Raw genomic sequence first — 54,674 nt, 5'->3', positions numbered from 1 at the left:
GCCTTGCAGCACTCGGCGGCCATGATCAGGTCGCCTTCGTTCTCGCGGTCTTCGTCATCCATCAGGATGACCATCTTGCCTTGGCGGATGTCTTCAACCAGTTCTTCGATGCTGTTGAGCGCCACGCGGCACCCCCTTAATTCAGGATTTGAGGTAGCCGTTGGCGGCCAGAAAACTTTCGCTGATGCCGCCCGAAGTTGGCTCGGCGGCTTTATCGCCCAGCAGCAGACGCTCAAGGTAGCGCGCCAGCAGGTCCACTTCGAGGTTCACCCGGCGACCTGGACGGTAGTCGTCCATGATGGTTTCGCTCAGGGTATGGGGAATGATGGTCAGCGAGAATTCGGCGCCATTGACCGAGTTCACGGTCAGGCTGGTGCCGTCGACAGTGATCGAGCCTTTGTGGGCGATGTACTTGGCCAGTTCTTTGGGAGCGCGGATGCGGAACTCGATAGCGCGGGCGTTCTCTTCCCGCGAGATCACTTCACCGACACCATCAACGTGACCGCTCACCAGATGGCCACCCAGACGCGTAGTCGGGGTCAGGGCCTTTTCCAGGTTGACCCGGCTACCGCTTTTCAAGTCATTGAACGCGGTGCAGTCGAGGGTCTCTCGGCTGACGTCAGCCATAAAACCGTTGCCCGGCAGTTCCACAGCGGTCAGGCACACGCCATTGATCGCAATGCTGTCGCCGAGTTTGACGTCGCTCAGGTCGAGCTTGCCGGTGTCTACATAAACCCGCACATCGCCGCCTTTGGGGGTCAGTGCGCGGATGCTGCCGATGGATTCAATGATGCCGGTAAACATGGCGTTCCCCTTGAGAACAGAACCTGCGTAAAACGGAGGCTGAGAATTATACGCTCGCTGATGGCACAGGTATGGCTGTGACTCGCCAGTCTTCGCCCACCGCGCGCATTTCAATGATTTTGAGCAAAGGCGCTTCGCTCATGTGGGTCAATGGCAGTTCAAGCAAGGGCCGCGCGGTAGACCCGAGGAACTTGGCAGCGATAAAAATCTGGTACTCATCGACCAGACCTTGCTCGGCAAACGCCCCGGCCAGACGCGGCCCGGCCTCAACCAGTACTTCGTTGACCCCGCGGGCGGCCAGCGCCACCAGCAGCTTGCGTAAATCGACCTGGCCGTTGGCACCGTGAATCACCAGGCACTCGGGCCCCGTGCGGTATTGCTCGGCGGGAGGTACACAGGTGGCAACCAGCGCCGGGCCTGCCTTGAAAAACGGCGCATCCAGCGGCACCCGCAAACGCCCGTCAATCAGCACCCGCAACGGTGGGCGGCTCAATGCCAGCGCGGTCAGCTCGGGGCTCAAACCCAGCTCGGGACCACGCACGGTGAGACGGGCGCCGTCGGCCAGGACCGTGTCGGCCCCGGTCAACACAACGCTGGCCTGGGCCCGCAGCCGCTGCACCGCTGAGCGCGCCGCAGGGCCGGTGATCCATTGGCTTTCGCCATTGGCCATTGCCGTGCGGCCATCAAGACTCATCGCCAGCTTGACCCGCACAAACGGCAGACCGTGCTCCATTCGCTTGAGGAAGCCGGGGTTCAGCGCCCGGGCTTCGTTCTCCAGCACGCCGCTGCACACCTCGACCCCGGCATCCGCCAGACGCTTGAGACCGCGCCCGGCAACTTCGGGATTGGGGTCCTGCATGCCAGCAACGACGCGCGCCACGCCCGCATGGAGCAAGCCGTCGGCACAGGGCGGGGTGTGACCATGGTGGCTGCACGGTTCCAGCGTGACGTATGCAGTAGCGCCACGGGCCAGCTCGCCCGCCGCACGCAAGGCGTGAACTTCGGCATGGGGTTCGCCCGTACGCACATGCCAGCCTTCGCCGACAATCTGTCCGTCACGCACGATCACGCAACCGACACGCGGGTTGGGATGGGTCGTGTACAGGCCGTTACGCGCCAGCTCGATGGCACGCGCCATGTAATGGGCATCTAAAATGGATTGCTCTGTAGTTACAGTCATTCTTTGGAAGGCTCACGGGCGAGTCGGTCGATCTCTTCGCGGAACTCGTTGAGGTCCTGGAAGCGTCGATAGACAGAGGCAAAACGGATATAGGCCACTTCATCGAGCTTTTGCAGCTCGCCCATGACCAGCTCACCGACAACCAGCGATTTGACTTCGCGTTCGCCGGTGGCGCGCAGCTTACTCTTGATATGCGCCAGCGCAGCTTCCAGTCGCTCGACACTGACCGGGCGCTTTTCCAGCGCCCGCTGCATGCCGGCGCGCAGTTTTTCTTCGTCGAAAGGCTGACGGCTGCCGTCTTGCTTGATAAGGCGCGGTAACACCAACTCGGCTGTTTCAAAGGTGGTGAAACGCTCACCACAGGCCAGGCATTCACGCCGGCGGCGCACCTGATCGCCCTCGGCGACCAGACGCGAGTCGATGACTTTAGTGTCGTTGGCACCGCAGAAGGGACAGTGCATGGTGGCGGCAACAAAAAATGGGGAGTGCCATGGTAGCGCATCCCACTGGCAAGACAAGCCATAGGCTTTACGGTATACAGTCCGCCTACTATGTTTCACACCATCTGATACATCGACAGACCTGCCGCTGGAGCCTTCCATGTCGCTACGAACGCTTGTTTTACTGTGCCTGGCCGGTTGCCTGGTCGCCTGTAGCAGTGAACCGCCAAAACCGGTGCAGACTCAGGTACTGGCGCAGCCTAAAACTGATGCTCCGAAAGACCTCGGGCCACTGCCGGCCTACCAGCGTGAGCTCAGCGGTGTATTGACCGGCGTACCTGCAGGGGCCGAGGTTGAGCTGGCGATGCTGATCATTGACGAGCGCGGTCGCCCGCAAGGCCTGATGGCCAGCAGCAAGATCATCGGCAATAGCCAGCCGCTGCCGTTCAAGCTGCGTTTTAACCCCGAAGCATTCCCCGCCGGCGCGCGGGTTGAACTGCGCGGGCGCGCCAGCCAGTCCGGGCAGCTGATCCTGCATCTGCCCTCAAAAATAATCAGCCAGCCCGCGACTCAGGCCATGGGTACGCTGGCCTTTGTCCAGGCGCCATGAACACGCCGCTGGATCTTCAACAGTCATTGAGTGAATTGTTGGGCGACGCTCGCCTGGTCGTTACGGACTTGCCTGACACAGCACTCAAGCTCTGGCTGATTGATCCGCAAAACATGGACCGTTCGTTCACGGCCGACGAGACCCGGCGCATCCTTTACGAGCCACCGTACTGGGCGTTTTGCTGGGCCAGCGGCCTGGCTCTGGCACGTTATCTGGCCGAGCAGCCGCACTGGGTGCAAGGCAAGCGCGTGCTGGATTTTGGCGCGGGTTCCGGGGTGGCGGCGATCGCGGCGGCCAGGGCCGGTGCCCTCGAAGTGCTGGCGTGCGATCTTGACCCGCTGGCGCTGGCTGCCTGCAGGGCGAATGCCTAACTCAACGATGTGCAGTTGCATTACTCCAGCGACTTTTTCGCCGAGGCTGACCGCTTCGACCTGGTCCTGGTGGCGGACGTGCTTTACGACCGTGAAAACCTGCCACTGCTGGATCAGTTTTTAACCCGTGGCCAACAGACACTGGTCGCCGATTCCCGGGTGCGCGACTTCAAGCATCCGCTGTACCGCCAGCTGGACAGTCTCAAGGCATTGACCCTGCCGGATCTGGCCGAGCCCCACGAGTTTCGTCATGTAAGCCTGTATCACGCACAACGTGGGCCTGCGCCTTTCAGCCTGCCCGTACAGCCTTTATAGTTGCCCTCATTTACCTGTTTCGAGACACATAATGAATCAGCCTACGCCTTCTTACAGTTTCGACGTGACCTCTGCCGACTTCGACAGACTGGTTGTCCAGGCCTCGTTCGAGCAGCCCGTTCTGGTGGATTTCTGGGCCGAATGGTGTGCCCCGTGCAAGGTGATGCTGCCGATCCTGGAGCAAATTGCCGAGGACTATCAGGGCGAGTTGCTGCTGGCCAAGGTCAATTGCGAAGTCGAACAGGACATCGTGGGCCGTATCGGCATTCAGACCCTGCCCACAGTGGTGCTGTTTAAAGACGGCAAAGTGGTGGATGGCTTCCAGGAAGCGCAACCCGAATCAGCCATCCGCGCGATGCTCGCGCCTCATGTGGTGATGCCCGAGCCTGCGGCCGAAGACCCGATGGTGCAAGCCCGGGCGCTGTTTGCCGAAAGTCGTTTTGCTGATGCCGAAGCCCTGCTCAAAAGCATCCTGACCGAAGACAACACAAATGCCGGCGCACTGATTCTGTATGGCCGCTGCCTCGCCGAACGCGGTGAACTCACCGAAGCACAAGCTGTGCTGGACGCCGTTAAAAGTGACGAGCACAAAGCCGAACTGGCCGGGGCCAAGGCGCAATTGACGTTCCTGCGTCAGGCTGCGGATTTGCCGGATGTGGCGGATTTGAAAACCCGCGTGGCGCAAAACCCGCAAGACGACGAAGCGGCTTACCAGTTGGCGATTCAACAATTGGCGCGCCAGCAATATGAAGGGGCTCTGGACGGACTGCTGAAGCTGTTCACCCGTAACCGCAGCTACAACGAAGGCATCACCCACAAGACCTTGCTGCAGGTCTTCGACCTGCTGGGCAACGATCATCCGCTGGTGACAACCTACCGCCGCAAATTGTTTGCTGCGCTGTACTAGAGATGGAACTGTAGGAGCGAGCTTGCTCGCGAGGGGTTAAAGGCTCGCGAGCAAGCACGCTCCTACGGGTTTTGCGTCATCTTCGCTATTCGATCCAGCTGTAAATCGGTGAGTCCGTACCGCTCACCACCTTCACTTCATTGCAATGGCGCAGGCGGACCAGCAAGCGTTTGCCCGCGCCGGTACTGCCGGTCAGCGCTTGCAACTGGTCGAGCAACTCAGGCCCGCTGATCTGCCCTGCCTTGCGCAGCAAGTCTTTAGTGGTTTCCCACACGGCATCATCCTGATTCACCGGCCTGGCAGGCGGTGGGCTGACCCGCGTGTCACTGACCTGCAACTGCGCCCCCAGCGCGGCCCAGTCGCTGTCATCCAGCTCCACCGTCAAGTCCACCGGCCAGTCGCCGATTGTTCCGCGAATGCGCACCATCGTTCTACTCCTCAAATTTCATGAAACCATGCTCCCATGCGTCTTGCGTAACGCCAAGCACACGGGCAAACTCTCGCAACCATTGTTATAAGATCACATAACAAAATATATCTACCCTTGCCGGAGTCACGCTATGCGCCGTTTGCTTCTTGCTTTGCCGTTTGCCTTGTTGCCGCTGGCCGTGGCGCATGCCGATGATGATCACGACCATGAACACGCCAGCCTTGGAGCCCACGAGCATGGTGTGGGCAGCCTGGATGTGGCGCTCGACGGCCAGACGCTGGAGCTGGACCTCGATGGCCCGGCAATGAACCTGGTCGGGTTTGAACACATCGCCACTACCGATGCTGACAAGGCCAAAGTCGCGGCCGCTCAAGCCCAACTGGGCAACCCGCTGGTATTGTTCAGCCTGCCCAAAGCTGCCGATTGCAGTGTTGAAGCCCAGGACCTGCAGAGCCCGCTGTTTGAAGCCGCCCCTGAAGAGGCTGGCGGTGTGGCAAAAGGCGAGCACCATCACAGCGATATCGAAGCCCACTATGCCTTCACCTGCAGCAAACCCGAGGCGCTGAAGACGCTGGATCTGAGCAAGTTCTTCAAGACTTTCCCGGGCACCCATAAAATCAAGGTACAACTGATCGGCTCCAGTGGTCAGCAAGGTGTCGAAGCCACACCTCAAGCCCCCACCGTCAAGTTCTGACCGGACCCAAAATGTAGGAGCGAGCTTGCTCGCGAGTTCTTCCATGTCGCGATGAAGAGCTCGCTCCTACAGACAGCAGTCCGTTATCCGCACCTTATACAGGCGATTTCTCTTCCCCATGACCCAAGCACTTATCGAACTCAATGACCTGAGTTTCAGTTGGCCGGGGCAGCCCGTGTTGCTGGATATCCCGGCGTTCCGCCTGGAGCCGGGTGAAACCCTGTTCCTCAAGGGGCCCAGCGGCAGCGGCAAAACCACCTTGCTGGGCTTGCTCGGCGGCGTGCAAAAAGCCGATAGCGGCACGATCCGCCTGCTCGGACAGGAACTGAGCGATCTCGGCTCGGGTGCTCGCGATCGCTTTCGGGTCGATCACACCGGTTATATCTTTCAGCAATTCAATTTGCTGCCGTTTTTATCGGTACGCGAGAACGTTGAACTGCCTTGTCACTTCTCCAGGCTTCGCGCCAGCCGCGCCGTGCAACGCCACGGCAGTGTGGATAACGCCGCGCAAACCTTGCTCGCGCACCTGGGTCTCAAAGACCCGGCATTGCTGGAGCGACGTGCCGACTCCCTGTCGATTGGCCAGCAGCAACGGGTCGCCGCTGCCCGCGCCCTGATCGGCCAGCCCGAGCTGGTGATCGCCGATGAGCCTACCTCGGCCCTCGATGCCGACGCGCGCGAAGCATTTATCCAGTTGCTGTTTGCTGAATGCCGCGAGGCGGGCGCCAGCCTGCTGTTTGTGAGCCACGATCAAAGTCTGGCCCCCCTGTTCGACCGTAATCTGTCGTTGTCCGAACTCAATCGTGCCGCCACGTCGGCAGAGGTCTGAGATGTATCTGTTTCGACTAGCCCTGGCCAGCCTGGCTAACCGTCGCTTCACCGCGATCCTGACCGCCTTCGCCATCGCCCTGTCGGTGTGCCTGTTGCTGGCGGTCGAGCGGGTGCGCACCGAAGCCCGCGCCAGCTTTGCCAGCACCATCAGTGGCACTGACCTGATCGTGGGCGCACGCTCCGGCTCGGTCAATTTGCTGTTGTACTCGGTGTTTCGCATCGGGAATGCCACCAACAATATTCGCTGGGACAGCTTTGAGCACTTTGCCAACAATCCGAAAGTGAAATGGGCGATTCCCATGTCACTGGGCGACTCACATCGCGGTTATCGGGTGATGGGCACCAGCGAGGCGTATTTCGAGCACTATCAGTACGGTCATCGGCAAAACCTCCAACTGGCCAGCGGCCGTGCCTTCGCCACCGACCCTTTTGAGGTGGTACTGGGTGCCGAAGTCGCCGATGCACTGCATTACAAGCTGGGCGACAAGCTGGTACTGGCCCATGGCGTGGCGGCCGTCAGCCTGGTGAAACATGATGACAAACCGTTCACCGTGGTCGGCATTCTCAAACGCACCGGCACCCCGGTCGACCGTACGCTGCATATCAGCCTGGGCGGCATGGAAGCGATTCACATCGACTGGCATAACGGCGTGCCTGCCCGTGGTGCCGGGCGGATCAGTGCCGATCAGGCCCGCAATATGGACCTCACCCCGCAGGCCATCACCGCCTTTATGCTGGGTCTGAACAGCAAAATCTCGACCTTTGCCTTGCAGCGTGAAATCAATGATTTCCGCGGTGAACCGATGATGGCAATTTTGCCCGGGGTGGCTCTGCAAGAACTCTGGAGCTTGATGAGCACCGCTGAAAAAGCATTGTTCGTGGTGTCGCTGTTTGTAGTGCTGACCGGCTTGATCGGCATGCTCACTGCGATTTTGACCAGTCTCAATGAACGTCGGCGCGAGATGGCGATTCTGCGCTCGGTGGGTGCCCGGCCATGGCATATCGCAACCTTGCTGATATTCGAGGCGCTGGCATTGGCATTGGCCGGCGTGGTGGCGGGCGTCGGGTTGCTGTACCTGTGCATCGCCGTGGCCCAGGGGTATGTGCAATCCAATTACGGGCTGTATTTGCCACTGGCCTGGCCCAGTGAATATGAATGGACGTTGCTTGGCGGTATCCTTGCCGCTGCCCTGCTGATGGGCTGCGTGCCGGCATGGCGCGCCTACCGACAATCGCTGGCCGATGGTCTGTCCATTCGTTTATGAAACCGGGGTTATGAAAATGTCCGTGTTGCCACGCGTGCTGCTGGCATTGCTTGTGCTGCTCACCACTCCTTTGTGGGCAGCAGAGCCGAAAGAGTTGACGTGGTCGGAGATGATTCCGCCCGACGCGCCGCCTGAAGTGCCGGACATGGCACCGCTGCACGACCTGTCACAGATGGGCGACATGGAGGCCGCTCCGGCAGCCAGACAGGACTTGCCCAACGCGCCGGTGGTGACGACGCTGGACGGCCAGTTGATTCGCTTGCCGGGTTATATCGTGCCGCTAGAGGTCAATGAGCAAGGCCGCACTACCGAGTTTCTACTGGTGCCCTACTTCGGCGCGTGTATCCACGTGCCACCACCACCGTCGAACCAGATCGTGCATGTAACCAGCAAGGCCGGGGTGCAGGTCGACGAGCTGTATCAGCCGTACTGGATCGAAGGGGCGATGCAGGTCAAATCCAGCACCAGTGAACTGGCTGATGCGGGTTACCAGATGGATGCGCAAAAGATCGTAGTATACGAACTGCCCGAGTGACCCCACCCATCTGTAGGAGCGAGCTTGCCTCGCGATCTTTTGTCTTTAAAAGATCGCGAGGCAAGCTCGCTCCTACAGGGAGATCGGGGGTTAATTCACGAATTTTTCACAAACTCACCGTTCATTGAGCTGGGTCAACTGAGTGAGGCCAGGCGCTCTTTACCATTGGTTATATAAATTTTAAATATCCCAATGGAGCTCCCATGCACAAGTCTTTGCTCAGCGCTGCCGCCCTTGCGCTCGCCGTCGTCGCCCCGCTTGCCCACGCACACACTGAAGGCGACATTATCCTGCGTGCCGGTGCTATTACGGTAAACCCGAAAGCCGACAGTTCCAGCGTCAAGGTTGATCAAGGCCCGCTGGCTGGCGCGAATCTGGGTGGCAAGGCGACCATGAGCAGCGACACGCAATTGGGTCTGAACTTTGCGTACATGATCACTGACCATGTCGGTATTGAACTGCTGGCAGCCACGCCGTTTGAGCATGACGTGAAACTTAAAGGCACCGCCTTGTCTGCGGCCAACGGCAAGTTGGGCAGCCTCAAACACTTGCCACCGACCCTTAGCGTTGTTTACTACCCGCTGGACTCCAAGTCGGTGTTCCAGCCTTACGTCGGTGCCGGTATCAACTACACCTGGATCTATGACGAGCACGTCGGCAGCAGCGCCAGCGCAGCAGGCTTTGACAACTTCAAGGCAAAAAACTCGTGGGGCATGGCATTTCAGATCGGTGCTGACTACATGCTGACCGATAACATCCTGATCAACGCCCAGGCCCGCTATATCGATATCGATACCCGCGCCACAGTGGAAAACAACGCAGTTGCACCTGGCACCCGCGCCAAGGTCAACGTAGACGTGGACCCGTTCGTTTACATGGTTGGTGTGGGTTACAAGTTCTAAGCCGCATCCAGCATAAAAAAGGCGCCTTTGAAGGCGCCTTTTTTGTGGCCGACGGTTTTTAGCGCCCGAGCAAACGCGCCAGACCGACACTCATTGGCGTGGTTTCACCCAGCGTGAAACGTTGCAACAGCCGAGTGTTGTCGGCACGCGAATGGCGGATATCACCAGAGCGGGCCGGGGCGTAGCTGATCGGTGGCAGCTGGCCAACCACTTCGCTCAACGCCTCGAGCATTTGCTTGAGAGTCGTGGATTTGTTCAGGCCAACATTGACCGCCCCCTCTTCAACCTGTCGGGCTTCGACAGCCTGAACCAGGATCTGTACCAGGTCGCCAACGTAGATGAAGTCCCGGGTTTGCTCGCCATCGCCAAAAATGGTGATTGGCAGGCCCTTTACCGCACGCTCGCTAAAGATGCTGATAACGCCGGAGTACGGCGATGACGGATCCTGACGCGGGCCAAAGACATTGAAAAATCGGAAAATAGCCGGTTCAAACCCGTGCTGGCGGCGGTAGAAATCCAGATAGTACTCACTGGACAACTTGTCGGACGCATAAGGGGTTAACGGTGCCTTGGGGGTGTCTTCAACGATCGACTCGCCTTCACCGTTATTGCCATAGACCGCGGCACTGGAAGCAAAAACAACTCGTTTGATACCGGCTTCGCGCATGCCTTCACACACGTTGAGGGTGCCGACAAAGTTGCTTTGGTGGGTACGTGCCGGGTCGTCTACCGAGGCTTGTACCGAGGCCACTGCAGCCAGGTGAACCACAGCGCTGCAACCGGCCATGACCCTGGTAACCAGCGCAGCATCCGCCACGTCACCTTCGATCAGCTCGACCTTGGGATTGTCCATGGGCAGGTTGCTGCGCTTGCCGGTGGACATGTCGTCGAGAATGCGTACGGCGTAGCCTTTAGCCAACAAGGCGTCTACCAGGTTGGAACCGATAAATCCGGCGCCGCCGGTCACTAATACGAGTGAATCAGCCATGACGATAAAGTCCGTCCAGTAATGTCGGGAGTGCCGCACGCCAGGCGCGAGGCTTGATCCCGAAGGTGTGAAGAATTTTTTTGCAGGCCAGCACTGCATGCTGGGGCTCTTCAGCCGCGTCCGGGCATGCCGCATGTGCCTGCGGTGTAGGAGCTTCGATCGCCAGCGGGCGCAGGCTGCGCGCTTCGCTCAGGATCGCCTGCCCCAGCGCCAGCGGCGTGGTCGCTTCATGCCCGCCGTAGTGATAGGTACCCCAAAGCGGCGCGGCGCAATCCAGTTGCTTGAGCACAGAGATAATCACCCGTGCGGCGTCATCTACCGGTGTCGGGTTGCCCCGTCGATCATCGGCCATCAGCAACTCCCCCGGCTTTTCGGCCTGGGCCAGGAACCGCCCGAGGGTGCCCTCGGCACTGTCATCAAGTAACCAGCCGAAACGCAGCAGCACGTGCTGCGGGCAAATAGCCCGCACACTCTGTTCGATCCGCCACAGAGCCTGACCGCGCAACCCGAGCGGGACAGGTTCGTCCTTCTCGCTGTAGGCCGTCGCCCGCGAGCCGTCGAAAACCCGATAGCTGGAAGGTTGCAGCAAAATGATGTTGTGGTGCTGGCACAGTTCGGCCAGACGCTCGACAGAGCGCTCCTGGCCAGCAAGACGGGACTCGCTTACTGCCTGCGCCTGAAACCAGTCGAAGTAGTACGCAAGGTTGATGACCGCATCGGGGCGGGTGTCATCCAGCAGTTGCGTCAGGCTCGCAGCGTCCCAACCGTCTTGCGGCGGACGCGGGGCAAGGAAATTAATGTCTTCCTCGGCACCCTGACGAATCAGCGCCTGCCCAAGAGCATTTCCGCCGCCCAATAACATAAGGCGCATTCGCATAGAGTGTGCAGGCTCAGTCTATTCAGAACGGTGATGTATACCAGAAAACCAACGGTGAAAGCGGTTGGCCATGATCAAGACCCCCGTATTTTGCGGGTTTATGGACCCGCCGTCACTGACAAACTGCAGCCCGGCGAGTCCATCGCTTCACTGCGACTGCGCTGGTAGGTCGGTGAGGAGTAACCTGGAGGGCTGCTGCTCTGCAGCCGGCGCCGGTTCACTGATATCACGCACGGGCATCAGGAACCCCTGTGGATAATGTTGCGCAAAGTGGACATCGTCACACTTATCCACAAGCTTTTTGAGCCGGTCATTAAAGGCACGACTGATAGAGCTCTGTGCCCCGGACATAGTTCTGAACTGCGCGGTAATCGTCACCCCATCCAGATTCATGCTGTCGACCCCGAAAACGGTCAGTGAGCCTTGCAGACTGAGACTGAGCAAAGAATCGTCGCTGATCTGGCGACCGGCTTCACGGATCAAATCAGTGGCTTTATCGGTATCCGTGTCGTAGGTGAACTGGACCGAGAAAAATGCGTACGCAAACTGCCGGGAATGGTTGATTACCGCCTTGATCTGGCCAAAGGGAACCGAGTGCACAAAGCCGCGCGAGTCTCGCAGGCGCAAGGTGCGAATGGTCAAGCCTTCAACGGTACCTGCATGGCTGGAGTCGATAACCACCCAATCGCCGACCGAGATCGTGTCCTCAATAATGATGAACAGGCCCGTAATGACGTCTTGTACCAGCTGTTGAGAACCAAAGCCGATTGCCAGACCGATGACGCCGGCGCCGGCAAGGAATGGGGCGACGTTGACACCCAGGTTGGCCATGGTAGTGATGGTGCAGACCACCACCAGAACGACTTTTATTGCATTGCGCATCAGCGGCAGGATGGTTTTGATTCGAGTGCTCGGCTCGCGGGTGCCATGCCTGGTAACAGAAGGTTCCAGCGCTTGCTGGATGGCCGTATCGAGCACCACCCACGCGAGCCATGTCACCAGCAGGATCAACAGGATGCGCCCCAGCGAATCGCTGATGACTTTGCCGGTATTGCTGTCTGAAGCAAACGCCAGCAGGGAAAAACCCCAGATTTGTGACAGCAGCTCGATCACAGTGACAGCCAGAGCAATACGCAGCAATGCGTAAACCACATTCAAAAAACGCTCTCGATAAATACTGGTGCGCCGGGTACGGGTACGAAATGAATGATGCAAAATCGTACTTAAAAAGACGGAGCCGATGATCAACGCTGACGTCAGCAGCGCACCGCGCAAAGCGCGCTCACTGCCCTCGCCGATCCCCAGCAAGTTGAGCGCTGTGACTACCAGCATCAGCAGAATCGGCCAGTACCAGAGCGCCGAGAAGATACGCAACGACTCCTGCAATGCAGGCTGTCCAATACGCTGCGCCAGCGCACGATCCCGAATCAGGTGCGCCACAGGCCGGCGTAACCGAATGGAGAGAAAGGCGAAAATGGTGCACGCCACGAGCCCGGTAAAAACCGACAGACAGCTCGCAATATTTTCGCCAATTTGCAGAGCAATTTGCGAGCTGTCCATTCCGTCGCTGAGCGCGGCAAAAAAGCCGATCAGGAACAGTGGCCGCCGGGAATACTTACGAATGATCTGAACGGCAATCCGCTTGTGCCCTACTTCAAACATCGAGCTGAGTGCCAGCACCAGCGCTACACAGAACACCCCGGCACTGCCCGCATACGTCAGGCTCATCCCCAGTGAGCGGCCAACGGTGTCTTGCAGAAAACGACTGGCATACAAGGTCAGCAACAGCGTCAGCACTGCGGGTAACAGGTACTGCACCATATAACCGACAAGTGCTTGTATACGCGGCCGGGTTCTGACCAGACGGGTCTCGTTAAGGTATCGCGCCAGCAAACCTCCCGACAGCATCAACCCGAAAAAAGCCCCTAACCAGATGGCTGACAACAGGAAGAAGTCGCCCACGCCGTTCCACGAGGGATGTGCTGATGACTGCTCTATCAATTCACCGACTTCATCAACAGCTTCTTCGGAGCGCAAACGCCAGGTATCGAGCAGTTGCATGCTCAGACCGAGCCGACTCTGAACCTCATCCATACCCGCACCCAAGGCACCGAGCAGGCCACCATTGACCAGCACCGGTGGTTTTCCATCCGACTCCTCTGCCTTGATGACCGAGGCCAGTGTGGGTGCCGCCTGGAGCAAGCCATTGCCTGAAAGCAACAGGATGAGAAGTACAATCGCTGTTTTGAAATTGAACAAACCCGGGGGTCCTCCTGGACATCTTTGACAGTACCGATGATGTTCGCTAATTGACTCATCGGTACTTGGGAACAGTACAGCTTAGTCAATGAAGCGCCGGGCGCTTCAGTAATACACGGACAACAGGATCGGACTACCAGGAGCTGAGCGGGTGCCATTTTTTGACCGGGCGGGTATCACCAAGGTTACCGTCACGGGATGTGCTATCTGGCGCATGGGCCAAAAAAAGGCCCGTTGCTGAATCAGCGACGGGCCTTTCGGGGTTCTGAGCGTGTAGCCCGAAGGCTGTACTCTAGAACGGGATATCGTCATCAAAGCTGTCGAAATCCGGTGCTGGCTGGGGTGCCTGCTGCTGCGGAGCTGGACGCGACTGCTGCTGTTGAGGCTGCTGTTGCTGTTGCGGTGCAGGACGTTGAGCCTGTTGACGCGGAGCAGACTGCTGTTGCTGGTAGTTGTTACCACCGCCCTGGTTTTGTTGGTCGCCCTGTGGACGGCCACCCAGCAGTTGCATGGTGCCTTGCATGTCGACCACGATTTCGGTGGTGTAACGCTTGATACCGTCTTTTTCCCACTCGCGGGTTTGCAACTTGCCTTCGATGTAAACCTGCGAACCCTTGCGCAGGTATTCGCCGGCGATTTCGGCAACTTTGCCGAACATCGATACGCGGTGCCATTCAGTCTTTTCGACTTTCTGGCCGGTTTGCTTGTCTGTCCACTGTTCGCTGGTTGCCAGACTCAGGTTGGTCACGGCATTACCGTTAGGCAAGTAGCGAACTTCGGGATCCTGGCCGCACGTGCCGACCAATATAACTTTGTTAACCCCACGGGCCATAACGTTCTCCTAGGCTTCGCACGTCGGCGCTGGGTTAACCAACTGCTCGAGTGTCGCGCGATCCAATAGTTCGGTGTCCAATTTGATATAAATGGCAGCTTCTTGCGCTACCACCACTGCATCTGTAACGCCTGTAATAGCCTTTAAACGCTCGGCCAGGCCTGCTTCGCGAAGCGCTTCAGGCGATAGCGGCAAGCGCAGGCTTGTCACATAAGGCGGTTCGCGCATGGTAACAGCAAAGGCCAGCCAGAGTGCAGCCAGACCTGCGCATCCAAGGAACACAACCGACAAGCCGCCATGCTGAAATAACCAGCCGCCGAGTATGCCGCCCAGTGCTGAACCGAGGAACTGGCTGGTGGAATAAACCCCCATCGCCGTGCCCTTGCCGCCCGCCGGAGACACCTTGCTGATCAACGAAGGCAATGAAGCTTCCAGCAGGTTGAAGGCGGTAAAGAACACTACAGTCCCCACCACCAGTGCTCGCAAGCTGTCGCCGAACTTCCAGAAGAATAGCTCAGTGAGCATCAACGTCACGACGGCGCCGAGCAAAACTCGTTTCATTTTGCGTTTCTTTTCGCCGTAGATGATGAACGGGATCATGGCGAAGAAAGAAATCAGCAAGGCGGTCAGGTACACCCACCAATGTTGCTCTTTGGGCAGCCCGGCCTTTTCCACCAGCGCTAGCGGCAATGCGATGAAACTGGACATCAGCATGGCGTGCAAAACGAAAATCCCCAGGTCCAGACGCAGCAGGTCGGGGTGACGCAAGGTCGGAAGCAATGCCTGCCTGGCCACACCCGACTCGCGATGCTGCAAGGTACCGGTTGAGCGCGGCACCATGAACATGACGATGACTATTCCTACAAGCGCCATTGCGCCAGTGGCCAGGAACAGGCCTGACAAACCAAAAGCACGGGTTAGCAGCGGACCTACTACCATCGCTACAGCAAACGACAAGCCAATGGTCATGCCGATCATGGCCATGGCTTTGGTGCGGTGCTGTTCGCGAGTGAGGTCTGAAAGCAACGCCATCACGGCAGCAGAAATTGCGCCAGCGCCCTGCAGGACCCGACCGGCAATGACGCCCCAGATCGAGTCCGAGTTCGCTGCCAGTACGCTACCGAGAGCGAAGACAATCAAACCGAGGTAAATAACCGGACGACGACCAATGCGGTCAGAAATAACCCCGAAAGGGATCTGAAAAATTGCCTGTGTCAGGCCGTAAGCGCCTATTGCCAGGCCTATCAGGGCAGGCGTCGCACCGACGAGGTCCATCCCATAGGTCGCCAAAACCGGCAACACCATAAACATGCCAAGCATACGGAAGGCGAACACAAGTGCCAGACCGCTTGCTGCCCGGGTCTCGCTACCACTCATGCGGTCGCTGTGGGGATCGTGCATGGAATAACCTCATGTGAACCGGCGGCGATTCTACCAGTCCCATCGAGTAACAGCACACACACGAGCGAGGCGCGACGCTTTGTCACGTAAAAGTTATAAAGGCTCTTAATACCAACTTGCCATTAAGAGCCTGCACAGCTTTCGTACAGATCCGTATACTCATTCGTTTACGTTATGCCCGCCAAGCGAGGCCGCAGTGGACAAGATCCTGATACGTGGGGCACGAACCCACAACCTGAAGAACATCGACCTGACCCTGCCAAGGGACAAACTGATCGTCATCACCGGACTGTCTGGCTCCGGCAAATCATCCTTGGCCTTTGATACGTTGTACGCAGAAGGCCAGCGCCGCTATGTCGAGTCGCTGTCGGCCTATGCACGCCAGTTCCTGTCGATGATGGAAAAGCCTGACGTTGATACCATCGAAGGTCTGTCGCCAGCGATATCCATCGAACAAAAATCGACGTCGCATAACCCGCGCTCCACTGTCGGTACCATCACCGAAATTTACGACTACCTGCGTTTGCTGTATGCCCGTGTCGGCATCCCCCGCTGCCCCGATCACGACATCCCGCTCGAAGCGCAGACCGTCAGCCAAATGGTCGACCTGGTACTGGCGCAGCCTGAAGGCAGCAAGCTGATGCTTCTGGCGCCAGTGATCCGCGAGCGCAAGGGTGAACACCTTTCGGTTTTTGAAGAACTGCGCGCTCAAGGTTTCGTGCGGGCCCGGGTCAACGGCAGACTCTGCGAGCTGGATGAGCTGCCCAAGCTCGACAAGCAGAAGAAGCACACTATTGATGTGGTGGTTGACCGCTTCAAGGTTCGCCCCGATCTGCAGCAACGCCTGGCCGAATCCTTTGAGACCGCGCTGAAGCTGGCCGACGGTATTGCACTGGTTGCGCCGATGGACGATGAGCCGGGCGAAGAGATGATCTTCTCCGCGCGCTTCGCCTGCCCAATCTGCGGCCATGCGATCAGTGAACTTGAGCCCAAGCTGTTTTCCTTCAACAACCCAGCCGGGGCATGCCCGACCTGTGACGGGCTGGGGGTTAAGCAGTTTTTCGACATTAAACGCCTGGTCAATGGCGAGCTGACACTGGCCGAAGGCGCCATACGTGGCTGGGACCGGCGCAACGTTTATTACTTCCAGATGCTCGGGGCGCTGGCCAAACACTACGACTTCAGCCTGGAAGTGCCCTTCGGCGAACTGCCGGCTGACAAGCAAAAAGTCATTTTGTATGGCAGCGGTACCCACAACGTTGATTTCCGCTATCTGAATGATCGCGGCGATATCGTCAAGCGCTCGCACCCGTTTGAAGGCATCGTGCCGAACCTGGAGCGCCGCTATCGCGAAACCGAATCGGCTACCGTGCGCGAAGAGCTGGCCAAGTTCTTGAGCACCCAGTCCTGCCCGGACTGCCGTGGTACGCGCCTGCGTCGCGAAGCCCGTCACGTGTGGGTTGGCGAGAAAACCCTGCCGGCTGTAACCAATATGCCGATTGGGGATGCGACCGAGTATTTCAGCACCCTGAGCCTGACCGGGCGCCGGGGCGAAATCGCAGACAAAATCCTTAAGGAAATTCGCGAACGCCTGCAGTTTTTGGTCAACGTGGGGCTCGATTATCTGTCGCTGGATCGCAGCGCAGACACCCTGTCTGGCGGTGAGGCGCAGCGTATCCGTCTGGCCAGCCAGATCGGCGCAGGTCTGGTCGGGGTGCTGTACATCCTCGACGAACCCTCCATCGGCCTGCATCAGCGCGATAACGACCGTTTGCTCGGCACCCTTAAACATCTGCGTGACATCGGCAACACCGTGATTGTGGTGGAGCATGACGAGGATGCGATTCGCCTGGCGGACTATGTCGTTGATATCGGCCCGGGCGCCGGGGTACATGGCGGCCACATCGTCGCGCAAGGTACGCCGGCGGAGGTAATGGCTCATCCTGATTCATTGACCGGTAAATACCTGTCCGGACGTGTGAAAATTCCCGTACCGGCCAAGCGTACGCCGCGCAACAAGAAGATGACGCTGACGCTCAAGGGCGCTCGCGGCAACAACTTGCGTAATGTGGATCTGGAAATCCCTCTGGGACTTTTGACCTGCGTGACCGGGGTTTCGGGTTCAGGCAAGTCGACACTGATCAACAACACGCTCTACCCGCTCAGCGCCACTGCCCTCAATGGTGCGACCACGCTGGAGGCCGCGGCTCACGACAGCATCAAAGGTCTTGAGCACCTGGACAAGGTAGTCGACATCGACCAGAGCCCTATTGGTCGTACCCCTCGTTCCAACCCGGCCACATACACCGGCCTGTTCACACCAATACGCGAGTTGTTTTCCGGCGTACCTGAATCCCGCTCGCGGGGGTACGGCCCGGGTCGTTTCTCCTTCAACGTGAAGGGCGGACGCTGCGAAGCGTGTCAGGGGGATGGCCTGATCAAGGTGGAAATGCACTTTCTGCCCGACATCTACGTGCCTTGCGATGTGTGCAAGAGCAAGCGCTATAACCGTGAAACCCTTGAGATCAAATACAAGGGCAAGAGCATTCACGAAGTGCTGGAAATGACGATCGAAGAAGCCCGCGTGTTCTTCGACGCGGTGCCTGCGCTGGCGCGTAAGCTGCAAACGCTGATGGATGTAGGCCTGTCGTACATCAAGCTGGGGCAGTCCGCCACGACGCTGTCAGGCGGTGAAGCGCAACGGGTCAAACTGTCTCGCGAGCTGTCCAAGCGCGATACCGGCAAGACCCTGTATATCCTTGATGAGCCGACAACAGGTTTACACTTTGCTGACATCCAGCAACTGCTGGATGTGCTGCATCGACTACGCGACCACGGCAACACCGTGGTGGTGATCGAGCACAACCTTGACGTGATCAAAACTGCTGACTGGCTGGTGGATCTAGGACCCGAAGGCGGGTCTAAAGGTGGTCAGATCATTGCAGTCGGCACGCCGGAAGACGTGGCTGAAATGACGCAGTCTCATACCGGCTTCTATCTGAAACCGCTGCTGATTCGCGACAGGCATTAAGCCTGACGCATGAAAAAGCCCCGGCCATTGTGAGATGGCAGGGGCTTTTTTATGCGTCAGACTTTTGCTCGCGATCTTTTAACGGCTCGCGAGCAAACTCGCGCCTACAGATCGAGGGTCGGTCAGAACTGCGATTGCAGGTAATTCTGCAAGCCGATCGTCTTGATCAGGCCCAGCTGCTTTTCCAGCCAGTAGGTATGATCTTCTTCAGTGTCTGCCAGCTGAACGCGCAAGATGTCGCGGCTCACGTAATCCTTGTGCTGTTCACACAGCGCGATGCCCTTGCAGAGCGCAGCACGGACCTTGTATTCAAGACGAAGGTCGGCGGCAAACATCTCAGGCACCGTGGTCCCGACATCCAGGTCGTCCGCACGCATACGCGGAGTACCTTCTAGCATCAGAATCCGACGCATCAACGCGTCAGCGTGTTGTGTCTCTTCTTCCATTTCGTGGTTGATGCGTTCGTATAGCTTGGTAAAGCCCCAGTCCTCGTACATACGGGAATGGACAAAGTATTGGTCACGTGCAGCCAGCTCGCCGGTAAGCAACGTGTTGAGGTAATCGATTACGTCCGGGTGCCCTTGCATCGCCGCACATCTCCCTGCTTGAAAGTCTGTAGTTTGAACCAAGCTGACCGGGAGGTCACGACTCAATCGCAATAAAATCCCGTATCTGTAGAGATAATAGGCCTAAAAAACGCAAAAACCGCCCAATTGAGGGCGGTTCTGCTTCTCACTTAGACTTACTTAGCCTTTACACCCAGTGCTTTGGCGACACCGTCCCCATAAGCCTGATCGGCATTGTAGAAATGTTGCAACTGGCGCTGCACTACGTCGTCCGATACCCCGGCCATGGCACCTGCGATGTTGTCTATCAACAGAGCTTTCTGCTCATCGGTCATCAGGCGGAACAGCGCACCGGCGTGGCTGTAGTAGTCACTGTCAACGCGATGATCGTAACGATCCGCTGCACCACTGAGCGCCAAAGGCGGCTCAGCGTACTGAGGCGCCTGCTTCGGCGCATCGGTGTAGCTATTTGGCTCGTAGTTCGGTGCGGCACCGCCATTGTTGCCAAAAGCCATCGAACCATCACGCTGGTAGTTATGCACAGGTACCCGTGGCGCATTGATAGGCAGATGCTGGTGGTTGGTGCCTACACGGTAACGATGGGCATCAGCGTAAGCGAACACACGGCCTTGCAGCATGCGGTCAGGCGATAGACCAACACCCGGAATCATATTGCTTGGACCGAATGCTGCCTGTTCGACCTCGGCAAAATAGTTAAGCGGGTTACGATTCAACTCCAGCTCGCCAATTTCAATCAGCGGGAACTCTTTTTGCGACCAGGTCTTGGTCACGTCGAACGGGTTTTCGTAATGGGCGGCAGCCTGGGCTTCAGTCATGACTTGCATGCATACGCGCCATTTCGGGAAGTCGCCTCGCTCAATGGCATCAAAAAGGTCGCGCTGCGCATAGTCCGGATCAGTACCTGCAAGACGCTCGGCTTCTGCTGGCGGCAAGTTCTTGATGCCTTGCTTGGTTTTATAGTGCCATTTGACCCAGTGACGCTCGCCGGCCGCGTTGATCAGGCTGTAGGTATGGCTGCCGAAACCGTGCATGTGACGATAGCCATCAGGGATGCCACGATCAGAGAACAGGATGGTGACCTGGTGCAGTGACTCAGGCGAATGCGACCAGAAGTCCCACATCATCTGTGCACTTTTCAGGTTGCTTTGCGGAAGACGCTTTTGGGTGTGGATAAAGTCAGGAAACTTCAACGGATCACGAATAAAGAAAACCGGGGTGTTGTTACCCACGATGTCCCAGTTGCCTTCTTCGGTATAGAACTTGAGCGCAAAACCACGCGGATCACGCGCAGTGTCTGCCGAGCCGCGCTCGCCACCTACGGTTGAGAAACGCAGGAAGGTCGGGGTTTGCTTGCCAATGGTGTCGAACAGCTTCGCACTGCTGTACTGAGCCATGTCACGGTTAACGGTGAAGGTACCATGGGCCCCCGAACCCTTGGCGTGAACACGACGCTCTGGAATGTTTTCACGGTTGAAATGGGCAAGCTTTTCGAGCAGATGAAAATCATCGAGCAACAACGGGCCGCGAGGGCCAGCAGAACGAGAATTCTGGTTGTTAGCAACTGGAGCGCCGCTGGCGGTCGTAAGCGTTTTGGTCTGGCTCATGCTTTTGCTTCCTCAGTCTTTGTACTGCCGGCTAATCGGCTGAGGAGGAGTATTGACCATGAACTCTACACGGGCAAATGCATTAATTGATCACGATCAATAGAAAATGATAATCATAGAGACACAAAAAACCGGGCACTAGGCCCGGTTCTTTGTAGAGACTGACGTCTTACTCAGCGGATACAGCTTCACCGCCAACTGGACGATCAACCAACTCGACGTACGCCATAGGCGCGTTGTCGCCAGCACGGAAACCGCACTTGAGGATGCGCAGGTAGCCACCCTCACGAGTTGCATAACGCTTGCCCAGATCGTTGAACAGCTTACCAACGATGGCTTTCGAACGCGTACGGTCGAAGGCCAGACGGCGGTTAGCCAGACAATCATTCTTGGCCAGAGTAATCAGCGGCTCAGCAACGCGACGCAATTCTTTGGCTTTCGGCAGAGTCGTTTTGATCAGCTCGTGCTCAAACAACGACACTGCCATGTTTTGAAACATAGCCTTGCGGTGGGAGCTAGTGCGGCTCAGGTGACGACCACTTTTACGATGACGCATGGTTCATTCCTTACCAAACACAACGTTCGGTGATTACGACGATCAGGCAGTCGCCTTGTCGTCCTTCTTAAGACTTGCAGGCGGCCAGTTGTCGAGGCGCATGCCGAGGGACAGACCACGGGAGGCCAGAACATCCTTGATTTCAGTCAAGGATTTCTTGCCCAGGTTCGGAGTCTTCAACAGTTCTACTTCGGTGCGCTGAATCAGGTCACCGATGTAGTAAATGTTCTCCGCCTTAAGGCAGTTGGCCGAACGCACGGTCAGTTCCAGATCGTCAACCGGACGAAGCAGGATCGGATCGATCTCGTCTTCCTGTTCGATAACCACTGGTTCGCTGTCACCTTTGAGGTCGACGAATGCAGCCAACTGCTGTTGCAGGATGGTTGCAGCACGACGAATAGCCTCTTCAGGATCCAGTGTACCGTTGGTCTCCAGATCAATAACCAGCTTGTCCAGGTTAGTACGCTGCTCGACACGGGCGTTTTCCACCACGTATGCGATACGGCGAACCGGGCTGAACGAAGAGTCAAGCTGCAAGCGACCAATGCTGCGGCTTTCATCTTCATCGCTCTGACGCGAGTCTGCTGGTTCATAACCACGACCACGAGCTACGGTGAGCTTCATGTTCAAGGCGCCGTTAGACGCCAGGTTGGCGATTACGTGATCGGGATTAACGATCTCGACATCATGATCCAGCTGAATATCGGCAGCGGTAACCACCCCCGAACCCTTCTTCGACAAGGTCAGCGTAACTTCGTCACGGCCGTGCAGCTTGATAGCCAGACCTTTAAGGTTCAACAGGATTTCAATTACGTCTTCCTGTACACCTTCGATGGCGCTGTACTCGTGGAGCACACCATCAATCTCGGCCTCGACTACTGCACAGCCTGGCATTGAGGACAACAGGATGCGTCGCAGCGCGTTGCCCAGGGTGTGGCCAAAACCACGCTCGAGAGGCTCGAGTGTGATTTTAGCGCGGGTTGGACTGACAACTTGCACATCAATATGGCGAGGTGTCAGGAACTCATTTACCGAAATCTGCATGGATGCACCTATTTTCTAGCCCTTACTTGGAGTAGAGCTCGACAATCAGGCTTTCGTTGATGTCGGCGGACAGATCACTGCGAGCAGGAACGTTCTTGAAAACGCCCGACTTCTTCTCAGTGTCTACTTCTACCCATTCTACGCGGCCACGTTGGGCACACAGATCGAGAGCTTGGACAATGCGAAGCTGGTTCTTTGCTTTCTCGCGGATAGCGACCACGTCACCAGCACGTACCTGGTAGGACGGAACGTTAACGGTCTGACCGTTTACGCTGATCGACTTGTGCGATACCAACTGACGGGATTCGGCACGAGTAGAGCCGAAACCCATACGGTATACGACGTTATCCAGGCGGCATTCGAGCAGTTGCAACAGGTTTTCGCCAGTTGCACCTTTTTTGCCAGCAGCTTGTTTGTAGTAGCCGCTGAACTGACGCTCGAGAACGCCGTAGATACGACGGACCTTCTGCTTTTCACGCAGTTGGGTACCGTAGTCGGATTGGCGACCGCGGCGTTGGCCGTGGATGCCTGGAGCAGCTTCAATATTGCACTTCGATTCGATAGCGCGCACACCACTCTTCAAGAAGAGATCGGTGCCTTCACGACGTGCCAGTTTGCATTTTGGACCAATGTAACGAGCCATTCTTTACAGTCTCCTGGATTACACGCGGCGCTTCTTCGGCGGACGGCACCCGTTGTGCGGGATTGGCGTCACGTCGGTGATGCTGGCGATCTTATAGCCACAGCCGTTCAAAGCACGGACAGCGGACTCACGACCTGGACCTGGACCTTTAACGTTAACGTCAAGGTTTTTCAGGCCATATTCCAGCGCAGCTTGACCAGCACGTTCAGCAGCTACTTGAGCAGCGAACGGGGTGGACTTGCGAGAACCGCGGAAACCCGAACCACCGGAGGTAGCCCAAGAAAGCGCGTTACCCTGACGGTCGGTGATGGTCACGATTGTGTTGTTGAAAGACGCGTGGATGTGGGCGATGCCATCAACCACTGTCTTTTTGACTTTTTTACGAGGACGAGCAGCAGGTTTTGCCATGACTAAATTCCTGTCGATTCGCTGGTGCGATTACTTGCGGATCGGCTTACGCGGACCTTTGCGAGTACGCGCGTTGGTCTTGGTACGCTGACCGCGTACTGGAAGACCACGACGATGGCGCAGACCGCGGTAGCAGCCCAAATCCATCAAGCGTTTGATTTTCATGTTGACTTCACGACGCAGGTCACCTTCAGTGGTGAACTTTGCCACTTCGCCACGCAGCAACTCAATCTGCTCGTCGCTCAGATCTTTGATCTTAGCGGCTGGGTTTACCCCAGTCTCTGCGCAAATTTTCTGCGCAGTAGTGCGACCAACACCAAAGATGTAGGTCAGCGAGATAACAGTGTGCTTGTTATCTGGAATGTTAACGCCTGCAATACGGGCCATTCAGTGGGACTCCAATTGACAGCTACCTACGCCCCGGAAGCCAAGAAATAGGGCGCGAGATAATATCGCTGTAATAACAAATAATCAACCCAGCAGCGCACTAGCTGCTGGGCTTCAAACAGATCACACTCAGCCTTGGCGCTGTTTGTGACGTGGTTCCGCGCTGCAAATTACCCGAACAACACCTTCGCGGCGAATAATCTTGCAGTTACGGCACAGCTTTTTCACCGATGCACGAACTTTCATCACCAACTCCTCTCACCTTATGGGTACTTCAGCGAAGCATGCCGCTGCCGTAGCCCTTCAGGTTGGCTTTCTTCATCAGGGATTCGTACTGGTGCGAAACGAGGTGCGATTGTACTTGGGACATGAAGTCCATAACAACCACGACCACGATCAGCAACGAGGTCCCGCCAAGGTAGAACGGAACGTTTGCCGCAACCACCAGGAACTGGGGCAACAGACACACGGCCGTCATATAAAGAGCACCGAACAGAGTCAAACGAGTCAAAACGCCATCAATATAGCGCGCCGACTGCTCACCTGGACGGATACCCGGAATAAAGGCACCGGACTTCTTCAGGTTTTCCGCTACGTCTTTCGGATTGAACATCAACGCCGTATAGAAGAAGCAGAAGAAAATAATCCCTGCACTAAACAGCAGAATATTCAACGGCTGACCAGGAGCGATCGACTGCGAGATGTCCTGCAACCAGCCCATACCTTCAGACTGACCGAACCAGGCACCCAGCGAAGCCGGGAACAGCAAAATGCTGCTCGCAAAAATAGCCGGAATAACACCGGCCATATTCACTTTCAGCGGTAGGTGGCTAGTCTGCGCAGCAAACACCTTGCGGCCCTGCTGACGCTTGGCGTAGTGAACAGCAATACGACGCTGACCACGCTCAATGAACACCACAAAACCGATAATCGCTACTGCCAGCAAACCGATAGCAACCAAAGCGAAGATATTGATATCGCCCTGACGCGCAGACTCGAAAGACTGCCCAATTGCTCTCGGAAGACCGGCGACGATACCCGAAAAAATCAACATCGAGATACCGTTGCCAACACCACGTTCAGTAATCTGTTCACCCAGCCACATCATGAACATCGCACCAGCCACAAAAGTGGTTACTGCAACGAAATGGAAGCCTAGGTCACCAGTGAACGCTACGCCCTGCCCTGCCAGACCTATGGACATGCCAATAGCCTGAACAAGAGCAAGAGCGACAGTGAGGTAGCGGGTGTACTGGCTTATCTTGCGACGACCAGCTTCACCTTCCTTCTTCAACTGCTCCAGCTGCGGGCTGACAGCGGACATAAGCTGCATGATGATCGATGCCGAAATATACGGCATGATCCCCAGCGCAAAAATACTCATCCGCTCCAGCGCGCCGCCAGAAAACATGTTGAACAAGCTAAGAATGGTCCCCTCATTCTGTCGAAACAGGTCCGCCAACCGGTCCGGGTTAATACCTGGAACTGGGATGTGTGCGCCTATTCGGTAGACGATAATCGCCAGGAATAGAAAACGCAGACGAGCCCAGAGCTCGGATAACCCGCCTTTGCTGAGCGCTGAGAGAGCACCTTGCTTAGCCATTTATTCCTCGAACTTGCCGCCAGCTGCTTCGATAGCCGAACGCGCACCTTTGGTGGCGCCGATTCCCTTGCCGATTGTGACAGCGCGAGTAACTTCACCGGACAGCATGATTTTCACACGCAGTACGTTGACGTTGATCACGTTGGCATCTTTCAGGGTCTGCACAGTAACGATGTCGCCTTCCACTTTAGCCAGCTCGGACAAACGCACTTCTGCGCGATCCATGGCTTTCAGGGAAACGAAACCGAACTTAGGCAGACGGCGATGCAGCGGCTGTTGACCGCCTTCAAAGCCTGGAGCAATTGTGCCACCGGAACGGGAGGATTGACCTTTGTGACCACGGCCACCAGTCTTACCCAAACCGCTACCGATACCACGGCCCGGACGATGCTTTTCGCGACGGGAACCCGGCGCTGGACTCAGATCATTGAGTTTCATCGATTAACCCTCTACACGCAGCATGTAGTAAGCCTTGTTGATCATCCCGCGATTCTCGGGAGTATCAAGTACTTCTACAGTGTGACCGATGCGACGCAGACCCAGACCCTTAATGCACAGTTTGTGATTAGGGATACGGCCGGTCATGCTTTTGATCAGCGTTACTTTAACGGTAGCCATGATCAGAAGATCTCCTTAACGCTTTTGCCACGCTTAGCGGCAATAGACTCAGGAGATTGCATAGCTTTCAAACCTTTGAAAGTGGCGTGAACCACGTTTACTGGGTTAGTCGAGCCGTAGCACTTGGCCAGAACGTTCTGAACGCCAGCAACTTCGAGGACAGCACGCATAGCGCCGCCAGCGATGATACCGGTACCTTCAGAAGCAGGCTGCATGTACACCTTCGAAGCGCCGTGAGCGGACTTCATTGCGTACTGCAGAGTTGTGCCGTTCAGGTCAACTTGGATCATGTTGCGGCGAGCAGCTTCCATTGCCTTCTGGATCGCAGCAGGCACTTCACGTGACTTGCCACGGCCGAAGCCAACGCGCCCTTTACCATCACCAACCACGGTCAACGCGGTGAAAGTGAAGATACGGCCGCCTTTAACGGTTTTGGCTACGCGGTTAACTTGAACCAGCTTCTCAATGTAGCCTTCGTCGCGCTTTTGGTCGTTATTTGACATAACTTAGAACTCCAGCCCAGCTTCACGAGCAGCCTCAGCCAGCGCTTTCACGCGGCCGTGGTACTTGAAGCCAGAGCGGTCGAAAGCCACCTGCGAGACGCCAGCGGCTTTTGCACGCGTAGCGACCAGCTGGCCAACCTTTGTGGCCGCGTCGATGTTGCCAGTGGCAGCATCACGCAGTTCTTTGTCCAAAGTCGAAGCACTTGCCAAGACTTTGCTGCCGTCGGCCGAGATGACCTGGGCGTATATATGCTGCGACGAGCGGAACACGCAGAGACGCACGACTTCGAGTTCGTGCATTTTCAGACGTGCTTTGCGAGCGCGACGCAGGCGAGTAACTTTTTTGTCGGTCATTTGCTATGCCCTACTTCTTCTTGGCTTCTTTACGACGGACGACTTCGTCCGCGTAACGTACACCCTTACCTTTATAAGGCTCTGGTGGACGGAAACCGCGGATCTCAGCGGCCACCTGACCTACCAGCTGCTTATCAATACCCCGAATCAGGATATCGGTTTGGCTAGGAGTCTCAGCGGTGATGCCTTCCGGCAGTTCGTAATCCACTGGGTGCGAGAAGCCAAGAGCCAGGTTCAGCACTGTGCCTTTTGCTTGCGCTTTGTAACCAACACCGACCAGCTGGAGCTTGCGCTCGAAGCCTTGGCTTACGCCTTGGACCATGTTGTTTACCAACGCACGAGTGGTACCAGCCATTGCGCGAGTTTGTTGATCGCCATTGCGAGCAGCGAAACGCAGCTCACCAGCTTCTTCAACAATTTCAACGGACGAATGGATGTTCAGTTCTAGAGTGCCCTTGGCACCCTTCACCGAAAGCTGTTGGCCGGCGAATTTTACTTCGACACCAGCTGGCAGCTTAACGGGGTTCTTAGCGACGCGTGACATGCTTATCCCCCCTTAGAACACAGTGCAAAGAACTTCGCCGCCGACACCGGCAGCGCGCGCAGCACGATCCGTCATCACACCTTTGCTGGTGGAGACGATAGACACACCGAGACCGCCACGAACTTTCGGCAGATCTTCGGAGGACTTGTACTGACGCAGGCCTGGACGGCTAACGCGCTTCACTTCTTCGATAACCGAACGGCCTTCGAAGTATTTCAGCTCGATAGACAGCAGTGGTTTGATTTCGCTGCTGATCTGATAATCCGCGATGTAACCTTCGTCTTTGAGAACTTTGGCTACAGCTACCTTCAACGTGGAAGATGGCATGCTTACGACGGACTTTTCAGCCATCTGGGCATTACGGATTCGAGTTAGCATGTCCGCTAACGGGTCCTGCATACTCATGGGCTAGACGCTCCTGTTACAAAAATAATTAGCCTCGCGGCTACATCTGTCGCCGAGTGACTCAATGCTTAAAAAGCACGGGCTCAGGCGAGCCGGTCATTCTAGACACACGCCAGAAATGAATCAAGCCCCAATAGGGGCTTGATTCATATTCAAGGTCACCGACTGTCAGGATATTGCAATCCTGACAGTGACAACTTTGCCTGTGCGCCTTACCAGCTGGCTTTAACCAGACCTGGTACGTCACCGCGCATTGCTGCTTCACGCAATTTGTTACGGCCGAGGCCGAACTTGCGGTAAACACCATGCGGACGACCAGTCAGGCGGCAGCGGTTACGCATGCGCGCAGCGCTTGCGTCACGTGGCTGCTTCTGCAGAGCTACTTGAGCTTCCCAACGCGCTTCTGGACTTGCGTTCAGATCCACGATGATAGCTTTCAGTGCTGCACGCTTCTTGGCGAACTTGGCAACCGTGAGCTGACGCTTCAGCTCGCGGTTTTTCATGCTCATCTTGGCCATTTTCCTACTCCAATCAGTTGCGGAACGGGAATTTGAAAGCACGCAACAAGGCGCGACCTTCATCATCTGTCCGAGCAGTGGTGGTCAGGGTAATGTCCAGACCGCGAAGGGCATCGATCTTGTCGTAGTCGATTTCCGGGAAAATGATCTGCTCTTTCACGCCCATGCTGTAGTTACCACGACCATCGAAGGACTTGGCATTCAGGCCGCGGAAGTCGCGTACCCGAGGCAGGGAGATCGACAGCAGACGATCCAGGAATTCGTACATACGCTCACGGCGCAGAGTAACTTTAACGCCGATCGGCCAGCCTTCGCGAACTTTAAAGCCTGCGATGGACTTGCGAGCGTAGGTCACAACACATTTTTGACCCGTGATCTTTTCCAAATCAGCTACAGCGTGCTCGATGATTTTCTTATCACCGATCGCTTCGCCCAAACCCATGTTCAGGGTGATTTTGGTAACGCGCGGAACTTCCATCACGTTCGAAAGCTTAAGTTCTTCCTTAAGTTTCGGAGCGATTTCCTTCCGGTAAATCTCTTTTAGTCGTGCCATGGTCTTATCTACCTAGCAGTGTTCAAGCATCAACCGCTTTTTGGGTCGACTTGAAGACACGAATTTTCTTGCCTTCTTCTACTTTGAAACCAACGCGGTCAGCCTTGTTGGTTTCGCCGTTGAAGATGGCGACGTTAGAAGCGTCCAGCGGAGCTTCTTTTTCGACGATACCGCCTTGCACGCCCGACATAGGGTTAGGCTTGGTATGACGCTTAACCAGGTTCAGACCGCCAATAACCAAACGGTTGTTAGCGAGAACCTTAAGCACCTTACCGCGCTTACCTTTGTCTTTGCCGGCGATCACGATGATCTCGTCGTCACGACGAATCTTTTGCATGTCGGATCTCCTTACAGCACTTCTGGGGCGAGCGAGACGATCTTCATGAACTTCTCAGTACGAAGTTCACGGGTCACTGGCCCAAAGATACGGGTGCCGATCGGCTCTTGCTTGTTGTTCAGAAGAACAGCAGCGTTGCCATCAAAGCGGATAATGGAGCCATCAGCACGACGTACGCCGTGACGAGTGCGGACTACAACAGCAGTCATCACTTGGCCTTTTTTCACTTTACCGCGAGGAATTGCTTCCTTGACGGTAACTTTGATGATGTCACCGATACCAGCGTAACGACGATGGGAGCCACCCAGCACCTTGATGCACATAACGCGGCGTGCGCCGCTGTTATCGGCCACATCGAGCATGGATTGAGTCTGAATCATATAATTTCTCCGACCCCTAGTCCTTAGACTTCCACAGCGCGTTCGAGAATATCAACCAATGCCCAAGACTTGGTCTTGGCCAGCGGACGAGTTTCACGAATAGTGACCTTGTCGCCGATGTGGCACTGATTGGTTTCGTCGTGCGCGTGCAGCTTAGTCGAACGCTTAACATATTTACCGTAGATCGGGTGCTTAACGCGACGCTCGATCAGTACGGTGATGGTCTTGTCCATCTTGTCGCTGACAACACGGCCAGTCAGCGTACGGACAGTTTTTTCGGCTTCAGCCATGATTACTTACCTGCCTGCTGTTTGAGCACAGTCTTCACGCGAGCGATGTCACGCTTAACTTGCGAGAGCAGATGCGACTGCCCCAACTGGCCAGTTGCTTTCTGCATGCGCAGATTGAACTGGTCGCGCAGCAAGCCGAGCAGTTGCTCGTTCAGCTGCTGTGCGGATTTTTCACGAAGTTCATTCGCTTTCATCACATCACCGTCCGTTTAACAAAGGAGGTGGCGAGCGGCAGCTTTGCAGCAGCCAGGGCGAAAGCCTCACGCGCCAGCTCTTCAGTAACACCCTCGATTTCATACAGGACTTTGCCTGGCTGAATCTGGGCAACCCAATATTCCACGTTACCCTTACCTTTACCCATCCGAACTTCGAGTGGCTTTTTGGTTACAGGCTTGTCCGGGAATACACGGATCCAGATCTTACCGCCACGCTTAACGTGACGGGTCAGTGCACGACGCGCTGATTCGATCTGACGAGCGGTGAGACGACCACGAGCAACAGACTTCAGCGCATACTCGCCGAAGCTGACTTTGCTACCGCGCAATGCCAAGCCACGGTTGTGGCCTGTCATCTGCTTGCGGAACTTCGTACGCTTAGGTTGTAACATTTGGCGTACCCCTTACTTAGCAGCTTTTTTACGAGGCGCTGGTGCTTGTGGCTTCAGTTCTTCTTGGCGACCACCAATTACTTCGCCTTTGAAGATCCAAACCTTTACACCGATCACACCGTAAGTGGTGTGAGCTTCGTAGTTGGCATAGTCGATGTCGGCACGCAGGGTGTGCAGTGGCACACGACCTTCGCGATACCATTCAGTACGTGCGATTTCAGCACCGCCGAGACGACCGCTCACTTGGATTTTGATGCCTTTGGCACCAATGCGCATAGCGTTCTGTACAGCGCGTTTCATCGCGCGACGGAACATTACACGACGCTCCAGCTGCTGAGCTACGCTCTGCGCAACCAGCATACCGTCGAGTTCCGGCTTGCGGATCTCTTCGATATTGATGTGCACAGGCACACCCATTTGCTTGGTCAGGTCCTGACGCAGTTTCTCAACATCTTCACCTTTCTTCCCGATAACGATACCAGGACGAGCAGTGTGGATGGTGATACGTGCAGTCTGAGCCGGACGATGGATATCGATACGGCTTACGGACGCGCTTTTTAGTTTGTCTTGGAGGTATTCACGCACCTTCAGATCAGCGAACAAATAGTCCGCATAAGTCCGGCCGTCTGCGTACCAGACGGAGGTGTGCTCCTTGACGATTCCCAGGCGAATGCCAATGGGATGTACTTTCTGACCCATCTCTTCGACTCCGTTACTTGTCAGCAACCTTGACAGTGATATGGCAAGACCGCTTGACGATGCGATCAGCGCGGCCTTTGGCACGCGGCATGATGCGCTTCAGCGAACGCCCTTCGTTGACGAAAACGGTAGCGACTTTAAGGTCGTCAACGTCTGCGCCTTCGTTATGCTCGGCGTTGGCTACGGCCGACTCCAGCACTTTCTTGATGATCTCGGCGGCTTTCTTGTTGCTGAAAGCCAACAGGTTGAGCGCTTCGCCCACCTTCTTCCCGCGGATCTGGTCGGCGACCAAGCGGGCTTTCTGGGCGGAGATTCGAGCGCCCGACAACTTAGCGGCTACTTCCATCGTTCCTTACCCCTTAACGCTTGGCTTTCTTGTCTGCCACGTGCCCACGATAAGTGCGGGTACCGGCAAACTCGCCTAGTTTATGGCCAACCATGTCTTCGTTCACAAGAACTGGGACATGAAGACGACCGTTATGCACAGCGATGGTCAGACCGACCATTTGTGGCAGGATCATAGAACGGCGCGACCAGGTTTTCACCGGTTTGCGATCGTTCTTTTCCGCCGCCACTTCGATCTTCTTCAGTAGGTGAAGATCAATAAAAGGACCTTTTTTCAGAGAACGTGGCACTGTCGTATCCCTCTATTTACTTGCGACGACGGACGATCATTTTGTCGGTACGCTTATTACCACGAGTCTTCGCGCCCTTAGTCGGGAAGCCCCATGGCGATACCGGATGACGACCACCAGAGGTACGACCTTCACCACCACCATGTGGGTGGTCAACCGGGTTCATGGCAACACCACGAACGGTTGGGCGAACGCCACGCCAGCGTTTGGCACCAGCTTTACCCAGGGAACGCAGGCTGTGCTCGGAGTTCGAGACTTCGCCAAGCGTTGCACGGCATTCAGCCAATACTTTACGCATTTCACCAGAGCGCAGACGCAGGGTCACATAGACACCATCACGAGCTACCAGCTGAGCCGAAGCACCAGCGGAACGTGCGATTTGCGCGCCTTTACCCGGCTTCAATTCGATGCCGTGTACGGTGCTACCAACTGGAATGTTGCGCAGTTGCAGAGCGTTGCCCGGCTTGATCGGTGCCAAAGCACCTGCGATCAGCTGGTCACCAGCACTCACGCCTTTAGGGGCGATGATGTAACGGCGCTCGCCGTCTGCGTACAACATAAGAGCAATGTGAGCAGTACGGTTTGGATCGTATTCGATACGCTCAACAGTGGCTGGAATGCCATCTTTGTCGTTGCGACGGAAGTCGACCAAACGATAATGCTGCTTATGACCACCACCGATGTGACGCGTGGTAATACGGCCATTGTTGTTACGACCACCAGTCTTCGATTTCTTCTCGAGCAGCGGTGCGTGAGGAGCGCCTTTATGCAGCTCCTGGTTGACCACCTTGACCACATGACGGCGGCCAGGGGAAGTCGGTTTGCATTTAACGATTGCCATGATGCACCCCTTCCTTACTCAGCACTGCTGCTGAAATCGAGATCTTGGCCTGGCTGAAGGGAGATTACTGCCTTCTTCCAGTCATTACGCTTGCCCACGCCGCGAGCGGTGCGCTTGCTTTTACCCAGAACATTCAGGGTAGTAACACGCTCAACTTTCACGCTGAACAGGCTTTCGACGGCCTTCTTGATTTCCAGCTTGGTTGCATCAGTAGCAACCTTGAAAACGAACTGGCCTTTCTTGTCTGCCAGAACCGTAGCCTTCTCGGAAACGTGCGGGCCAAGCAGAACTTTAAATACGCGTTCCTGGTTCATCCCAGCAGCTCCTCGAATTTCTTCACGGCCGACACGGTGATCAACACCTTGTCGTATGCGATCAGACTAACTGGATCGGAACCTTGCACGTCACGTACATCAACGTGTGGCAGGTTACGAGCAGCCAGGTACAGGTTCTGATCAACAACTTCGGACACGATCAGGACGTCTGTCAGACCCATGCCATTCAGTTTGTTCAGCAGATCTTTGGTCTTCGGTGCTTCAACTGCGAAGTCCTGAACCACGATCAGACGATCAGTACGAACCAGTTCAGCAAGGATGGAACGCATTGCTGCGCGATACATCTTCTTGTTGAGCTTCTGAGAGTGATCCTGTGGACGAGCTGCGAAAGTGGTACCGCCGCCACGCCAGATTGGGCTACGGATAGTACCGGCACGAGCACGGCCAGTACCTTTCTGACGCCATGGGCGCTTACCGCCACCACGAACGTCGGAACGGGTCTTTTGCTGCTTGCTACCTTGACGGCCGCCGGCCATGTAGGCCACGACTGCTTGGTGAACCAGCGTCTCGTTGAACTCGCCGCCAAATGTCAGTTCGGAAACTTCGATCGCTTGAGCGTCATTTACGTTTAATTGCATGTCAGCTTCCCCTTAACCGCGAGCCTTGGCCGCCGGACGTACAACCAGGTTGCCGCCAGTAGCGCCAGGAACAGCACCTTTGACCAACAACAGATTGCGTTCAGCGTCGACGCGCACTACTTCGAGGGACTGCACGGTCACGCGCTCAGCGCCCATATGACCGGACATTTTTTTGCCCTTGAATACACGACCAGGAGTCTGGCACTGGCCAATAGAGCCCGGGACGCGGTGGGAAACGGAGTTACCGTGAGTGTTATCTTGGCCACGGAAATTCCAACGCTTGATCGTACCCTGGAAGCCTTTACCTTTGGACTGACCGGTCACATCGACCATCTGACCTGCGGTGAAGATTTCAGCGTTGATCAGATCGCCTGCCTGGTACTCGCCTTCTTCAAGGCGGAATTCCATTACGGTACGACCAGCTGCAACGTTTGCTTTAGCGAAGTGACCCGCTTGAGCAGCAGTTACACGCGAAGCGCGACGCTCGCCGACAGTGACTTGCACTGCACGATAGCCATCGGTTTCTTCAGTTTTGAACTGGGTGACGCGATTCGGTTCGATCTCAATGACCGTGACCGGAATGGAGACACCTTCTTCGGTGAAAATACGGGTCATACCGCATTTACGACCGACTACACCAATAGTCATGTTGTAAACCTCATGAGTGTACGGGGCTTTCACCCGCTATGGCCGCCCATTTCAGAGCGTTACACGACTAAGACCCAAGTCTTAGCCGAGGCTGATCTGCACTTCCACACCGGCCGCAAGATCAAGCTTCATAAGTGCATCAACGGTTTTATCCGTTGGCTGGACGATGTCCAGTACGCGCTTATGAGTACGGATCTCGTACTGGTCACGCGCGTCTTTGTTGACGTGCGGGGAGACCAGAACGGTGAACCGCTCTTTACGGGTAGGCAGTGGAATTGGACCACGCACTTGAGCACCAGTACGTTTCGCGGTTTCCACGATTTCCTGGGTTGATTGGTCGATCAGGCGATGGTCAAAAGCCTTCAACCTGATACGGATTTGCTGATTTTGCATTGGATTTCAGACTCCAGATTGCTATTCCCACCGAGCGCAATACGCCCGTTAAAAGGAGGCGCAATTCTATAGACGACCCCAGTAGGTGTCAACTCAATAAAAAAAGCCCCCGCTGAGCGGGGGCTTTTTCAGGCAATCATCACTTACGCGATGATTTTGGCAACAACGCCAGCGCCAACGGTACGACCGCCTTCACGGATTGCGAAACGCAGACCGTCTTCCATTGCGATGGTTTTGATCAGGGTGACAACCATTTTGATGTTGTCGCCTGGCATTACCATTTCAACGCCTTCCGGCAGTTCGCAGTTACCGGTCACGTCAGTGGTCCGGAAGTAGAACTGTGGACGGTAGCCTTTGAAGAACGGAGTGTGACGACCGCCTTCTTCTTTGCTCAACACATACACTTCAGCCTCGAAGGTAGTGTGCGGCTTAACCGAACCCGGCTTAACCAGAACCTGGCCACGCTCTACGTCGTCACGCTTGGTGCCGCGCAGCAGCACGCCGCAGTTCTCGCCAGCACGACCTTCGTCGAGCAGCTTACGGAACATTTCAACGCCGGTGCAGGTAGTAACAGTAGTGTCACGCAGACCAACGATTTCCAGCGGATCTTGAACGCGAACGATACCGCGCTCGATACGACCGGTTACAACAGTACCGCGACCCGAAATCGAGAATACGTCTTCGATTGGCATCAGGAACGGCTTGTCGATAACACGAACTGGATCCGGAATGTAAGTATCCAGAGTTTCAACCAGTTTACGAACGGCAGTGGTGCCCATTTCGTTGTCGTCTTTGCCTTCCAGCGCCATACGAGCAGAACCGATGATGATCGGAGTGTCGTCGCCCGGGAAGTCGTAAGTGCTCAGCAGATCGCGCACTTCCATCTCAACCAGTTCCAGCAGCTCAGCGTCGTCTACCAGGTCAGCCTTGTTCAGGAAGACCACGATGTACGGAACGCCAACCTGACGGGACAGCAGGATGTGCTCACGAGTTTGTGGCATCGGACCATCAGCGGCCGAACAAACCAGGATCGCGCCGTCCATCTGGGCAGCACCGGTGATCATGTTCTTCACATAGTCAGCGTGACCTGGGCAGTCAACGTGAGCGTAGTGACGGATCAGCGAGTTGTATTCAACGTGCGCAGTGTTGATGGTGATACCACGAGCTTTTTCTTCTGGCGCGCTGTCGATTTTATCGAAATCAACGATGGCCGAACCGAAAATCTCGGAGCAAACACGAGTCAGAGCTGCGGTCAGCGTGGTTTTACCATGGTCAACGTGACCGATAGTGCCAACGTTGACGTGCGGTAGGGAACGATCAAATTTTTCTTTAGCCACGACAATTAACTCCTTGCCTAAAGGACTGAACTAAATCAGCCTTGTTTTTTAGTAACAGCTTCGACGATGTGCGACGGAGCTGTATCGTATTTTTTGAATTCCATAGAGTAGCTTGCGCGACCCTGAGACATGGAACGAACGTCGGTCGCATAACCGAACATTTCACCCAACGGAACTTCAGCACGAATTACTTTGCCGGAGACCGTATCTTCCATACCCTGGATCATGCCGCGACGACGATTCAAGTCGCCCATCACGTCACCCATATAGTCTTCAGGTGTAACAACCTCTACCGCCATGATCGGCTCAAGCAACTCACCACCGCCTTTGGAGGCCAGTTGCTTGGTAGCCATGGAAGCAGCCACCTTAAACGCCATCTCGTTGGAGTCGACGTCGTGGTAAGAACCATCAAACACGGTAGCCTTCAGGCCGATCAGCGGATAGCCGGCAACAACACCGTTCTTCATCTGCTCTTCGATACCCTTCTGGATAGCCGGGATGTATTCCTTAGGAACCACACCACCTACCACTTCGTTCACGAATTGCAGACCTTCCTGACCTTCGTCAGCAGGAGCAAAACGGATCCAGCAGTGACCAAACTGGCCACGACCGCCGGACTGACGAACGAACTTGCCTTCGATCTCACAGCTCTTCGTGATGCGCTCACGATACGAAACCTGAGGCTTACCGATGTTGGCTTCGACGTTGAACTCACGGCGCATCCGGTCAACCAGGATGTCCAAGTGCAGCTCGCCCATGCCAGAAATGATCGTTTGACCAGTTTCTTCATCAGTTTTTACGCGGAAAGATGGATCTTCCTGAGCAAGTTTGCCCAGAGCGACACCCATTTTTTCCTGGTCATCTTTGGTCTTTGGCTCAACGGCAACCGAAATAACCGGCTCCGGGAAGTCCATACGAACCAGGATGATTGGCTTGTCAGCGTTGCACAAGGTTTCACCAGTGGTGACGTCCTTCATGCCGATCAAGGCCGCGATGTCACCAGCGCGCACTTCCTTGATTTCTTCACGGGCGTTTGCGTGCATTTGCACCATACGACCCACACGCTCTTTCTTGCCTTTAACCGAGTTGATTACGCCGTCGCCGGAGTTCAACACGCCCGAGTAAACTCGAACGAAGGTCAAGGTACCCACGAATGGGTCGGTAGCGATCTTGAACGCCAGAGCCGAGAACGGCTCGCTGTCGTCTGCATGACGCTCCAGCTCGATAGACTCGTCATCCGGGTCAGTACCCTTGATGGCTGGAATATCGGTTGGTGCTGGCAGGAAGTCGATAACGGCGTCGAGAACCAGGGGAACACCCTTGTTCTTGAAGGAAGAACCGCAAACAGCCAAAACGATCTCACCAGCGATAGTACGCTGACGCAGAGCAGCCTTGATTTCTTCGATGGTGAATTCTTCACCTTCGAGGTACTTGTTCATCAGCTCTTCATTGGCTTCGGCCGCAGCCTGAACCATGTTGTCGCGCCATTCGTCAGCAAGATCTTTCAGCTCAGCTGGAATCTCTTTGCGAACTGGAACCATACCTTTGTCAGCATCGTTCCAGTACACAGCTTCCATGTTGATCAGATCGATCTGACCCTGGAAGTTGTCTTCGGAACCGATGGCCAACTGGATTGGAACCGGAGTGTGACCAAGACGCTTCTTGATCTGCTCAATCACGCGCAGGAAGTTCGCACCGGCACGGTCCATCTTGTTTACATAAACAAGACGCGGAACGCCGTACTTGTTGGCTTGACGCCATACGGTTTCCGACTGAGGTTCAACACCCGAAGTACCGCAGAACACAACAACCGCGCCATCGAGTACACGCAGGGAACGTTCAACTTCAATAGTGAAGTCAACGTGGCCCGGGGTATCGATTACGTTGAAGCGATGCTCGTCTTTGTACTGCTTGGCAGAACCTTTCCAGAAGGCGGTAATAGCAGCAGAAGTAATGGTAATACCACGCTCCTGCTCCTGAACCATCCAGTCTGTGGTCGCGGCGCCATCATGCACCTCGCCCATCTTGTGACTTTTGCCAGTGTAAAAAAGGACGCGCTCGGTGGTGGTGGTTTTACCAGCATCCACGTGAGCAACGATACCAATGTTACGGTAGCGGTTAATCGGTGTAGTACGAGCCATAAAGCCCTCGCAAAATGAGTAGCGCTGAAATTAGAAGCGGTAGTGCGAGAAAGCTTTGTTAGCTTCAGCCATACGGTGCACGTCTTCACGCTTCTTAACTGCTGCGCCCTTGCCTTCAGCAGCATCCAACAGTTCGCCAGCCAAGCGCAGAGCCATAGACTTCTCGCCGCGCTTGCGGGCGAAGTCTACCAACCAGCGCATTGCCAGGGCGTTACGACGGGACGGGCGAACTTCGACCGGAACCTGGTAAGTAGCACCGCCTACACGGCGCGACTTCACTTCGACCAGCGGAGCGATGGCGTCGAGAGCTTTCTCGAAGATTTCCAGGGGATCGCTGTTCTTGCGTTCTTTAACCTTTTCCAGCGCGCCATAAACGATACGCTCGGCAACGGCTTTTTTGCCGCTTTCCATCACGTGGTTCATGAACTTGGCCAGGATTTGGCTTCCGTATTTTGGATCGTCAAGCACATCGCGCTTGGCTGCTACGCGTCTTCTTGGCATGGATAAGCCCTCAAACGGTCTTCAGGTTAGCTCGGAACCATTACACCCAGAGGATGCACGTCCGACCTTACTCTTATCGACTCAGAAAAAAAGAAATCTGCATTATTTACAAGCGACCGAAAACTACTTCGGCTTCTTGGTACCGTACTTCGAACGACCCTGGTTACGACCTTTAACACCGGAAGTATCCAAAGAACCGCGAACGGTGTGATAACGAACACCTGGCAAGTCTTTTACACGACCGCCACGAATCAGTACCACGCTGTGTTCTTGCAGGTTGTGACCTTCACCACCGATGTACGAGGAAACCTCGAAACCGTTGGTCAGGCGCACACGGCATACTTTACGCAGTGCCGAGTTAGGTTTTTTCGGCGTAGTTGTATACACACGGGTGCATACGCCACGACGTTGCGGGCAGTTTTGCAGCGCAGGCACGTCGGATTTCTCGACGATACGCTTACGCGGCTGACGTACCAGCTGGTTGATAGTTGCCATCTACTAGCTCCACTGTTGTCTTGCGACGCTATTGTCTTGCAAGAAAAGCAAAATGGCAGGAACGAATTCCCGCCAAATTTAGGGGTACAAGAGTCTAAAGAGGATCTTGTCCCCAGTCAAGGCAAGGCCCCGACCTTCCCACTCATCTAACCAAGACAAAATGTCTCGATTCGATGAACGGAACGGCCGGGGCCCACCCTTCAATTAGCTCAGAACTCAGTTACCGCTCGAGTTCAGTGCTTCGGTCAGTGCAGCTTCCACTTCACTGGCGCTTACGCGCAACGGTTTGTCAGCCTCACGACGACGCTTGCGCTCGCTGTGGTATGCCAGACCGGTACCAGCCGGGATCAAACGACCCACGACCACGTTTTCTTTCAGGCCACGCAGGTAATCGCGCTTGCCGGTTACCGCTGCTTCGGTCAGTACGCGGGTAGTCTCTTGGAAAGAGGCCGCGGAGATGAACGACTCAGTCGACAACGACGCCTTGGTGATACCCAACAGAACGCGAGTGAACTTGGACACGAATTTATCTTCGTTGCCCAGGCGCTCGTTCTCGACCAGTACATGCGTCAACTCCATCTGGTCGCCCTTGATGAAGGTGGAATCGCCAGACTCGGCAATCTCAACTTTACGCAGCATCTGACGAAGAATCGTCTCGATGTGCTTATCGTTGATTTTTACGCCTTGCAGACGGTAAACGTCTTGAATTTCGTTAACGATGTACTTGGCCAACGCACTCACGCCCAGCAAACGCAGGATGTCGTGTGGATCGCTCGGACCGTCGGAGATAACTTCGCCGCGGTTCACTTGTTCGCCTTCGAAGACGTTCAGGTGACGCCACTTTGGAATCAGCTCTTCGTACGGATCAGTACCGTCGTTCGGAGTAATGACCAGACGGCGCTTGCCTTTGGTCTCTTTACCGAACGCGATGGTGCCGCTGACTTCAGCCAGAATCGAGGCTTCTTTCGGACGACGCGCTTCGAACAAGTCAGCAACCCGTGGCAGACCACCGGTGATGTCTCGAGTTTTCGAAGTTTCTTGCGGAATACGAGCGATAACGTCACCGATCGCGATTTCCGCACCATCCGCTACACCGACCAAGGCGTTCGCCGGCAGGAAGTACTGAGCCGGTACGTCGGTACCTGGCAACAGCAGATCCTTGCCATCAACACCAACCATCTTGACGGCTGGACGAATGTCCTTACCGGCAGCTGGACGGTCTTTGGCATCAAGCACTTCAATGTTGGTCATACCGGTCAATTCGTCAGTCTGACGCTTGATCGTGATGCCTTCTTCCATGCCCACGTAGGTCACGGTACCTTTCATTTCGGTAACGATTGGGTGAGTGTGCGGATCCCACTTGGCTACGATAGAGCCAGCGTCGACCTTGTCACCTTCTTTAACCGAAATCACGGCACCGTACGGCAGCTTGTAGCGCTCGCGCTCACGACCGTAGTCATCAGCGATTGCCAGCTCACCGGAACGGGATACTGCTACCAGGCAACCATCTACCCGCTCAACGTGCTTCAGGTTGTGCAGACGGACAGTGCCGCCATTCTTCACCTGAACGCTGTCAGCAGCAGAGGTCCGGCTAGCCGCACCACCGATGTGGAACGTACGCATGGTCAGCTGTGTACCCGGCTCACCGATCGACTGGGCAGCGATTACGCCGACAGCTTCACCGATGTTCACCTGGTGACCACGGGCCAGATCGCGACCGTAGCACTTGGCACAGATACCGAAGCGTGTTTCGCAACTGATTGGCGAGCGTACGATTACTTCGTCGATGCTGTTCAGCTCGATGAATTCAACCCACTTCTCGTCGACCAGGGTGCCAGCAGGAACGATGATTTCATCGGTACCCGGCTTGAATACGTCACGGGCGATTACTCGACCCAGTACGCGCTCACCCAACGGCTCAACAACGTCACCGCCTTCAATGTGCGGAGTCATCAGCAGACCGTGTTCGGTCCCGCAGTCGACTTCAGTCACAACCAGATCCTGCGCAACGTCTACCAGACGACGCGTCAAGTAACCGGAGTTAGCAGTTTTCAAGGCGGTATCCGCCAGACCCTTACGAGCACCGTGAGTAGAGATGAAGTACTGAAGTACGCTCAAACCTTCACGGAAGTTCGCAGTAATCGGCGTTTCAATGATGGAGCCATCCGGCTTGGCCATCAGACCACGCATACCGGCCAGCTGACGGATCTGCGCCGCAGAACCCCGTGCGCCGGAGTCGGCCATCATGTACATCGAGTTGAACGACTCTTGCTCAACCTCAACGCCGTGACGGTCAATAACCTTCTCTTTCGAGAGGTTCGACATCATTGCCTTGGAGACTTCGTCGTTAGCTTTCGACCAAAGGTCGATTACTTTGTTGTACTTCTCGCCCTGTGTTACCAGGCCCGAGGCGTACTGACTTTCGATCTCTTTCACTTCATCGGTTGCAGCCGCGATGATGCGGGCTTTTTCATCAGGGATAACGAAGTCGTTAACACCGATGGAAACGCCGGAAATGGTCGAGTAAGCAAAACCGGTGTACATCAACTGGTCAGCGAAAATCACGGTCTCTTTCAAACCAACCACGCGGTAGCACTGGTTGATCAGTTTGGAGATCGCCTTTTTCTTCATCGGCAGGTTGACGACATCGTACGACAGACCTTTAGGCACAACCTGGAACAACAGCGCACGGCCGACAGTAGTGTCGACGATACGGGTGCCGCTCACGCTGCCACCATCACGGTCATTGACGGTTTCGTTGATCCGCACTTTAACCTTGGCATGCAGTGCGGCTTCGCCGGCACGGAATACACGGTCAACTTCTTGCAGATCCGCGAATACACGACCTTCGCCCTTGGCGTTGATCGCTTCACGAGTCATGTAGTACAGACCCAATACAACGTCCTGCGACGGAACGATGATTGGCTCACCGTTGGCTGGCGACAGAATGTTGTTGGTCGACATCATCAACGCACGCGCTTCCAGCTGGGCTTCCAGTGTCAGCGGTACGTGCACGGCCATTTGGTCGCCGTCGAAGTCAGCGTTGTACGCAGCACAGACCAACGGGTGCAGCTGGATAGCCTTACCTTCGATCAGTACCGGTTCAAACGCCTGGATACCCAGACGGTGAAGGGTCGGTGCACGGTTGAGGAGAACCGGGTGTTCGCGAATTACTTCTGCGAGAACGTCCCAAACCTCTGGCAATTCGCGCTCAACCATTTTCTTGGCTGCTTTGATGGTGGTCGCGAGACCGCGCATTTCAAGCTTGCCGAAGATGAACGGCTTAAACAGCTCGAGAGCCATTTTTTTCGGCAGACCGCACTGGTGCAGACGCAGGGTCGGACCTACGGTAATTACCGAACGACCCGAGTAGTCAACACGCTTACCGAGCAAGTTCTGACGGAAACGACCCTGCTTACCCTTGATCATGTCAGCCAGGGATTTCAGAGGACGCTTGTTGGAACCGGTGATAGCGCGGCCACGACGGCCGTTGTCGAGCAATGCGTCGACCGCTTCTTGCAACATACGCTTTTCGTTACGCACGATGATGTCCGGAGCGGACAGATCAAGCAGGCGCTTCAAGCGGTTGTTACGGTTGATCACTCGACGATACAGATCGTTGAGGTCGGAAGTCGCGAAACGACCACCATCCAGCGGAACCAAAGGACGCAGATCTGGCGGCAGAACCGGCAGAACGGTCAGCACCATCCACTCAGGAAGGTTGCCGGAGCCCAGGAAGGCTTCCATCAACTTCAGGCGCTTGGACAGTTTCTTGATTTTGGTTTCGGAGTTGGTTTGCGGAATTTCTTCGCGCAGACGGCCAATCTCGTGTTCCAGATCGATAGCGTGCAGCAGTTCACGGACAGCTTCAGCACCCATACGGGCATCAAAGTCGTCGCCGAACTCTTCCAGCGCTTCGAAGTACTGCTCATCGTTCAGCAGCTGACCTTTCTCAAGAGTGGTCATGCCCGGATCAATAACGACATAGCTCTCGAAGTAGAGAACGCGTTCGATATCACGCAGGGTCATGTCCATCAGCAAACCGATACGGGACGGCAGCGATTTCAGGAACCAGATGTGAGCAACCGGCGATGCCAGTTCGATGTGAGCCATGCGCTCGCGACGGACCTTGGCCAGAGCGACTTCAACGCCACACTTCTCACAGATCACACCGCGGTGCTTCAAGCGCTTGTACTTACCGCACAGGCACTCGTAATCCTTAACCGGGCCAAAGATTTTGGCGCAGAACAGGCCGTCACGCTCAGGCTTGAACGTACGGTAGTTGATGGTTTCCGGTTTTTTAACTTCACCGAACGACCACGAACGGATCATCTCAGGCGATGCCAATCCAATACGGATGGCGTCGAACTCTTCGACTTGACCCTGGTTTTTCAGCAAATTCAGTAGGTCTTTCAAGGCCTTTCCTCCTGGCGGAGCAGAGAGCGGGCAATACCGCCCCGCTCTCGATTCACGTCACGTGTTATTCGGTTTCCAGATCGATATCGATGCCGAGGGAACGAATTTCTTTGATCAACACGTTAAAGGACTCGGGCATGCCCGGCTCCATACGGTGATCGCCGTCCACGATGTTTTTGTACATCTTGGTACGACCGTTCACATCATCCGACTTCACTGTGAGCATTTCTTGCAGAGTGTATGCCGCGCCGTATGCTTCCAGCGCCCAAACCTCCATCTCCCCGAAACGCTGACCACCGAACTGTGCCTTACCACCCAGCGGCTGCTGGGTAACCAAGCTGTAAGAACCGGTAGAACGAGCGTGCATCTTGTCGTCTACCAAGTGGTTCAGCTTCAGCATGTACATGTAGCCAACAGTAACCGGACGTTCAAACTGGTTGCCGGTACGGCCGTCAGTCAGCGTCATCTGGCCGCTGTCCGGCAGATCTGCCAGGCGCAACATTGCCTTGATTTCGCTTTCCTTGGCACCGTCGAACACCGGGGTAGCCATCGGCACACCGCCACGAAGGTTCTTCGCCAGATCCAGGATTTCCTGGTCGGAGAAGTCATCCAGGCTTTCTTGACGACCGCCAATCTCGTTGTAGATCTCATGCAGGAACTTGCGCAGGTCAGCAACCTTGCGCTGCTCTTCAATCATGAGGTTGATCTTCTCGCCCAAACCTTTGGCTGCGAGGCCCAGGTGAGTTTCGAGAATCTGACCAACGTTCATACGCGAAGGTACGCCCAACGGGTTGAGGACCACATCGACCGGGGTGCCATTGGCATCGTACGGCATGTCTTCAACCGGCATGATCACGGAGACCACACCTTTGTTACCGTGACGACCAGCCATCTTGTCACCCGGCTGGATGCGACGACGGATTGCCAGGTAAACCTTGACGATTTTCAGCACGCCCGGAGCCAGGTCATCGCCCTGCTGCAGTTTGCGCTTCTTGTCTTCGAACTTGTCGTCCAGCAGACGACGGCGATCGATGATGTAAGCCTGGGCTTTTTCAAGCTGCTCGTTCAGAGCATCTTCAGCCATGCGCAGTTTGAACCACTGACCATGCTCAAGACCGTCCAGGATTTCATTGGTGATTTCCTGACCTTTCTTCAGACCGGCTCCACCTTCGGCTATACGGCCAACCAGTGCAGAGCGCAGACGTTCAAAAGTGGCGCCTTCAACGATACGGAACTCTTCGTTCAGATCCTTGCGGATCTCGTCCAGCTGAGTCTTCTCGATCGACAGGGCACGAGCATCACGCTCAACGCCATCGCGAGTGAAGACCTGCACGTCGATGACAGTACCTTTGGTACCGGTAGGTACGCGCAGGGAGGTGTCTTTAACGTCGCTGGCTTTTTCACCGAAGATTGCACGCAACAGCTTCTCTTCCGGAGTCAGCTGGGTCTCGCCTTTCGGAGTGACCTTACCTACCAGAATGTCGCCCGCGCCAACTTCAGCACCAACGTAAACGATACCGGCTTCGTCCAGTTTGTTCAGTGCAGCTTCACCCACGTTAGGGATGTCTGCAGTGATCTCTTCAGGCCCAAGCTTGGTGTCACGTGCCACACAGGTCAGTTCCTGGATGTGGATCGTGGTAAAGCGATCTTCTTGAACAACCCGTTCCGACAAGCAGATGGAGTCTTCGAAGTTGTAACCGTTCCAGGCCATGAACGCGATGCGCATGTTCTGACCCAAAGCCAGCTCACCCATATCGGTGGACGGACCATCGGCCATGATGTCGCTGCGCTGCACGCGATCACCCTTGCGAACCAGCGGACGCTGGTTAATGCAGGTGTTCTGGTTGGAGCGGGTGTATTTGGTCAAGTTGTAGATGTCGACACCGGCTTCGCCAGTTTCTACTTCGTCATCAGCAACACGTACCACGATACGGCTTGCATCAACGGAGTCGATCACGCCACCACGACGAGCCACGACGCAAACGCCGGAGTCACGGGCTACGTTACGCTCCATGCCGGTACCAACCAGCGGCTTGTCAGCGCGCAGGGTAGGTACAGCTTGACGCTGCATGTTCGAACCCATCAACGCACGGTTGGCGTCATCGTGCTCGAGGAACGGAATCAACGACGCTGCAACCGACACAACCTGCTTCGGCGAAACGTCCATCAGGGTGACGTCTTCCGGCGCCTTGACGGTGAATTCGTTCAAGTGACGAACAGCTACCAGTTCGTCGATCAGGACTTTCTTGTCGTTCATCGTGGCCGAAGCCTGAGCGATCACGTGATCGGCTTCTTCGATGGCGGACAGGAATACGATCTCGTCGGTGACCAAAGCGTCTTTCACCACGCGGTACGGGCTCTCAAGGAAGCCGTACTGGTTGGTGCGCGCATAGGCGGCCAGGGAGTTGATCAGACCGATGTTTGGACCTTCCGGCGTTTCAATCGGGCATACACGACCGTAGTGAGTCGGGTGTACGTCACGAACTTCAAAGCCTGCACGCTCACGCGTCAGACCGCCCGGGCCCAGTGCAGAAACACGGCGCTTGTGGGTGATCTCGGACAGAGGGTTGTTCTGGTCCATGAACTGCGAGAGCTGGCTGGAGCCGAAGAACTCTTTCACCGCCGCAGCCACTGGCTTGGCGTTGATCAGGTCTTGCGGCATCAGGCCTTCGCTTTCAGCCATCGACAGACGCTCTTTGACCGCACGCTCAACACGTACCAGGCCAACGCGGAACTGGTTTTCAGCCATTTCGCCTACACAGCGAACACGACGGTTACCCAGGTGGTCGATGTCATCGACGATGCCTTTACCGTTACGGATGTCGACCAGAGTCTTCAGTACCGCGACGATGTCTTCTTTGCACAACACGCCCGAACCTTCGATCTCGGTACGACCGATACGACGGTTGAACTTCATCCGGCCGACCGCAGACAGGTCATAGCGCTCAGGGCTGAAGAACAGGTTGTTGAACAGAGTCTCGGCAGCGTCTTTGGTTGGCGGCTCGCCTGGACGCATCATGCGATAGATCTCGACCAGCGCTTCCAATTGGTTGCTGGTGGAATCGATCTTCAGAGTGTCGGAGACGAACGGACCGCAGTCGATATCGTTGGTGTACAACGTTTCGATACGGACAACTTGGCTCTTGGCGATTTTCGCCAGAATCTCGGTGGTCAGCTCGGTGTTGCACTCAGCAATGATTTCGCCGGTAGCCGGATGCACGATAGCCTTGGCCGTTGTGCGACCCAGGACATAGTCCAGAGGCATAACGAGCTCTTTGATACCGGCTTTTTCCAGCTGGTTGATATGACGAGCAGTGATACGACGACCCTGCTCAACAATCACCTTGCCTTTGTCATCGGTAATATCGATGGCCGCGATCTCACCGCGCAGGCGATGAGGTACCAGTTCCAGGCTAATGCTTTCGCCCTGAACGTGGAATACGTTGGTGGTGTAGAACGCGTCCAGCACCTGCTCAGTCGTATAACCCAGCGCGCGCAGCAATACCGATGCAGGCAGCTTGCGACGACGGTCAATACGTACGAACACGCAGTCTTTCGGATCGAACTCAAAGTCCAACCACGAACCACGGTAAGGAATGATACGCGCGGAATAAAGCAGTTTACCGGAGCTATGCGTCTTGCCACGGTCGTGGTCAAAGAACACGCCCGGGGAACGGTGCAACTGGGAAACAATTACACGCTCGGTGCCATTGATTACAAAGGTACCGTTCTCAGTCATCAGGGGGATTTCACCCATGTAGACTTCTTGCTCTTTGATGTCCTTGATCGCTTTGTTCGACGATTCTTTGTCGAAAATGATCAAACGAACTTTTACCCGCAAAGGTACGGCGTAAGTTACACCGCGCAACACGCATTCTTTAACATCAAATGCCGGCTCGCCCAAGCGATAACCGACGTACTCCAGCGCAGCATTGCCGGAGTAGCTGATGATCGGGAAAACGGATTTGAAGGCCGCATGCAGGCCCACGTCGCGGAACTGATCTTTAGTCGCTCCCGCCTGCAAGAATTCACGATACGAATCCAGCTGGATTGCCAAGAGATACGGCACATCCATGACGTCCGGCAACTTGCTAAAGTCCTTGCGGATACGTTTTTTCTCAGTATATGAGTAAGCCATCAGCGTTCCCCAGCTTGGTCACCTGCTTGTTTGGCCTCTCCCGACGGGAGCAGCCAGAAAATCGTGCAAACCCCTTGGTTTGCTCCACCGCACAGGGTGGTTACAGCACGTTAAAGACGCCGACCCAGTCGGCAGCCAATAACGGAAAAAGGCCGGTGGCAAGAGCCACCAGCCATCAGCCTTCTGCTTAACGCTTGGGCTGGAGACGCAAGGTCGAGGCTTACTTCAGCTCGACTTTAGCGCCTGCTTCTTCCAAGGTAGCCTTGGCTTTGTCAGCTGCGTCTTTCGCAACAGCTTCCAGAACAACGCTAGGAGCGCTGTCTACTACTGCCTTGGCTTCTTTCAAGCCCAGACCAGTCAGCTCGCGAACAGCCTTGATCACGTTAACTTTCTTCTCGCCAGCTTCCAGCAGCATGACGTTGAATTCAGTTTGCTCTTCAACAACAGCAGCGGCAGCAGCAGGACCAGCAGAAGCAGCAGCAGCGGAAACGCCGAATGCTTCTTCCATTGCCTTGATCAGCTCAACGATTTCCAGAACGGATTTCGAACCGATTGCGTCGATGATTTCTTGAGTAGTCAGAGACATGACTATAAATTCCTGTATTGGGGTGACAGCCTAGGCGGCTATCGAAATAAACAATAAACGCTGAAAGGAGTAGCTCAGCCTTAGGCTGCAGCAGCTTCTTTCTGGTCGCGAAGTGCCGCCAGAGTACGAGCCAATTTGCTGGTAGCGCCTTGAATCACGCTCATCAGCTGAGAAATTGCTTCGTCACGGGTCGGCAGACTTGCCAGTACGTCGATCTGATTAGCTGCGAGGAACTTGCCCTCGAACGCAGCTGCCTTGATCTCGAACTTATCCTGACCTTTAGCGAACTCTTTGAACAAACGGGCAGCAGCACCTGGATGTTCGTTGGAGAAAGCGATCAAGGTCGGGCCGGTGAACACGTCGTTGAGAACACTGTATTCAGTGTCAGCAACAGCGCGCTTGAGCAGGGTGTTACGTACAACGCGTACGTAAACGCCAGCTTCACGAGCCTCTTTACGGAGTCCGGTCATAGCGCCTACTGTCACACCGCGGGCATCAGCCACAACAGCAGACAGGGCAACTTTGGCAGCCTCGTTGACTTCAGCGACGATGGCCTTCTTGTCTTCGAGTTTAATTGCCACGGGTTTAACTCCTGCTTGTTACCGTTTCATCTGACCTGAGTCGGATGTCGTTTTGGTGTCTGATTCGGTAAGGAACCGGGAGCACCATCTGCGTAGGCTTGAGGTTTAAGACTTTCGCCGCCTACGGTCTTGGATAGCCCCCGCCAGGCAGGGACCCCAATCTTTCATTGGCACGGCAAGCCGCGCCAATTTGTTTTACGCGTCCAGAGAACCCTGGTCGATGACCAGGCCCGGGCCCATAGTGGTGCTCAGGGTAACGCGCTTAACGTAAATACCTTTCGAGGAAGCTGGCTTGATACGCTTCAGATCAGCGATCAGTGCTTCAACGTTTTCCTTCAGCTTGACGGCATCAAAGCCGATCTTGCCAACGGAGGTGTGAATGATACCGTTTTTGTCAGTGCGATAACGAACCTGACCAGCTTTTGCGTTCTTAACCGCAGTAGCTACGTCTGGAGTTACAGTACCAACCTTAGGGTTAGGCATCAGACCACGTGGACCAAGGATCTGACCCAACTGACCTACAACACGCATTGCGTCCGGGGATGCAATAACTACGTCATAGTTCAGGTCGCCGCCTTTCATTTCGGCAGCCAGGTCGTCCATACCAACGCGATCAGCACCGGCAGCCAAAGCAGCCTCAGCAGCTGGACCTTGGGTGAACACAGCTACACGTACAGTCTTGCCAGTGCCGTGTGGCAGCACAGTAGCGCTACGAACAACCTGGTCAGATTTACGTGGGTCTACGCCCAGGTTAACAGCGATGTCAAAAGACTCGCTGAACTTGACGGTGGACAACTCAGCCAGCAAAGCAGCAGCGTCTACAAAGTTGTAAGACTTGCCAGCTTCAATTTTACCGGCGATTGCCTTTTGACGCTTAGTCAGCTTAGCCATTACACACCCTCCACGTTAAGGCCCATGCTACGAGCAGAACCGGCGATGGTACGCACGGCTGCTTCCATATCAGCTGCAGTCAGATCCGCGTTTTTGGTTTTCGCGATTTCTTCCAGCTGAGCACGGGTAACAGTGCCAACCTTAACGGTGTTTGGACGAGCGGAACCGCTAGTCAAACCGGCAGCCTTCTTCAGCAGAACCGAAGCAGGAGTCGATTTGGTTTCGAATGTGAAGCTACGGTCGCTGTAAACAGTGATGATCACTGGAGTCGGCAGACCTGGTTCAATACCCTGAGTACGGGCGTTGAAAGCCTTGCAGAATTCCATGATGTTCACACCGTGTTGACCCAATGCTGGGCCGACAGGTGGGCTTGGGTTGGCCTGAGCGGCCTTCACTTGCAGCTTGATGTAAGCGGTAATCTTCTTGGCCATGAGGCACTCCAATTACGGGTTCAGACGCCTAGAAAGGCTCCCCGGTTACTTGCGCGTTTATCCCAGTGACGACAAAACCCCACAGCCGAAGCCATGGGGTTGGGATTCGTGTCCAGTTAGACCTTTTCGACCTGGCTGAACTCTAGCTCTACCGGAGTAGAGCGACCGAAAATGAGCACTGCCACTTGGATGCGACTCTTTTCGTAGTTAACTTCTTCAACAGTGCCATTGAAATCAGCAAACGGGCCATCGGTGACGCGAACAACTTCACCTGGCTCGAACAGTGTTTTCGGCTTGGGCTTGTCGCTACCATCAGCAACGCGACGCAGAATTGCTTCTGCCTCTTTATCAGTGATCGGCGCCGGTTTATCAGCGGTACCACCAATGAAGCCCATTACGCGAGGGGTATCCTTGACTAAGTGCCAAGTCCCTTCGCTCATGTCCATTTGAACCAGCACGTATCCAGGGAAGAACTTGCGCTCGCTTTTGCGTTTCTGGCCATTACGCATTTCAACCACTTCTTCAGTGGGAACCAGAATTTCGCCGAAGCCTTCTTCCATGCCTGCCAGCTTAATACGCTCAATCAAAGAGCGCATAACATGCTTTTCGTAACCCGAATAAGCATGCACTACGTACCAACGCTTAGCCACGGGACACCCTTAGCCAACAATCAAGGAAACGAGCCAACCGAGCAGGGAATCTAAACCCCACAACAGCAACGCCATAACTAGAACAACAGCCACCACGATCAACGTGGTCTGCGTAGTTTCTTGGCGAGTTGGCCATACGACTTTACGAATCTCAGTACGAGCTTCCTTCACCAAGACAGAGAACGACTTGCCTTTTGCCGTCTGCAAACCCACATAGGCAGCAACAGCAGCAATCACAAGAAGTGCAATGACACGATACAGGATCGGCGAACCAGAATAATACTGATTCCCAACAACGCCAACCACCACAAGAGCAACCACTACAAGCCACTTGAGGAGATCGAAGCGAGAGCCTTGAACTTCAGCCTTGGGAGTCATCTAAGAGGATCCTGTGAAAAGAAAGCCAGACGCAATGAGCGAATCTGGCAGGTCAGGAGGGAATCGAACCCCCAACCTACGGTTTTGGAGACCGTCGCTCTGCCAATTGAGCTACTGACCTAAAACATTATCGAGCCGCGAATTATGCAGGCACGAGAGAGACTTTTCAACAACCAATGCAATTACTTTTGCCATAAAACCAGCCAAGCTGAGCATATGACCTTGTAAACAGCAGAATGCGAGCCGCCTACAACAGCAACACCAACCAGAGCAGCAACACCAAGCATCTGGCACTACCAGCAAACACTCCGGACAGGCTATGCACCTGTTAAAACAAAGGCAGATATTTTCATATCTGCCTTGTTATATGGAGCTCTTGAGCGGATTTGAACCGCTGACCTCACCCTTACCAAGGGTGTGCTCTACCAACTGAGCTACAAGAGCAAAACACATCGCAAAAACAGCGAGACTGGAGCGGGTGGCGGGAATCGAACCCGCATCATCAGCTTGGAAGGCTGAGGTTCTACCACTAAACTACACCCGCAAATCTTGCTATTCGAGCTTAAATATGGTGGAGGGGGAAGGATTCGAACCTTCGAAGTCGTAGACGTCAGATTTACAGTCTGATCCCTTTGGCCGCTCGGGAACCCCTCCTAAGCGAGGCAGAATTCTACATCATTCTACCCTTCTGTCAAGCGCTTTCTTCAATTAATTCATGAGGTTAGCATCTCGACTCACTTCACACTTCAAAGCCTGTTAGGCGTTCACTGTGGAGCGGGCGCCATTCTATGCAAAGAACCGGGCACCTGCAACCCCTCGCACTGCATTTTTTTGTGTTTTAACTCATTGAATTCATTGGCAAGGTCCTGCAGGAGCATTTCATTGATCCTGGAGCTGCTTTCAGGATCGATCTGAATCGCATATCCCACCAAATCCCCCGTATTGACATAAGCTCTCTGCGCCTGAATATCCATGTCGGCGAGCCTGCGCTGAATTCTGCGCAACTGGTCTTCACTGGAGATATTACCGAGATAGGTACACTCCACCCCCTCCAAATGATCAACAGGGACTACCCCAGCGGGGATTAAAGGCCGAGCCTCACTCAATAGTCGTATATCCTGCTGGCTGCCCTTGTATAGCGACAAGGAAACAACCTCCTTGACCCTTACAGGCGCCTCCTGCTGATGCCACACGTAATAGAAAACATTGAGAACAACCAGCAGCAGAAACAGCCAACGCATAAGAACCTCAGGAAAAGGGACAAGCTACAGCCAAGCCGACAAATACAAGATCCTGAATCAATCGTGCGCCTGGGACCATATCGTTCACCAGGGCAGCGTCACCTCCCGTGAGAAAAACCTCAAACTCTTTCCCCCAGTACTCTCGCGCCAATTCCAACTGAGTCAAAACGAAACCCCGCATCATCAACAAGCAGCCACGCTCTACGGCCTCTGCCGTTGTACGCCCCGGGGTCCGCAAAAGCAGCGCTTGCTCGGCGGAAAAATCGTCATATCTGATTCGTCGTGTGTGGGTGCGCAACTGATCACGCATCAGGGGCATTCCAGGGCAAATAAAGCCTCCCAGATGCTGCCCATCAACCGCTACAAAATCTGCCGTTACAGCCGTGCCAAAATCCAGAACCAGGCACGCACGTTTTGCCAATTCATAGCCGCCGACCAGAGCCAGCCAGCGGTCGAGGCCCAGGCGAGAAAAATCTTCGTAGCCATTGCTGACTCCCGAAACCGCTCTGGCGGGCTCGGCGCACATGACCCCAACCCCGAACGCCGAGGCGATACTTGCCACCAGCAGAGAGGTCTCTTCATCAGTACGCACACTGACCAGGCGACACTGCACGACATCCAGTGCTGGCACACATCGTACTGCTGCAATAAGTGCCGTATCGGAATCTACGACCCCTCCTCCAGCAATTTTTTCATCGTCGAGCACGCGCCACTTTATGAAGCTGTTACCACAATCCAGCTCAAGAATCATGGCGCAACCTCAAGCTGAGCTCGCCGCCACTGAAAACCTTCTCTTCGCCCTCGACACGCAAGCGAAGTGCACCCTGCTGATCAATACCAATTACCGTACCGTCCACTTGATGCACTCCAGCAATCAGCGACACTTCGCGCCCCTGCCACAAATGATTCATCTCCCATTCAGCCTGGATAGCCGCAAATCCAGACGATTCATGGCGTTTGAGATACGCGAGCAAACTCTCATTTAGACTCGATACGAGCGTATTGCGGTTTATTGCTTTGCCAGACTCCAGGAAGATGGATGTCCAAGCCTGATCGACCTCATTGGCGACCCGCATATTGGCATTGATACCAACACCAATGACTACGTGACACACATCGGCTGGATCACCGACTAACTCGAGCAAAATGCCAGCAATCTTCTTATTGCCGACCAGCACGTCATTCGGCCACTTAAGTCCAGCACCTTCCATACCCATCTCTCGAAGAGCACGCAAAACCGCCAACCCCACCACAAGACTAAGCCCTTCAAGCCGGCGCATACCGCCATCAATCCGAAGAACCAGACTGTAGTAAATATTCTCTGCGAACGGACTGATCCACTTGCGTCCCCGGCGCCCCCTGCCTGCAAGCTGTCGTTCCGCCAGAATTACAAAGGGAGCAACGGCACCGCGATCAATGGCACGCAAGGCCTCTGCGTTCGTTGAGTCCAAGGATTCATGTATAGCTACCGGAAAACAACTGCCAGCCACCTTATCTGACTCAAGAAGCTCCAGCGGAGCCGGCAACTGATAGCCACGACCACGAACCTTGTGAATGGACAGGTTCAATTCAGACTCCAGGTGCTGAAGCTGTTTCCACACAGCGCTACGGCTAACACCGAGCGCGGCCCCAAGCGCCTGCCCCGAATGAAATCGACCATCTTTGAGTAGTTTCAACAACGTCAGCATGCAAGTATCGCCTCACAATCAGGCACGCATAATAGCCATGAGTAGGGCTATTGCATAGAAAGCCTGCGGCCTGAACCCAGCCAAAGCGCACCTGTTATCGCATTTTTGTACGAGTTAAATCAGGAGCTTTTTTCTCGCCACAAAAACAAACCCCCTGTCTGCGTGAGCAGACAGGGGGTTTGGAATTTAATCTTGACGATGACCTACTCTCACATGGGGAAACCCCACACTACCATCGGCGATGCATCGTTTCACTACTGAGTTCGGGATGGGATCAGGTGGTTCCAATGCTCTATGGTCGTCAAGAAATTCGGTAGCCAGCGCGTTTACCTTGCGGTTAACGTTCCAGCGAATGGGTATGTAATAGATTTGTGTGTTACGCAAACTTTCGGTTTGTATCGTCTTCACACACCGCAACTTGCCAGCTCTTGTGTTCAAGAACGCAAATTGCTTGGGTG

The 54,674-nt window shown here is 55.3% G+C and carries 63 protein-coding genes, 4 tRNA genes, 1 rRNA gene and 1 pseudogene (1 of these 69 running past the window's edge); 9 read left to right on the top strand and 60 right to left on the bottom strand.

Going from position 1 to position 54,674, the window contains the following annotated elements:
• The 4 genes in view from ribBA to nrdR are tightly spaced (at most 46 nt apart) and all read right to left on the bottom strand, a layout consistent with a single transcriptional unit that may run on beyond the window.
• Nucleotides 1–125 carry the start of a bifunctional 3,4-dihydroxy-2-butanone-4-phosphate synthase/GTP cyclohydrolase II gene (gene ribBA / locus ACP7BO_RS00345; protein ID WP_060696774.1) on the bottom strand. It extends 967 nt beyond the left edge of the window, so the window shows 125 of its 1,092 coding nt (coding positions 1–125); its start codon is at nt 123–125; its stop codon lies off the left edge, out of view.
• Nucleotides 126–141: 16 nt separating this feature from the next.
• Nucleotides 142–804: a riboflavin synthase gene (locus tag ACP7BO_RS00340; RefSeq protein ID WP_019409432.1), complete on the bottom strand. Its 663-nt coding sequence runs from the start codon at nt 802–804 to the stop codon at nt 142–144.
• 46 nt (nt 805–850) lie between these two features.
• On the bottom strand, nt 851–1,984 hold the full coding sequence (gene ribD, locus ACP7BO_RS00335; RefSeq protein ID WP_171970558.1) for a bifunctional diaminohydroxyphosphoribosylaminopyrimidine deaminase/5-amino-6-(5-phosphoribosylamino)uracil reductase RibD: 1,134 nt from the start codon (nt 1,982–1,984) through the stop codon (nt 851–853).
• A complete protein-coding gene (gene nrdR, locus ACP7BO_RS00330) occupies nt 1,981–2,445 on the bottom strand; it encodes a transcriptional regulator NrdR (RefSeq protein ID WP_003444283.1) in 465 nt (154 codons plus the stop codon). The genes ribD and nrdR overlap by 4 nt, the downstream gene beginning before the upstream one ends.
• 139 nt (nt 2,446–2,584) lie before the next feature.
• Between nrdR and ACP7BO_RS00325 the strand changes: the two genes are divergently transcribed.
• The 3 genes and pseudogenes from ACP7BO_RS00325 to ACP7BO_RS00315 all read left to right on the top strand — a co-directional run bounded on the left by ACP7BO_RS00325 (nt 2,585) and on the right by ACP7BO_RS00315 (nt 4,627).
• The gene (locus ACP7BO_RS00325) at nt 2,585–3,034 is read left to right on the top strand and encodes a YbaY family lipoprotein (protein ID WP_397455647.1); all 450 of its coding nucleotides are present in this window, start codon (nt 2,585–2,587) and stop codon (nt 3,032–3,034) included.
• Nucleotides 3,031–3,720, top strand: a pseudogene (locus tag ACP7BO_RS00320) (class I SAM-dependent methyltransferase). The gene ACP7BO_RS00325 and the pseudogene ACP7BO_RS00320 overlap by 4 nt, the downstream one beginning before the upstream one ends.
• Nucleotides 3,721–3,751: 31 nt before the next feature.
• Complete coding sequence (locus ACP7BO_RS00315; protein ID WP_397455644.1) at nt 3,752–4,627, top strand: tetratricopeptide repeat protein; 876 nt, start codon at nt 3,752–3,754, stop codon at nt 4,625–4,627.
• Between the two features lie 85 nt (nt 4,628–4,712).
• On the opposite strand, the gene ACP7BO_RS00310 is transcribed toward ACP7BO_RS00315, so the two are convergent.
• Entirely contained in the window at nt 4,713–5,054 is a 342-nt protein-coding gene (locus ACP7BO_RS00310) for a hypothetical protein (RefSeq protein ID WP_397455643.1), read from the bottom strand.
• Between the two features lie 133 nt (nt 5,055–5,187).
• Between ACP7BO_RS00310 and ACP7BO_RS00305 the strand changes: the two genes are divergently transcribed.
• The 5 genes from ACP7BO_RS00305 to ACP7BO_RS00285 all read left to right on the top strand — a co-directional run bounded on the left by ACP7BO_RS00305 (nt 5,188) and on the right by ACP7BO_RS00285 (nt 9,284).
• On the top strand, nt 5,188–5,751 hold the full coding sequence (locus tag ACP7BO_RS00305; RefSeq protein ID WP_060696768.1) for a DUF2796 domain-containing protein: 564 nt from the start codon (nt 5,188–5,190) through the stop codon (nt 5,749–5,751).
• Between the two features lie 118 nt (nt 5,752–5,869).
• Nucleotides 5,870–6,580: an ABC transporter ATP-binding protein gene (locus ACP7BO_RS00300; protein ID WP_426208021.1), complete on the top strand. Its 711-nt coding sequence runs from the start codon at nt 5,870–5,872 to the stop codon at nt 6,578–6,580.
• Nucleotide 6,581: 1 nt separating this feature from the next.
• The gene (locus tag ACP7BO_RS00295) at nt 6,582–7,847 is read left to right on the top strand and encodes an ABC transporter permease (RefSeq protein ID WP_060696766.1); all 1,266 of its coding nucleotides are present in this window, start codon (nt 6,582–6,584) and stop codon (nt 7,845–7,847) included.
• A gap of 10 nt (nt 7,848–7,857) precedes the next feature.
• Entirely contained in the window at nt 7,858–8,382 is a 525-nt protein-coding gene (locus ACP7BO_RS00290; protein WP_073510661.1) for a DUF3299 domain-containing protein, read from the top strand.
• Nucleotides 8,383–8,585: 203 nt separating this feature from the next.
• Nucleotides 8,586–9,284: an OmpW/AlkL family protein gene (locus ACP7BO_RS00285; RefSeq protein ID WP_060696765.1), complete on the top strand. Its 699-nt coding sequence runs from the start codon at nt 8,586–8,588 to the stop codon at nt 9,282–9,284.
• Between the two features lie 58 nt (nt 9,285–9,342).
• Here ACP7BO_RS00285 and ACP7BO_RS00280 read toward each other — a convergent pair whose 3' ends face one another.
• From ACP7BO_RS00280 to ACP7BO_RS00260, 5 genes are all read right to left on the bottom strand, one after another.
• Complete coding sequence (locus ACP7BO_RS00280; RefSeq protein ID WP_426208018.1) at nt 9,343–10,272, bottom strand: NAD-dependent epimerase/dehydratase family protein; 930 nt, start codon at nt 10,270–10,272, stop codon at nt 9,343–9,345.
• Complete coding sequence (locus ACP7BO_RS00275) at nt 10,265–11,149, bottom strand: sugar nucleotide-binding protein (RefSeq protein ID WP_426208016.1); 885 nt, start codon at nt 11,147–11,149, stop codon at nt 10,265–10,267. Before ACP7BO_RS00275 ends, ACP7BO_RS00280 begins: the two co-directional genes overlap by 8 nt.
• Before the next feature lie 147 nt (nt 11,150–11,296).
• Nucleotides 11,297–13,408 (bottom strand): mechanosensitive ion channel family protein, encoded by a 2,112-nt coding sequence (locus ACP7BO_RS00270; RefSeq protein WP_426208014.1) that lies wholly within the window; start codon nt 13,406–13,408, stop codon nt 11,297–11,299.
• Between the two features lie 292 nt (nt 13,409–13,700).
• On the bottom strand, nt 13,701–14,240 hold the full coding sequence (locus tag ACP7BO_RS00265) for a single-stranded DNA-binding protein (RefSeq protein WP_060696761.1): 540 nt from the start codon (nt 14,238–14,240) through the stop codon (nt 13,701–13,703).
• A gap of 9 nt (nt 14,241–14,249) precedes the next feature.
• Nucleotides 14,250–15,641 (bottom strand): MFS transporter, encoded by a 1,392-nt coding sequence (locus ACP7BO_RS00260; RefSeq protein ID WP_397455634.1) that lies wholly within the window; start codon nt 15,639–15,641, stop codon nt 14,250–14,252.
• 196 nt (nt 15,642–15,837) lie between these two features.
• Here ACP7BO_RS00260 and uvrA point away from each other — a divergent pair, with 196 nt between their 5' ends.
• On the top strand, nt 15,838–18,672 hold the full coding sequence (gene uvrA, locus ACP7BO_RS00255) for an excinuclease ABC subunit UvrA (RefSeq protein ID WP_426208011.1): 2,835 nt from the start codon (nt 15,838–15,840) through the stop codon (nt 18,670–18,672).
• A gap of 122 nt (nt 18,673–18,794) precedes the next feature.
• Here uvrA and bfr read toward each other — a convergent pair whose 3' ends face one another.
• The 50 genes from bfr to rrf form a co-directional block, all read right to left on the bottom strand.
• On the bottom strand, nt 18,795–19,259 hold the full coding sequence (gene bfr, locus ACP7BO_RS00250) for a bacterioferritin (protein ID WP_397455632.1): 465 nt from the start codon (nt 19,257–19,259) through the stop codon (nt 18,795–18,797).
• 155 nt (nt 19,260–19,414) lie between these two features.
• On the bottom strand, nt 19,415–20,863 hold the full coding sequence (locus ACP7BO_RS00245) for a catalase (RefSeq protein ID WP_426208009.1): 1,449 nt from the start codon (nt 20,861–20,863) through the stop codon (nt 19,415–19,417).
• Nucleotides 20,864–21,032: 169 nt separating this feature from the next.
• Nucleotides 21,033–21,419, bottom strand: a complete 387-nt coding sequence (rplQ, locus tag ACP7BO_RS00240; RefSeq protein WP_003444357.1) for a 50S ribosomal protein L17 — start codon at nt 21,417–21,419, stop codon at nt 21,033–21,035.
• A 42-nt stretch (nt 21,420–21,461) separates the two neighbouring features.
• Nucleotides 21,462–22,463, bottom strand: a complete 1,002-nt coding sequence (locus tag ACP7BO_RS00235) for a DNA-directed RNA polymerase subunit alpha (protein WP_003176403.1) — start codon at nt 22,461–22,463, stop codon at nt 21,462–21,464.
• A 22-nt stretch (nt 22,464–22,485) separates the two neighbouring features.
• On the bottom strand, nt 22,486–23,106 hold the full coding sequence (gene rpsD / locus ACP7BO_RS00230) for a 30S ribosomal protein S4 (RefSeq protein WP_003444359.1): 621 nt from the start codon (nt 23,104–23,106) through the stop codon (nt 22,486–22,488).
• 18 nt (nt 23,107–23,124) lie between these two features.
• A complete protein-coding gene (gene rpsK / locus ACP7BO_RS00225) occupies nt 23,125–23,514 on the bottom strand; it encodes a 30S ribosomal protein S11 (protein ID WP_002555466.1) in 390 nt (129 codons plus the stop codon).
• A 30-nt stretch (nt 23,515–23,544) separates the two neighbouring features.
• Nucleotides 23,545–23,901: a 30S ribosomal protein S13 gene (gene rpsM / locus ACP7BO_RS00220; RefSeq protein WP_003444360.1), complete on the bottom strand. Its 357-nt coding sequence runs from the start codon at nt 23,899–23,901 to the stop codon at nt 23,545–23,547.
• Between the two features lie 129 nt (nt 23,902–24,030).
• The gene (rpmJ, locus tag ACP7BO_RS00215) at nt 24,031–24,147 is read right to left on the bottom strand and encodes a 50S ribosomal protein L36 (protein WP_002555468.1); all 117 of its coding nucleotides are present in this window, start codon (nt 24,145–24,147) and stop codon (nt 24,031–24,033) included.
• Between the two features lie 28 nt (nt 24,148–24,175).
• Nucleotides 24,176–25,504 (bottom strand): preprotein translocase subunit SecY, encoded by a 1,329-nt coding sequence (secY, locus tag ACP7BO_RS00210; RefSeq protein WP_003444361.1) that lies wholly within the window; start codon nt 25,502–25,504, stop codon nt 24,176–24,178.
• Nucleotides 25,505–25,942, bottom strand: a complete 438-nt coding sequence (gene rplO, locus ACP7BO_RS00205; RefSeq protein ID WP_003444362.1) for a 50S ribosomal protein L15 — start codon at nt 25,940–25,942, stop codon at nt 25,505–25,507.
• A 3-nt stretch (nt 25,943–25,945) separates the two neighbouring features.
• Nucleotides 25,946–26,122, bottom strand: a complete 177-nt coding sequence (gene rpmD / locus ACP7BO_RS00200; RefSeq protein WP_003444363.1) for a 50S ribosomal protein L30 — start codon at nt 26,120–26,122, stop codon at nt 25,946–25,948.
• Between the two features lie 2 nt (nt 26,123–26,124).
• On the bottom strand, nt 26,125–26,625 hold the full coding sequence (gene rpsE, locus ACP7BO_RS00195) for a 30S ribosomal protein S5 (protein WP_003186035.1): 501 nt from the start codon (nt 26,623–26,625) through the stop codon (nt 26,125–26,127).
• Between the two features lie 3 nt (nt 26,626–26,628).
• Nucleotides 26,629–26,979 (bottom strand): 50S ribosomal protein L18, encoded by a 351-nt coding sequence (gene rplR, locus ACP7BO_RS00190; protein WP_003444364.1) that lies wholly within the window; start codon nt 26,977–26,979, stop codon nt 26,629–26,631.
• A 10-nt stretch (nt 26,980–26,989) separates the two neighbouring features.
• A complete protein-coding gene (rplF, locus tag ACP7BO_RS00185) occupies nt 26,990–27,523 on the bottom strand; it encodes a 50S ribosomal protein L6 (protein WP_003444365.1) in 534 nt (177 codons plus the stop codon).
• A 12-nt stretch (nt 27,524–27,535) separates the two neighbouring features.
• Nucleotides 27,536–27,928 (bottom strand): 30S ribosomal protein S8, encoded by a 393-nt coding sequence (rpsH, locus tag ACP7BO_RS00180; protein ID WP_003444366.1) that lies wholly within the window; start codon nt 27,926–27,928, stop codon nt 27,536–27,538.
• Nucleotides 27,929–28,140: 212 nt separating this feature from the next.
• Nucleotides 28,141–28,446: a 30S ribosomal protein S14 gene (gene rpsN / locus ACP7BO_RS00175; RefSeq protein ID WP_003444367.1), complete on the bottom strand. Its 306-nt coding sequence runs from the start codon at nt 28,444–28,446 to the stop codon at nt 28,141–28,143.
• 13 nt (nt 28,447–28,459) lie between these two features.
• Nucleotides 28,460–28,999, bottom strand: coding sequence for a 50S ribosomal protein L5 (gene rplE, locus ACP7BO_RS00170; protein ID WP_003444368.1), 540 nt, complete (start codon nt 28,997–28,999; stop codon nt 28,460–28,462).
• Between the two features lie 22 nt (nt 29,000–29,021).
• Nucleotides 29,022–29,336, bottom strand: a complete 315-nt coding sequence (gene rplX / locus ACP7BO_RS00165; RefSeq protein ID WP_003444369.1) for a 50S ribosomal protein L24 — start codon at nt 29,334–29,336, stop codon at nt 29,022–29,024.
• An 11-nt stretch (nt 29,337–29,347) separates the two neighbouring features.
• Nucleotides 29,348–29,716: a 50S ribosomal protein L14 gene (gene rplN, locus ACP7BO_RS00160; protein ID WP_002555479.1), complete on the bottom strand. Its 369-nt coding sequence runs from the start codon at nt 29,714–29,716 to the stop codon at nt 29,348–29,350.
• A gap of 23 nt (nt 29,717–29,739) precedes the next feature.
• Nucleotides 29,740–30,006: a 30S ribosomal protein S17 gene (rpsQ, locus tag ACP7BO_RS00155; RefSeq protein WP_003444370.1), complete on the bottom strand. Its 267-nt coding sequence runs from the start codon at nt 30,004–30,006 to the stop codon at nt 29,740–29,742.
• A gap of 2 nt (nt 30,007–30,008) precedes the next feature.
• Nucleotides 30,009–30,200 carry a 50S ribosomal protein L29 gene (gene rpmC, locus ACP7BO_RS00150; protein WP_003444371.1) on the bottom strand — a complete coding sequence of 64 codons (192 nt, stop codon included), beginning with the start codon at nt 30,198–30,200 and terminating at the stop codon, nt 30,009–30,011.
• Complete coding sequence (rplP, locus tag ACP7BO_RS00145) at nt 30,200–30,613, bottom strand: 50S ribosomal protein L16 (RefSeq protein WP_003444372.1); 414 nt, start codon at nt 30,611–30,613, stop codon at nt 30,200–30,202. Before rplP ends, rpmC begins: the two co-directional genes overlap by 1 nt.
• A 12-nt stretch (nt 30,614–30,625) precedes the next feature.
• Complete coding sequence (gene rpsC, locus ACP7BO_RS00140; protein ID WP_003176422.1) at nt 30,626–31,312, bottom strand: 30S ribosomal protein S3; 687 nt, start codon at nt 31,310–31,312, stop codon at nt 30,626–30,628.
• Nucleotides 31,313–31,325: 13 nt separating this feature from the next.
• Nucleotides 31,326–31,658, bottom strand: a complete 333-nt coding sequence (rplV, locus tag ACP7BO_RS00135) for a 50S ribosomal protein L22 (RefSeq protein WP_003444373.1) — start codon at nt 31,656–31,658, stop codon at nt 31,326–31,328.
• Nucleotides 31,659–31,671: 13 nt separating this feature from the next.
• Nucleotides 31,672–31,947, bottom strand: a complete 276-nt coding sequence (gene rpsS, locus ACP7BO_RS00130; RefSeq protein WP_003232420.1) for a 30S ribosomal protein S19 — start codon at nt 31,945–31,947, stop codon at nt 31,672–31,674.
• A 16-nt stretch (nt 31,948–31,963) separates the two neighbouring features.
• On the bottom strand, nt 31,964–32,788 hold the full coding sequence (gene rplB / locus ACP7BO_RS00125) for a 50S ribosomal protein L2 (protein ID WP_003444374.1): 825 nt from the start codon (nt 32,786–32,788) through the stop codon (nt 31,964–31,966).
• A 14-nt stretch (nt 32,789–32,802) separates the two neighbouring features.
• A complete protein-coding gene (gene rplW, locus ACP7BO_RS00120) occupies nt 32,803–33,102 on the bottom strand; it encodes a 50S ribosomal protein L23 (RefSeq protein WP_003444375.1) in 300 nt (99 codons plus the stop codon).
• Nucleotides 33,099–33,701: a 50S ribosomal protein L4 gene (gene rplD, locus ACP7BO_RS00115; RefSeq protein ID WP_003444376.1), complete on the bottom strand. Its 603-nt coding sequence runs from the start codon at nt 33,699–33,701 to the stop codon at nt 33,099–33,101. The genes rplW and rplD overlap by 4 nt, the downstream gene beginning before the upstream one ends.
• A 12-nt stretch (nt 33,702–33,713) precedes the next feature.
• Complete coding sequence (gene rplC / locus ACP7BO_RS00110; protein WP_003444377.1) at nt 33,714–34,349, bottom strand: 50S ribosomal protein L3; 636 nt, start codon at nt 34,347–34,349, stop codon at nt 33,714–33,716.
• 81 nt (nt 34,350–34,430) lie between these two features.
• Nucleotides 34,431–34,742: a 30S ribosomal protein S10 gene (gene rpsJ, locus ACP7BO_RS00105; RefSeq protein WP_003186070.1), complete on the bottom strand. Its 312-nt coding sequence runs from the start codon at nt 34,740–34,742 to the stop codon at nt 34,431–34,433.
• A gap of 143 nt (nt 34,743–34,885) precedes the next feature.
• Nucleotides 34,886–36,079, bottom strand: a complete 1,194-nt coding sequence (gene tuf, locus ACP7BO_RS00100) for an elongation factor Tu (RefSeq protein ID WP_003444379.1) — start codon at nt 36,077–36,079, stop codon at nt 34,886–34,888.
• A 35-nt stretch (nt 36,080–36,114) separates the two neighbouring features.
• Nucleotides 36,115–38,220: an elongation factor G gene (gene fusA, locus ACP7BO_RS00095; protein WP_060696756.1), complete on the bottom strand. Its 2,106-nt coding sequence runs from the start codon at nt 38,218–38,220 to the stop codon at nt 36,115–36,117.
• Nucleotides 38,221–38,250: 30 nt separating this feature from the next.
• Entirely contained in the window at nt 38,251–38,721 is a 471-nt protein-coding gene (rpsG, locus tag ACP7BO_RS00090) for a 30S ribosomal protein S7 (RefSeq protein WP_019824369.1), read from the bottom strand.
• A 123-nt stretch (nt 38,722–38,844) separates the two neighbouring features.
• Nucleotides 38,845–39,216: a 30S ribosomal protein S12 gene (rpsL, locus tag ACP7BO_RS00085; protein ID WP_002555494.1), complete on the bottom strand. Its 372-nt coding sequence runs from the start codon at nt 39,214–39,216 to the stop codon at nt 38,845–38,847.
• Nucleotides 39,217–39,432: 216 nt separating this feature from the next.
• Nucleotides 39,433–43,632 (bottom strand): DNA-directed RNA polymerase subunit beta', encoded by a 4,200-nt coding sequence (gene rpoC / locus ACP7BO_RS00080; RefSeq protein ID WP_060696755.1) that lies wholly within the window; start codon nt 43,630–43,632, stop codon nt 39,433–39,435.
• Between the two features lie 64 nt (nt 43,633–43,696).
• Nucleotides 43,697–47,770, bottom strand: coding sequence for a DNA-directed RNA polymerase subunit beta (gene rpoB / locus ACP7BO_RS00075; RefSeq protein WP_060696754.1), 4,074 nt, complete (start codon nt 47,768–47,770; stop codon nt 43,697–43,699).
• Between the two features lie 220 nt (nt 47,771–47,990).
• On the bottom strand, nt 47,991–48,356 hold the full coding sequence (gene rplL / locus ACP7BO_RS00070) for a 50S ribosomal protein L7/L12 (protein ID WP_060696753.1): 366 nt from the start codon (nt 48,354–48,356) through the stop codon (nt 47,991–47,993).
• Between the two features lie 80 nt (nt 48,357–48,436).
• Nucleotides 48,437–48,937, bottom strand: coding sequence for a 50S ribosomal protein L10 (rplJ, locus tag ACP7BO_RS00065; RefSeq protein ID WP_003444392.1), 501 nt, complete (start codon nt 48,935–48,937; stop codon nt 48,437–48,439).
• A 195-nt stretch (nt 48,938–49,132) separates the two neighbouring features.
• On the bottom strand, nt 49,133–49,828 hold the full coding sequence (rplA, locus tag ACP7BO_RS00060; RefSeq protein WP_003444394.1) for a 50S ribosomal protein L1: 696 nt from the start codon (nt 49,826–49,828) through the stop codon (nt 49,133–49,135).
• Nucleotides 49,828–50,259 carry a 50S ribosomal protein L11 gene (gene rplK / locus ACP7BO_RS00055; RefSeq protein ID WP_008008888.1) on the bottom strand — a complete coding sequence of 144 codons (432 nt, stop codon included), beginning with the start codon at nt 50,257–50,259 and terminating at the stop codon, nt 49,828–49,830. The genes rplA and rplK overlap by 1 nt, the downstream gene beginning before the upstream one ends.
• 116 nt (nt 50,260–50,375) lie before the next feature.
• Nucleotides 50,376–50,909, bottom strand: coding sequence for a transcription termination/antitermination protein NusG (gene nusG, locus ACP7BO_RS00050; protein WP_003444397.1), 534 nt, complete (start codon nt 50,907–50,909; stop codon nt 50,376–50,378).
• Nucleotides 50,910–50,918: 9 nt separating this feature from the next.
• The gene (gene secE, locus ACP7BO_RS00045) at nt 50,919–51,287 is read right to left on the bottom strand and encodes a preprotein translocase subunit SecE (protein ID WP_003444399.1); all 369 of its coding nucleotides are present in this window, start codon (nt 51,285–51,287) and stop codon (nt 50,919–50,921) included.
• Nucleotides 51,288–51,332: 45 nt separating this feature from the next.
• Nucleotides 51,333–51,408, bottom strand: a tRNA-Trp gene (locus tag ACP7BO_RS00040).
• 247 nt (nt 51,409–51,655) lie between these two features.
• Nucleotides 51,656–51,731, bottom strand: a tRNA-Thr gene (locus ACP7BO_RS00035).
• A 26-nt stretch (nt 51,732–51,757) separates the two neighbouring features.
• Nucleotides 51,758–51,831 (bottom strand) — tRNA-Gly (locus tag ACP7BO_RS00030).
• Between the two features lie 25 nt (nt 51,832–51,856).
• Nucleotides 51,857–51,941: transfer RNA gene (locus ACP7BO_RS00025), tRNA-Tyr, on the bottom strand.
• Between the two features lie 110 nt (nt 51,942–52,051).
• On the bottom strand, nt 52,052–52,528 hold the full coding sequence (locus ACP7BO_RS00020) for a hypothetical protein (protein WP_397455623.1): 477 nt from the start codon (nt 52,526–52,528) through the stop codon (nt 52,052–52,054).
• 7 nt (nt 52,529–52,535) lie between these two features.
• Nucleotides 52,536–53,279, bottom strand: a complete 744-nt coding sequence (locus ACP7BO_RS00015; RefSeq protein WP_397455621.1) for a pantothenate kinase — start codon at nt 53,277–53,279, stop codon at nt 52,536–52,538.
• Nucleotides 53,269–54,216 carry a bifunctional biotin--[acetyl-CoA-carboxylase] ligase/biotin operon repressor BirA gene (birA, locus tag ACP7BO_RS00010; RefSeq protein WP_397455620.1) on the bottom strand — a complete coding sequence of 316 codons (948 nt, stop codon included), beginning with the start codon at nt 54,214–54,216 and terminating at the stop codon, nt 53,269–53,271. Before birA ends, ACP7BO_RS00015 begins: the two co-directional genes overlap by 11 nt.
• Before the next feature lie 190 nt (nt 54,217–54,406).
• A 5S ribosomal RNA gene (gene rrf, locus ACP7BO_RS00005) occupies nt 54,407–54,522 on the bottom strand.
• Nucleotides 54,523–54,674: the final 152 nt, after the last annotated feature.

The organism is Pseudomonas sp. TWR2-1-1 (assembly GCF_049897045.1).
In the GTDB taxonomy this organism is placed as follows: Bacteria; Pseudomonadota; Gammaproteobacteria; order Pseudomonadales; family Pseudomonadaceae; genus Aquipseudomonas; species Aquipseudomonas versuta.
Note: the sequence above shows the minus strand (reverse complement) of the source record. Positions and strands in the feature narration are given on the sequence as shown.

What these genes read in the sequence shown, in the direction of transcription:
- ACP7BO_RS00325 (WP_397455647.1), top strand. Translation starts at nt 2,585, where the DNA reads ATGTCGCTACGAACGCTTGTTTTACTGTGCCTGGCCGGTTGCCTGGTC.
- rplL (WP_060696753.1), bottom strand. Translation starts at nt 48,356, where the DNA reads ATGTCTCTGACTACTCAAGAAATCATCGACGCAATCGGTTCGAAATCC.
- rpsE (WP_003186035.1), bottom strand. Translation starts at nt 26,625, where the DNA reads ATGTCAAATAACGACCAAAAGCGCGACGAAGGCTACATTGAGAAGCTG.
- rplW (WP_003444375.1), bottom strand. Translation starts at nt 33,102, where the DNA reads ATGAACCAGGAACGCGTATTTAAAGTTCTGCTTGGCCCGCACGTTTCC.
- rpsQ (WP_003444370.1), bottom strand. Translation starts at nt 30,006, where the DNA reads ATGGCTGAAGCCGAAAAAACTGTCCGTACGCTGACTGGCCGTGTTGTC.
- ACP7BO_RS00275 (WP_426208016.1), bottom strand. Translation starts at nt 11,149, where the DNA reads ATGCGAATGCGCCTTATGTTATTGGGCGGCGGAAATGCTCTTGGGCAG.
- ACP7BO_RS00235 (WP_003176403.1), bottom strand. Translation starts at nt 22,463, where the DNA reads ATGCAGATTTCGGTAAATGAGTTCCTGACACCTCGCCATATTGATGTG.
- birA (WP_397455620.1), bottom strand. Translation starts at nt 54,216, where the DNA reads ATGCTGACGTTGTTGAAACTACTCAAAGATGGTCGATTTCATTCGGGG.
- rpsJ (WP_003186070.1), bottom strand. Translation starts at nt 34,742, where the DNA reads ATGCAAAATCAGCAAATCCGTATCAGGTTGAAGGCTTTTGACCATCGC.
- rplK (WP_008008888.1), bottom strand. Translation starts at nt 50,259, where the DNA reads ATGGCCAAGAAGATTACCGCTTACATCAAGCTGCAAGTGAAGGCCGCT.
- rplB (WP_003444374.1), bottom strand. Translation starts at nt 32,788, where the DNA reads ATGGCAATCGTTAAATGCAAACCGACTTCCCCTGGCCGCCGTCATGTG.
- rpsN (WP_003444367.1), bottom strand. Translation starts at nt 28,446, where the DNA reads ATGGCCAAGATGAGCATGAAAAACCGCGAGCTGAAGCGTCAGCTCACG.
- rplE (WP_003444368.1), bottom strand. Translation starts at nt 28,999, where the DNA reads ATGGCACGACTAAAAGAGATTTACCGGAAGGAAATCGCTCCGAAACTT.
- ACP7BO_RS00280 (WP_426208018.1), bottom strand. Translation starts at nt 10,272, where the DNA reads ATGGCTGATTCACTCGTATTAGTGACCGGCGGCGCCGGATTTATCGGT.
- ACP7BO_RS00020 (WP_397455623.1), bottom strand. Translation starts at nt 52,528, where the DNA reads ATGCGTTGGCTGTTTCTGCTGCTGGTTGTTCTCAATGTTTTCTATTAC.
- ACP7BO_RS00310 (WP_397455643.1), bottom strand. Translation starts at nt 5,054, where the DNA reads ATGGTGCGCATTCGCGGAACAATCGGCGACTGGCCGGTGGACTTGACG.
- rpsK (WP_002555466.1), bottom strand. Translation starts at nt 23,514, where the DNA reads ATGGCAAAACCTGCTGCTCGTCCTCGTAAAAAAGTCAAAAAGACAGTG.
- rpsL (WP_002555494.1), bottom strand. Translation starts at nt 39,216, where the DNA reads ATGGCAACTATCAACCAGCTGGTACGTCAGCCGCGTAAGCGTATCGTC.
- ACP7BO_RS00260 (WP_397455634.1), bottom strand. Translation starts at nt 15,641, where the DNA reads ATGCACGATCCCCACAGCGACCGCATGAGTGGTAGCGAGACCCGGGCA.
- rpsC (WP_003176422.1), bottom strand. Translation starts at nt 31,312, where the DNA reads ATGGGTCAGAAAGTACATCCCATTGGCATTCGCCTGGGAATCGTCAAG.
- rplF (WP_003444365.1), bottom strand. Translation starts at nt 27,523, where the DNA reads ATGTCACGCGTCGCTAAGAACCCCGTTAAGCTGCCAGCTGGTGTCGAA.
- rpsD (WP_003444359.1), bottom strand. Translation starts at nt 23,106, where the DNA reads ATGGCTCGTTACATTGGTCCAAAATGCAAACTGGCACGTCGTGAAGGC.
- rplR (WP_003444364.1), bottom strand. Translation starts at nt 26,979, where the DNA reads ATGACCGACAAAAAAGTTACTCGCCTGCGTCGCGCTCGCAAAGCACGT.
- ACP7BO_RS00340 (WP_019409432.1), bottom strand. Translation starts at nt 804, where the DNA reads ATGTTTACCGGCATCATTGAATCCATCGGCAGCATCCGCGCACTGACC.
- rplD (WP_003444376.1), bottom strand. Translation starts at nt 33,701, where the DNA reads ATGCAATTAAACGTAAATGACGCTCAAGCGATCGAAGTTTCCGAACTG.
- rpsM (WP_003444360.1), bottom strand. Translation starts at nt 23,901, where the DNA reads ATGGCCCGTATTGCAGGCGTTAACATTCCAGATAACAAGCACACTGTT.
- bfr (WP_397455632.1), bottom strand. Translation starts at nt 19,259, where the DNA reads ATGCAAGGGCACCCGGACGTAATCGATTACCTCAACACGTTGCTTACC.
- ACP7BO_RS00015 (WP_397455621.1), bottom strand. Translation starts at nt 53,279, where the DNA reads ATGATTCTTGAGCTGGATTGTGGTAACAGCTTCATAAAGTGGCGCGTG.
- rplA (WP_003444394.1), bottom strand. Translation starts at nt 49,828, where the DNA reads ATGGCTAAGCTGACTAAGCGTCAAAAGGCAATCGCCGGTAAAATTGAA.
- rplN (WP_002555479.1), bottom strand. Translation starts at nt 29,716, where the DNA reads ATGATTCAGACTCAATCCATGCTCGATGTGGCCGATAACAGCGGCGCA.
- rplO (WP_003444362.1), bottom strand. Translation starts at nt 25,942, where the DNA reads ATGAAACTCAATGATCTGAGTCCAGCGCCGGGTTCCCGTCGCGAAAAG.
- ACP7BO_RS00245 (WP_426208009.1), bottom strand. Translation starts at nt 20,863, where the DNA reads ATGAGCCAGACCAAAACGCTTACGACCGCCAGCGGCGCTCCAGTTGCT.
- rplC (WP_003444377.1), bottom strand. Translation starts at nt 34,349, where the DNA reads ATGACTATTGGTGTAGTCGGTCGTAAATGCGGTATGACCCGTATTTTC.
- rpmD (WP_003444363.1), bottom strand. Translation starts at nt 26,122, where the DNA reads ATGGCTACCGTTAAAGTAACGCTGATCAAAAGCATGACCGGCCGTATC.
- rpmC (WP_003444371.1), bottom strand. Translation starts at nt 30,200, where the DNA reads ATGAAAGCGAATGAACTTCGTGAAAAATCCGCACAGCAGCTGAACGAG.
- ACP7BO_RS00290 (WP_073510661.1), top strand. Translation starts at nt 7,858, where the DNA reads ATGAAAATGTCCGTGTTGCCACGCGTGCTGCTGGCATTGCTTGTGCTG.
- rplX (WP_003444369.1), bottom strand. Translation starts at nt 29,336, where the DNA reads ATGCAAAAGATTCGTCGTGACGACGAGATCATCGTGATCGCCGGCAAA.
- fusA (WP_060696756.1), bottom strand. Translation starts at nt 38,220, where the DNA reads ATGGCTCGTACTACACCGATTAACCGCTACCGTAACATTGGTATCGTT.
- ACP7BO_RS00305 (WP_060696768.1), top strand. Translation starts at nt 5,188, where the DNA reads ATGCGCCGTTTGCTTCTTGCTTTGCCGTTTGCCTTGTTGCCGCTGGCC.
- rpsH (WP_003444366.1), bottom strand. Translation starts at nt 27,928, where the DNA reads ATGAGTATGCAGGACCCGTTAGCGGACATGCTAACTCGAATCCGTAAT.
- secE (WP_003444399.1), bottom strand. Translation starts at nt 51,287, where the DNA reads ATGACTCCCAAGGCTGAAGTTCAAGGCTCTCGCTTCGATCTCCTCAAG.
- rplV (WP_003444373.1), bottom strand. Translation starts at nt 31,658, where the DNA reads ATGGAAGTAGCCGCTAAGTTGTCGGGCGCTCGAATCTCCGCCCAGAAA.
- ACP7BO_RS00265 (WP_060696761.1), bottom strand. Translation starts at nt 14,240, where the DNA reads ATGGCCCGTGGGGTTAACAAAGTTATATTGGTCGGCACGTGCGGCCAG.
- rplQ (WP_003444357.1), bottom strand. Translation starts at nt 21,419, where the DNA reads ATGCGTCATCGTAAAAGTGGTCGTCACCTGAGCCGCACTAGCTCCCAC.
- rpsG (WP_019824369.1), bottom strand. Translation starts at nt 38,721, where the DNA reads ATGCCAAGAAGACGCGTAGCAGCCAAGCGCGATGTGCTTGACGATCCA.
- ACP7BO_RS00300 (WP_426208021.1), top strand. Translation starts at nt 5,870, where the DNA reads ATGACCCAAGCACTTATCGAACTCAATGACCTGAGTTTCAGTTGGCCG.
- rpoB (WP_060696754.1), bottom strand. Translation starts at nt 47,770, where the DNA reads ATGGCTTACTCATATACTGAGAAAAAACGTATCCGCAAGGACTTTAGC.
- ACP7BO_RS00315 (WP_397455644.1), top strand. Translation starts at nt 3,752, where the DNA reads ATGAATCAGCCTACGCCTTCTTACAGTTTCGACGTGACCTCTGCCGAC.
- ACP7BO_RS00295 (WP_060696766.1), top strand. Translation starts at nt 6,582, where the DNA reads ATGTATCTGTTTCGACTAGCCCTGGCCAGCCTGGCTAACCGTCGCTTC.
- nrdR (WP_003444283.1), bottom strand. Translation starts at nt 2,445, where the DNA reads ATGCACTGTCCCTTCTGCGGTGCCAACGACACTAAAGTCATCGACTCG.
- secY (WP_003444361.1), bottom strand. Translation starts at nt 25,504, where the DNA reads ATGGCTAAGCAAGGTGCTCTCTCAGCGCTCAGCAAAGGCGGGTTATCC.
- ribD (WP_171970558.1), bottom strand. Translation starts at nt 1,984, where the DNA reads ATGACTGTAACTACAGAGCAATCCATTTTAGATGCCCATTACATGGCG.
- rpmJ (WP_002555468.1), bottom strand. Translation starts at nt 24,147, where the DNA reads ATGAAAGTTCGTGCATCGGTGAAAAAGCTGTGCCGTAACTGCAAGATT.
- ACP7BO_RS00285 (WP_060696765.1), top strand. Translation starts at nt 8,586, where the DNA reads ATGCACAAGTCTTTGCTCAGCGCTGCCGCCCTTGCGCTCGCCGTCGTC.
- rplP (WP_003444372.1), bottom strand. Translation starts at nt 30,613, where the DNA reads ATGTTACAACCTAAGCGTACGAAGTTCCGCAAGCAGATGACAGGCCAC.